Annotated in this window: 60 protein-coding genes (1 of these 60 cut by a window edge); 41 read left to right on the top strand and 19 right to left on the bottom strand. The window is 65.2% G+C overall.

What is annotated here, in order from left to right; all coding sequences use genetic code 11:
- The first annotated feature begins 49 nt into the window (after window positions 1-49).
- The 21 genes from ABD923_RS08085 (at window position 50) to ABD923_RS07985 (ending at window position 18,790) form a co-directional block, all read left to right on the top strand.
- Complete coding sequence (locus ABD923_RS08085) at window positions 50-289, top strand: hypothetical protein (RefSeq protein WP_259550169.1); 240 nt, start codon at window positions 50-52, stop codon at window positions 287-289.
- A gap of 175 nt (window positions 290-464) precedes the next feature.
- Window positions 465-1,127 carry a hypothetical protein gene (locus ABD923_RS08080; protein WP_259550168.1) on the top strand — a complete coding sequence of 221 codons (663 nt, stop codon included), beginning with the start codon at window positions 465-467 and terminating at the stop codon, window positions 1,125-1,127.
- Between the two features lie 40 nt (window positions 1,128-1,167).
- Window positions 1,168-1,704 (top strand): hypothetical protein, encoded by a 537-nt coding sequence (locus tag ABD923_RS08075; RefSeq protein WP_259550167.1) that lies wholly within the window; start codon window positions 1,168-1,170, stop codon window positions 1,702-1,704.
- Window positions 1,705-1,792: 88 nt separating this feature from the next.
- A complete protein-coding gene (locus ABD923_RS08070; RefSeq protein WP_259550166.1) occupies window positions 1,793-2,044 on the top strand; it encodes a DUF5337 domain-containing protein in 252 nt (83 codons plus the stop codon).
- 69 nt (window positions 2,045-2,113) lie between these two features.
- Window positions 2,114-3,409 (top strand): NADH-quinone oxidoreductase subunit NuoF, encoded by a 1,296-nt coding sequence (nuoF, locus tag ABD923_RS08065; protein ID WP_259550165.1) that lies wholly within the window; start codon window positions 2,114-2,116, stop codon window positions 3,407-3,409.
- Window positions 3,410-3,538: 129 nt separating this feature from the next.
- Window positions 3,539-3,904: a hypothetical protein gene (locus ABD923_RS08060; protein ID WP_259550164.1), complete on the top strand. Its 366-nt coding sequence runs from the start codon at window positions 3,539-3,541 to the stop codon at window positions 3,902-3,904.
- Between the two features lie 177 nt (window positions 3,905-4,081).
- Entirely contained in the window at window positions 4,082-4,336 is a 255-nt protein-coding gene (locus ABD923_RS08055; RefSeq protein ID WP_259550162.1) for a hypothetical protein, read from the top strand.
- 142 nt (window positions 4,337-4,478) lie between these two features.
- Window positions 4,479-4,898 carry a DUF5333 domain-containing protein gene (locus ABD923_RS08050; protein WP_345229455.1) on the top strand — a complete coding sequence of 140 codons (420 nt, stop codon included), beginning with the start codon at window positions 4,479-4,481 and terminating at the stop codon, window positions 4,896-4,898.
- Between the two features lie 78 nt (window positions 4,899-4,976).
- Window positions 4,977-7,001 carry an NADH-quinone oxidoreductase subunit NuoG gene (gene nuoG / locus ABD923_RS08045; protein ID WP_259550160.1) on the top strand — a complete coding sequence of 675 codons (2,025 nt, stop codon included), beginning with the start codon at window positions 4,977-4,979 and terminating at the stop codon, window positions 6,999-7,001.
- A 6-nt stretch (window positions 7,002-7,007) separates the two neighbouring features.
- Complete coding sequence (locus tag ABD923_RS08040) at window positions 7,008-7,415, top strand: hypothetical protein (protein WP_405048309.1); 408 nt, start codon at window positions 7,008-7,010, stop codon at window positions 7,413-7,415.
- A gap of 9 nt (window positions 7,416-7,424) precedes the next feature.
- Window positions 7,425-8,462, top strand: a complete 1,038-nt coding sequence (gene nuoH / locus ABD923_RS08035) for an NADH-quinone oxidoreductase subunit NuoH (protein WP_222191209.1) — start codon at window positions 7,425-7,427, stop codon at window positions 8,460-8,462.
- Window position 8,463: 1 nt separating this feature from the next.
- Entirely contained in the window at window positions 8,464-8,958 is a 495-nt protein-coding gene (gene nuoI, locus ABD923_RS08030) for an NADH-quinone oxidoreductase subunit NuoI (protein ID WP_222191210.1), read from the top strand.
- Window positions 8,955-9,371, top strand: a complete 417-nt coding sequence (locus tag ABD923_RS08025; RefSeq protein ID WP_259550159.1) for a carboxymuconolactone decarboxylase family protein — start codon at window positions 8,955-8,957, stop codon at window positions 9,369-9,371. Before nuoI ends, ABD923_RS08025 begins: the two co-directional genes overlap by 4 nt.
- A 7-nt stretch (window positions 9,372-9,378) precedes the next feature.
- A complete protein-coding gene (locus tag ABD923_RS08020; protein WP_259550158.1) occupies window positions 9,379-9,993 on the top strand; it encodes an NADH-quinone oxidoreductase subunit J in 615 nt (204 codons plus the stop codon).
- A gap of 90 nt (window positions 9,994-10,083) precedes the next feature.
- Complete coding sequence (gene nuoK, locus ABD923_RS08015) at window positions 10,084-10,392, top strand: NADH-quinone oxidoreductase subunit NuoK (protein WP_222191213.1); 309 nt, start codon at window positions 10,084-10,086, stop codon at window positions 10,390-10,392.
- Window positions 10,393-10,396: 4 nt separating this feature from the next.
- The gene (nuoL, locus tag ABD923_RS08010; RefSeq protein ID WP_259550157.1) at window positions 10,397-12,544 is read left to right on the top strand and encodes an NADH-quinone oxidoreductase subunit L; all 2,148 of its coding nucleotides are present in this window, start codon (window positions 10,397-10,399) and stop codon (window positions 12,542-12,544) included.
- Window positions 12,545-12,554: 10 nt separating this feature from the next.
- A complete protein-coding gene (locus tag ABD923_RS08005; protein WP_259550156.1) occupies window positions 12,555-14,099 on the top strand; it encodes an NADH-quinone oxidoreductase subunit M in 1,545 nt (514 codons plus the stop codon).
- Between the two features lie 9 nt (window positions 14,100-14,108).
- Window positions 14,109-15,557 (top strand): NADH-quinone oxidoreductase subunit NuoN, encoded by a 1,449-nt coding sequence (gene nuoN / locus ABD923_RS08000; protein ID WP_259550154.1) that lies wholly within the window; start codon window positions 14,109-14,111, stop codon window positions 15,555-15,557.
- Window positions 15,558-16,313, top strand: a complete 756-nt coding sequence (locus ABD923_RS07995) for a biotin--[acetyl-CoA-carboxylase] ligase (RefSeq protein ID WP_259550153.1) — start codon at window positions 15,558-15,560, stop codon at window positions 16,311-16,313.
- Window positions 16,314-16,337: 24 nt separating this feature from the next.
- A complete protein-coding gene (locus ABD923_RS07990; RefSeq protein WP_259550152.1) occupies window positions 16,338-17,117 on the top strand; it encodes a type III pantothenate kinase in 780 nt (259 codons plus the stop codon).
- Window positions 17,114-18,790: a ribonuclease J gene (locus ABD923_RS07985; RefSeq protein ID WP_259550151.1), complete on the top strand. Its 1,677-nt coding sequence runs from the start codon at window positions 17,114-17,116 to the stop codon at window positions 18,788-18,790. The genes ABD923_RS07990 and ABD923_RS07985 overlap by 4 nt, the downstream gene beginning before the upstream one ends.
- A 78-nt stretch (window positions 18,791-18,868) precedes the next feature.
- On the opposite strand, the gene ABD923_RS07980 is transcribed toward ABD923_RS07985, so the two are convergent.
- The 7 genes from ABD923_RS07980 to ABD923_RS07950 all read right to left on the bottom strand — a co-directional run bounded on the left by ABD923_RS07980 (window position 18,869) and on the right by ABD923_RS07950 (window position 26,035).
- Window positions 18,869-20,554: a DEAD/DEAH box helicase gene (locus ABD923_RS07980; protein ID WP_259550150.1), complete on the bottom strand. Its 1,686-nt coding sequence runs from the start codon at window positions 20,552-20,554 to the stop codon at window positions 18,869-18,871.
- Window positions 20,555-20,707: 153 nt separating this feature from the next.
- On the bottom strand, window positions 20,708-21,169 hold the full coding sequence (locus ABD923_RS07975; protein WP_345229454.1) for a hypothetical protein: 462 nt from the start codon (window positions 21,167-21,169) through the stop codon (window positions 20,708-20,710).
- Window positions 21,170-21,278: 109 nt separating this feature from the next.
- Window positions 21,279-21,905: an exopolysaccharide biosynthesis protein gene (locus ABD923_RS07970; protein ID WP_259550148.1), complete on the bottom strand. Its 627-nt coding sequence runs from the start codon at window positions 21,903-21,905 to the stop codon at window positions 21,279-21,281.
- Complete coding sequence (locus tag ABD923_RS07965; protein WP_259550147.1) at window positions 21,902-22,525, bottom strand: hypothetical protein; 624 nt, start codon at window positions 22,523-22,525, stop codon at window positions 21,902-21,904. The genes ABD923_RS07970 and ABD923_RS07965 overlap by 4 nt, the downstream gene beginning before the upstream one ends.
- 138 nt (window positions 22,526-22,663) lie before the next feature.
- Window positions 22,664-24,295: a peptide chain release factor 3 gene (locus tag ABD923_RS07960; protein ID WP_259550146.1), complete on the bottom strand. Its 1,632-nt coding sequence runs from the start codon at window positions 24,293-24,295 to the stop codon at window positions 22,664-22,666.
- A gap of 52 nt (window positions 24,296-24,347) precedes the next feature.
- Entirely contained in the window at window positions 24,348-24,788 is a 441-nt protein-coding gene (locus ABD923_RS07955; protein ID WP_259550145.1) for a WapI family immunity protein, read from the bottom strand.
- Between the two features lie 248 nt (window positions 24,789-25,036).
- The gene (locus ABD923_RS07950; RefSeq protein WP_259550144.1) at window positions 25,037-26,035 is read right to left on the bottom strand and encodes a Hint domain-containing protein; all 999 of its coding nucleotides are present in this window, start codon (window positions 26,033-26,035) and stop codon (window positions 25,037-25,039) included.
- Between the two features lie 147 nt (window positions 26,036-26,182).
- On the opposite strand from ABD923_RS07950, the gene ABD923_RS07945 reads away from it, so the two are divergent.
- From ABD923_RS07945 to ABD923_RS07920, 6 genes are all read left to right on the top strand, one after another.
- Window positions 26,183-26,962, top strand: coding sequence for an SDR family oxidoreductase (locus ABD923_RS07945; RefSeq protein WP_259550143.1), 780 nt, complete (start codon window positions 26,183-26,185; stop codon window positions 26,960-26,962).
- A 120-nt stretch (window positions 26,963-27,082) separates the two neighbouring features.
- The gene (locus tag ABD923_RS07940) at window positions 27,083-28,171 is read left to right on the top strand and encodes an ABC transporter ATP-binding protein (protein ID WP_259550142.1); all 1,089 of its coding nucleotides are present in this window, start codon (window positions 27,083-27,085) and stop codon (window positions 28,169-28,171) included.
- 207 nt (window positions 28,172-28,378) lie between these two features.
- Window positions 28,379-28,615 carry a twin-arginine translocase TatA/TatE family subunit gene (locus tag ABD923_RS07935; RefSeq protein WP_222191229.1) on the top strand — a complete coding sequence of 79 codons (237 nt, stop codon included), beginning with the start codon at window positions 28,379-28,381 and terminating at the stop codon, window positions 28,613-28,615.
- Window positions 28,616-28,676: 61 nt separating this feature from the next.
- Window positions 28,677-29,222, top strand: coding sequence for a Sec-independent protein translocase protein TatB (gene tatB / locus ABD923_RS07930; RefSeq protein ID WP_259550141.1), 546 nt, complete (start codon window positions 28,677-28,679; stop codon window positions 29,220-29,222).
- A complete protein-coding gene (gene tatC, locus ABD923_RS07925) occupies window positions 29,219-30,088 on the top strand; it encodes a twin-arginine translocase subunit TatC (RefSeq protein ID WP_222191231.1) in 870 nt (289 codons plus the stop codon). The genes tatB and tatC overlap by 4 nt, the downstream gene beginning before the upstream one ends.
- An 8-nt stretch (window positions 30,089-30,096) precedes the next feature.
- Entirely contained in the window at window positions 30,097-30,936 is an 840-nt protein-coding gene (locus ABD923_RS07920) for an ATP-binding protein (RefSeq protein ID WP_259550140.1), read from the top strand.
- 125 nt (window positions 30,937-31,061) lie between these two features.
- Here the strand turns inward: ABD923_RS07920 and ABD923_RS07915 are convergent, their stop codons facing one another.
- Window positions 31,062-32,225 (bottom strand): alkane 1-monooxygenase, encoded by a 1,164-nt coding sequence (locus tag ABD923_RS07915; protein ID WP_259550139.1) that lies wholly within the window; start codon window positions 32,223-32,225, stop codon window positions 31,062-31,064.
- A 139-nt stretch (window positions 32,226-32,364) separates the two neighbouring features.
- Here ABD923_RS07915 and ftsY point away from each other — a divergent pair, with 139 nt between their 5' ends.
- Genes ftsY through ABD923_RS07900 form a run of 3 tightly spaced genes read left to right on the top strand, consistent with a single transcriptional unit; the run spans window position 32,365 to window position 35,242 of the window.
- Complete coding sequence (ftsY, locus tag ABD923_RS07910) at window positions 32,365-33,651, top strand: signal recognition particle-docking protein FtsY (protein ID WP_259550552.1); 1,287 nt, start codon at window positions 32,365-32,367, stop codon at window positions 33,649-33,651.
- 55 nt (window positions 33,652-33,706) lie between these two features.
- Complete coding sequence (locus ABD923_RS07905) at window positions 33,707-34,609, top strand: DMT family transporter (protein ID WP_259550138.1); 903 nt, start codon at window positions 33,707-33,709, stop codon at window positions 34,607-34,609.
- A gap of 12 nt (window positions 34,610-34,621) precedes the next feature.
- Complete coding sequence (locus ABD923_RS07900) at window positions 34,622-35,242, top strand: inner membrane-spanning protein YciB (protein ID WP_259550137.1); 621 nt, start codon at window positions 34,622-34,624, stop codon at window positions 35,240-35,242.
- On the opposite strand, the gene ABD923_RS07895 is transcribed toward ABD923_RS07900, so the two are convergent.
- Window positions 35,217-36,059 (bottom strand): pseudouridine synthase, encoded by an 843-nt coding sequence (locus ABD923_RS07895; RefSeq protein ID WP_259550136.1) that lies wholly within the window; start codon window positions 36,057-36,059, stop codon window positions 35,217-35,219. The genes ABD923_RS07900 and ABD923_RS07895 overlap by 26 nt on opposite strands.
- 51 nt (window positions 36,060-36,110) lie before the next feature.
- Here ABD923_RS07895 and ABD923_RS07890 point away from each other — a divergent pair, with 51 nt between their 5' ends.
- Window positions 36,111-36,575 carry a nucleoside deaminase gene (locus ABD923_RS07890; protein ID WP_259550135.1) on the top strand — a complete coding sequence of 155 codons (465 nt, stop codon included), beginning with the start codon at window positions 36,111-36,113 and terminating at the stop codon, window positions 36,573-36,575.
- Here the strand turns inward: ABD923_RS07890 and uraH are convergent.
- On the bottom strand, window positions 36,560-36,916 hold the full coding sequence (gene uraH, locus ABD923_RS07885) for a hydroxyisourate hydrolase (RefSeq protein WP_259550134.1): 357 nt from the start codon (window positions 36,914-36,916) through the stop codon (window positions 36,560-36,562). The genes ABD923_RS07890 and uraH overlap by 16 nt on opposite strands.
- A 112-nt stretch (window positions 36,917-37,028) precedes the next feature.
- On the opposite strand from uraH, the gene puuE reads away from it, so the two are divergent.
- Entirely contained in the window at window positions 37,029-38,438 is a 1,410-nt protein-coding gene (gene puuE, locus ABD923_RS07880) for an allantoinase PuuE (protein ID WP_259550133.1), read from the top strand.
- Window positions 38,435-38,920 carry an ureidoglycolate lyase gene (locus tag ABD923_RS07875; protein ID WP_259550132.1) on the top strand — a complete coding sequence of 162 codons (486 nt, stop codon included), beginning with the start codon at window positions 38,435-38,437 and terminating at the stop codon, window positions 38,918-38,920. Before puuE ends, ABD923_RS07875 begins: the two co-directional genes overlap by 4 nt.
- Window positions 38,921-39,071: 151 nt before the next feature.
- Here the strand turns inward: ABD923_RS07875 and bhcD are convergent, their stop codons facing one another.
- The 4 genes from bhcD to bhcA form a co-directional block, all read right to left on the bottom strand.
- On the bottom strand, window positions 39,072-40,037 hold the full coding sequence (gene bhcD, locus ABD923_RS07870; RefSeq protein WP_259550131.1) for an iminosuccinate reductase BhcD: 966 nt from the start codon (window positions 40,035-40,037) through the stop codon (window positions 39,072-39,074).
- Between the two features lie 124 nt (window positions 40,038-40,161).
- Complete coding sequence (gene bhcC / locus ABD923_RS07865) at window positions 40,162-41,325, bottom strand: 3-hydroxy-D-aspartate aldolase BhcC (protein ID WP_259550130.1); 1,164 nt, start codon at window positions 41,323-41,325, stop codon at window positions 40,162-40,164.
- A gap of 56 nt (window positions 41,326-41,381) precedes the next feature.
- Entirely contained in the window at window positions 41,382-42,350 is a 969-nt protein-coding gene (gene bhcB, locus ABD923_RS07860) for a beta-hydroxyaspartate dehydratase BhcB (RefSeq protein WP_259550129.1), read from the bottom strand.
- Between the two features lie 11 nt (window positions 42,351-42,361).
- Window positions 42,362-43,552: an L-aspartate--glyoxylate aminotransferase BhcA gene (gene bhcA, locus ABD923_RS07855; protein WP_259550126.1), complete on the bottom strand. Its 1,191-nt coding sequence runs from the start codon at window positions 43,550-43,552 to the stop codon at window positions 42,362-42,364.
- Between the two features lie 171 nt (window positions 43,553-43,723).
- Here bhcA and bhcR point away from each other — a divergent pair, with 171 nt between their 5' ends.
- The 3 genes from bhcR (at window position 43,724) to ABD923_RS07840 (ending at window position 45,445) form a co-directional block, all read left to right on the top strand.
- Window positions 43,724-44,563, top strand: a complete 840-nt coding sequence (bhcR, locus tag ABD923_RS07850; protein WP_259550125.1) for an HTH-type transcriptional regulator BhcR — start codon at window positions 43,724-43,726, stop codon at window positions 44,561-44,563.
- Between the two features lie 80 nt (window positions 44,564-44,643).
- The gene (locus ABD923_RS07845) at window positions 44,644-45,045 is read left to right on the top strand and encodes a DUF6858 family protein (RefSeq protein WP_259550124.1); all 402 of its coding nucleotides are present in this window, start codon (window positions 44,644-44,646) and stop codon (window positions 45,043-45,045) included.
- Window positions 45,046-45,058: 13 nt separating this feature from the next.
- Window positions 45,059-45,445: a NifB/NifX family molybdenum-iron cluster-binding protein gene (locus ABD923_RS07840; RefSeq protein WP_259550123.1), complete on the top strand. Its 387-nt coding sequence runs from the start codon at window positions 45,059-45,061 to the stop codon at window positions 45,443-45,445.
- On the opposite strand, the gene ABD923_RS07835 is transcribed toward ABD923_RS07840, so the two are convergent.
- Together ABD923_RS07835 and ABD923_RS07830 are read right to left on the bottom strand one after the other, a co-directional pair.
- A complete protein-coding gene (locus ABD923_RS07835) occupies window positions 45,439-46,524 on the bottom strand; it encodes an AbrB family transcriptional regulator (RefSeq protein ID WP_259550122.1) in 1,086 nt (361 codons plus the stop codon). The genes ABD923_RS07840 and ABD923_RS07835 overlap by 7 nt on opposite strands.
- A 25-nt stretch (window positions 46,525-46,549) precedes the next feature.
- Window positions 46,550-47,290: an SDR family NAD(P)-dependent oxidoreductase gene (locus ABD923_RS07830; protein ID WP_259550121.1), complete on the bottom strand. Its 741-nt coding sequence runs from the start codon at window positions 47,288-47,290 to the stop codon at window positions 46,550-46,552.
- A 145-nt stretch (window positions 47,291-47,435) separates the two neighbouring features.
- Here ABD923_RS07830 and ABD923_RS07825 point away from each other — a divergent pair, with 145 nt between their 5' ends.
- The 5 genes from ABD923_RS07825 to ABD923_RS07805 all read left to right on the top strand — a co-directional run bounded on the left by ABD923_RS07825 (window position 47,436) and on the right by ABD923_RS07805 (window position 52,339).
- Window positions 47,436-48,128 (top strand): GntR family transcriptional regulator, encoded by a 693-nt coding sequence (locus ABD923_RS07825; protein ID WP_259550120.1) that lies wholly within the window; start codon window positions 47,436-47,438, stop codon window positions 48,126-48,128.
- Window positions 48,129-48,224: 96 nt separating this feature from the next.
- Complete coding sequence (locus ABD923_RS07820; RefSeq protein WP_345229453.1) at window positions 48,225-49,217, top strand: Bug family tripartite tricarboxylate transporter substrate binding protein; 993 nt, start codon at window positions 48,225-48,227, stop codon at window positions 49,215-49,217.
- A gap of 84 nt (window positions 49,218-49,301) precedes the next feature.
- Window positions 49,302-49,748: a tripartite tricarboxylate transporter TctB family protein gene (locus tag ABD923_RS07815; RefSeq protein ID WP_259550118.1), complete on the top strand. Its 447-nt coding sequence runs from the start codon at window positions 49,302-49,304 to the stop codon at window positions 49,746-49,748.
- 42 nt (window positions 49,749-49,790) lie between these two features.
- Entirely contained in the window at window positions 49,791-51,314 is a 1,524-nt protein-coding gene (locus ABD923_RS07810) for a tripartite tricarboxylate transporter permease (protein ID WP_259550117.1), read from the top strand.
- 5 nt (window positions 51,315-51,319) lie between these two features.
- Window positions 51,320-52,339, top strand: coding sequence for an Ldh family oxidoreductase (locus ABD923_RS07805; RefSeq protein WP_259550116.1), 1,020 nt, complete (start codon window positions 51,320-51,322; stop codon window positions 52,337-52,339).
- Here the strand turns inward: ABD923_RS07805 and ABD923_RS07800 are convergent.
- The 3 genes in view from ABD923_RS07800 to ABD923_RS07790 are tightly spaced (at most 18 nt apart) and all read right to left on the bottom strand, a layout consistent with a single transcriptional unit that may run on beyond the window.
- Window positions 52,336-53,595 (bottom strand): aminotransferase class V-fold PLP-dependent enzyme, encoded by a 1,260-nt coding sequence (locus tag ABD923_RS07800; protein ID WP_259550115.1) that lies wholly within the window; start codon window positions 53,593-53,595, stop codon window positions 52,336-52,338. The genes ABD923_RS07805 and ABD923_RS07800 overlap by 4 nt on opposite strands.
- Window positions 53,596-53,613: 18 nt before the next feature.
- The gene (locus ABD923_RS07795) at window positions 53,614-54,084 is read right to left on the bottom strand and encodes a PaaI family thioesterase (protein WP_259550114.1); all 471 of its coding nucleotides are present in this window, start codon (window positions 54,082-54,084) and stop codon (window positions 53,614-53,616) included.
- Window positions 54,084-54,286, bottom strand: partial view of an enoyl-CoA hydratase gene (locus ABD923_RS07790; protein ID WP_259550113.1) — the 3' end only. 583 nt of this gene lie beyond the right edge of the window; 203 of the gene's 786 nt are visible here — the last part of the coding sequence; the start codon falls outside the window, past its right edge; the stop codon is at window positions 54,084-54,086. The genes ABD923_RS07795 and ABD923_RS07790 overlap by 1 nt, the downstream gene beginning before the upstream one ends.

Genomic DNA, 54,286 nt, shown 5'->3' with positions numbered 1-54,286 from the left:
CCCGCGCTTTGACCTCGCGCTTGTAGCATAATCTTGAAAGGTGCCCGAAATGCTGAAGATCCGAACCGGCCGTCAATTCCTTCTCGCGCTTGCCAGCTGGTCGATTGCCGCGATCGTCGGGATCACGGTTGCCTTTGTGGCCGTCGGCTTTTTCCACCTTTGGGTGATCGTGGGCGTCGTGGGCGCAGTGGGTGCGGCCATTGCGACCGGCCTGGTGCTGCAATTTGCGCTGGTGACCGATTTCGACGCCGTCCTCGATGCGCGAAAGGCCGACGTCGCGGACGATTGAGCGCCATGTTCCAACGCTGCGCAACAGGCCCGGTCCTTGCAGTCCGGGCCTGTTGTGTGTCTGCCGCGCCGGACAGCGAACTGTTCCGTCAGGCTAACAGCGTTGCAGACAGGCGGAAATTCTCGGGTTACAACTACCCGTGAACTGACCATCGAGTGACAGGGGGATGTGGATCATGAACAGTGTTCAAGGTCTGATTTGTGCGGCTGTCAGCTGGGGGGTTGCGGCCCTCGTCGGGCTGATTGCCATGGCGATGCTGATGATCGTGGGGGATTGGACCCTGATCCAGGCGCTGTATGTGAGTGTAATCTTGATCTTGGTCCTCGGCGTTCTGCTGATGGTGACGATGTGCGGCCCGATGCCCGCGGCGCGCGCGCCGGGGGATGCCGACGCGGCTGCCGCGCCGAAAGCGCCTGCGCCGGCCAGCGCCGCACCCGCGCCCGCGGCAAGCGCCCCCGCCGCGGCGCCCGAGCCCGCGCCCGCGGCTGAGGCTCCGGAACCGGCCCCCGCACCCGAGCCTGCCCCGGCGGCGGTCGAGGTCGAGGGGGAAGGCACCCGCCCCGAGGCGCTGTCGGCTCCGCGCGGTGGCGCAGCCGATGACCTCAAGCGCATCAAGGGGATCGGCCCGAAACTGGAGAAACTGTGCAACAGCCTCGGCTTCTACCATTTCGACCAGATTGCCGCCTGGACGGCAGAAGAGGTCGCCTGGGTTGACCAGAACCTCGAAGGGTTCAAGGGGCGCGTGACCCGCGACAACTGGGTCGAACAGGCGCGGCTTCTCGCCTCTGGCGAAGAAACGGAATTTTCGCAACGAGTCGATAAAGGTGATGTATACTGATCTTCGGGAGGCTGTGTGAACACAACCCGAGGAGTAGGTCATGAACCTTGCCGAAGACATCTGGCTGCGCGGTCAGGCCGCGCAGCGTTCCTTTCTGGAACTGTCCGCCTATAACGTCGCGTTCCTGAGCAATGCGACCGTGCAGGCCATCGAACTGGGGCTGACGGCGCCCTCGACCTTCTGGTCGGCCATCGGTCGTGCCGGCCGCGCCGATCTCGCGTCCGAAACATCCGATCCCTCACCTGTCGCGACGGTCGTGCCGTTGCATGAGGCCCCGGCACCTGTGGCCGAGACGCCCGAGGTCGTGGCGGATGCGCCGGTCGCGGAAGAGGCCCTGGGCCCAAGCCCGCACCTGCTGGACGCGCCACGCGGCGGTGTGGCGGACGACCTGACCGAGTTGAAGGGTGTCGGCGCCAAGCTGGCCGAGGCGCTGAACGAGTTCGGCATTTTCCATTTCGACCAGATCGCCACCCTGGACGAGGACGGCGTGGCGTGGCTGAACGATCAACAGCCGGGCTTCAAGATGACCTGCGCCCGCTATGACCTGATCGCGCAGGCGCAGGCGCGGACGGCCTGAGGCGCAAAGGATCGTGACAGGCGCGGGGATTGCTCCGCGCTTGTCGGCACGCTAGGTCGTGGCCCGAAGGACCGCGAGACCACTGCCCATGCCCGCACGATCGAAAATCACCGTCACGGATCGGGACCGCCGGCTTGCCCGGCAGGGACGGCGCGCGGCGCTGGTGATCGCGGCGACCATGCTGCTGTGGATGGGCGGTCAATACATCGGCGGGCAGATGGGCTGGCCGCTGCGCTATGCCTTCCTGATGGATCTTGCGGCGATTGCCGCACTGGTATGGGCGCTTGTTGTGACGTATTGGGTATGGAAAGCGCGCCGGTCCGATCCCGACAGGGGGTAGGCCGGAGGACACCGGGGCCTGACCGGACCAAGGCCCGCGCGACGGACAAGAGCGAACGGAAAGCTGGATATGCTGCAGGACAAAGACCGGATCTTCACCAATATCTACGGCATGCACGAGCGCACGCTTGCCGGGGCGCAAAAGCGCGGCCATTGGGATGGCACCAAGGACCTGATCGGCCTTGGCCGTGACAAGATTATCGAGATCATGAAGGCCAGCGGCTTGCGCGGCCGGGGCGGCGCGGGCTTCCCGACCGGTCTCAAGTGGTCCTTCATGCCCAAGGAATCCGACGGGCGGCCCAGCTACCTCGTGGTCAATGCCGACGAATCCGAGCCGGGCACCTGCAAGGACCGCGAGATCATGCGCAATGATCCGCATACCCTGATCGAGGGCTGCCTGATCGCGTCTTTCGCGATGCAGGCCCATGCCTGCTACATCTACATCCGCGGTGAATACATCCGCGAGCGCGAGGCGCTTCAGGCCGCCATCGACGAGGCCTATGACGCGGGCCTTTTGGGCAAGAACGCCGCGAATTCCGGTTGGGATTTCGACCTCTACCTGCATCACGGTGCGGGCGCCTATATCTGCGGCGAGGAAACCGCGCTGCTCGAATCGCTCGAAGGGCGCAAGGGCATGCCGCGCATGAAGCCGCCGTTTCCGGCGGGGGCGGGGCTTTATGGCTGCCCGACCACGGTGAACAACGTCGAATCGATTGCCGTCGTGCCGACGATCCTACGCCGGGGCGCGGAATGGTTCGCGGGCTTTGGCCGCCCCAACAACGCGGGCACCAAACTGTTCGCGATCTCGGGCCACGTGAACAACCCCTGCGTCGTCGAAGAGGCGATGTCGATCACCTTCGAAGAACTGATCGACCGGCATTGCGGCGGGATTCGCGGCGGGTGGGACAACCTCAAGGCGGTGATCCCCGGCGGGTCCTCGGTGCCTTGCGTGCGCGGCGAGAACATGCGCGACGCGATCATGGATTTCGACTACCTGCGCGGCGAGTTGCAGTCGGGCCTCGGTACGGCGGCGGTCATCGTGATGGACAAGCAGACCGACATCATCAAGGCGATCTGGCGCCTGTCGAAATTCTACAAGCACGAAAGCTGCGGCCAGTGCACGCCCTGTCGTGAAGGCACGGGCTGGATGATGCGGGTGATGGATCGCCTCGTGCGCGGCGAGGCGCGGGTTGAGGAAATCGACATGCTCTTCGAGGTGACCAAGCAGGTCGAGGGCCACACGATCTGCGCGCTCGGCGATGCGGCGGCCTGGCCGATCCAGGGCCTGATCCGCAATTTCCGCGACGAGATCGAGGATCGGATCCGCACGCGCCGGGACGGCACGGTCCAGGTCGCTGCCGAGTGATCCGGTGAGGGCTGCTGCCCTGATCGCGATTGCGTTGCCGAGTGCAGGGGCGGCCCTGCCGGCTGGCTACCCATGCGGGGCGATGGTGCAAAACCTGTTCAACGAATGAAAAGAAGTCGGAGGAAGATCATGTCGTCAGTGCTTCGCATCGGTTTGGTCTTTTGCCTTGCCGTGCCCTTGGCGGGCTGTGGAATCGGCCAGCGGGTTTCGAACTTCGTTGGCGGGACAGGCTCGAACCAATCGGTCGACCTGCCGTATGCCGCGTCGCTGAGAACCGGCGAGACACAGCGCGACTTCACCGTCACCGCCCGCGCACCGGGCGCCTCTCTGGCAGAAGCGCGCGAAAGCCTGCGCTACCCGGCCACGTCGCACTGCGTGGACCGCTACGGCAATTCCGAGATCGATTGGGTGATGGATCCGGCAACCGGCGACTGGGCGGTCAGCCGCCTTGAAAACGGTGACCTGGTCGTGACCGGCCGCTGCGCCCGTATCTGACGCCCCCTGCAGTCTGGCGCGGCATTCGCGCCACAGCTTTCGCGCAATGCTGGCTGTCGCGTGCCCCAACGCGTTGCCGATTTGTCAGCGTTTCCCTATGGTTGGCCCACAAAAAGAGGTTCGGCGCGGGGGCAAGCCCGACAGCGCCGACACGAGGCTGAATCGAGGGCAGGTAACATGGTTCGTTTTTACTGGTACGGGCTCACCTTCATCTATTTGTCGTGCTGCGTCACGGGCATGATTCTCGGCTATGGCTGGGGCGTGGGCGGATCGATCCTCGGGATCGTGATGGGCGCGATGCTGGCCGCCGCGGTGGCGCTGATTCTGAATTCCCCCGAGCGGATGGAGGCGGCCGTCTATGGCGTTCTCTCCATCGCGGTCGTGATTACGCTGGTCTGGCTGATCGTCACCTTCTGGGGGGTGCGGCTCTGAGCACCGCGCATCCGCCGGCGGCGAAATCGCGCCCAGTGGGGCGCTCACTTCATCGTGTCATTGAATAACAAGGCCGACCGCGTCCAGATCGAGCGCGGAAACGGGGCTTTCCCCGAGTTTAGGCGAACGAATGAAGACGGAAATGAAGATCATGATGGCCTGCGCCCTTGCGGTGGTGACGGGCCTCTTCACGACGATCGGGCATGCCCAGGAGGATCGCTGGCAGGTCCTGCGCGATGATCCGACGCTGCGCAGCGGCCTGACGGTGTTTGCCGTGGGCCGCCGGATCGACCGGCGCTGCGATGACATCTCGGCCCGCCCGATCCGGGCCTATGCCTTTCTGCAAGGCCTTGTGACCCATGCCGAGGGCCTTGGATTCACCCGCGACGAAATCGAGGATTACGTCGAGAACGAGGACGAACAGGACCGCTATACCGAGATCGCCCGCGCCTATTTCGCCGAACGCGGCGTCGAGTGGCGCGACAATGACGGGATCTGCCGTGTCGGGCGCGACGAAATTTCTTCGGGTTCGCAGATTGGCAGACTGCTCCGAGGCGGTTAGAAGGCGGTCTATCGTGGCATACCGCCGGCGGGACAGGACCAGACCACCCGCCCGGCGGTCCAGGAAGGGACCTACCCCATGAGCGACCTGCGCAAGATCATCATCGACGACCGCGAGATCGAGGTCGATCCGGCCATGACCCTGATTCAGGCCTGTGAAGAGGCCGGGATCGAGATTCCCCGATTCTGCTACCACGAGCGTCTGTCGATTGCCGGCAACTGCCGCATGTGCCTTGTCGAGGTGGTCGGCGGCCCGCCCAAGCCCGCCGCGTCCTGCGCCATGCAGGTGCGTGACCTGCGCCCCGGGCCCGAAGGCCAGCCGCCCGTTGTCAAGACGAACTCGCCCATGGTGAAGAAGGCGCGCGAAGGGGTGATGGAGTTCCTGCTCATCAACCATCCGCTGGATTGCCCGATCTGCGACCAGGGCGGCGAGTGCGATCTCCAGGACCAGGCCATGGCCTATGGCGTTGATTTCAGCCGCTACCGCGAGCCCAAGCGCGCCACCGAGGATCTGGACCTCGGGCCGCTTGTCGAAACCCACATGACGCGCTGCATCTCCTGCACGCGCTGTGTCCGCTTCACCACCGAGGTCGCGGGCATCACCCAGATGGGCCAGACCGGTCGCGGCGAAGATGCCGAGATCACCAGCTACCTGGGCCAGACGCTGGACAGCGAATTGCAGGGCAACATCGTCGATCTGTGCCCGGTCGGCGCGCTGACGAACAAGCCCTACGCGTTTACCGCGCGGCCCTGGGAATTGACCAAGACCGAAACCATCGACGTGATGGATGCGCTCGGGTCGAACATCCGCGTCGACACCAAGGGCCGCGAGGTCATGCGCATCCTGCCCCGCAATAATGACGGGGTGAACGAGGAATGGCTGGCCGACCGCTCGCGCTATGTCTGGGACGGGCTGCGCCGCCAGCGCCTCGACCGCCCCTATATCCGCGAGAACGGCAAACTGCGCCCGGCCAGCTGGCCCGAGGCCCTGTCGACCGCCGCGGACGCGATGCGCGGTGCCAGCAAGTTGGCGGGCCTGGTCGGGGATCTGGCCCCGGTCGAGGCGGCGTTCAGCCTCAAGACGCTGATCGAAGGGCTGGGCGGCAATGTCGAATGCCGCACCGATGGGGCGAAACTGCCTGCCGGGAACCGCTCGGGCTATGTCGGAACGGCGGCGATCGAGGAGATCGACAGCGCCAGGGCCGTGATGCTGATCGGCACCAACCCGCGCGTCGAGGCCCCGGTTCTGAACGCCCGTATCCGCAAGGCTTGGTTGGCCGGCGCCTCGGTCGGCCTGATCGGCCCGGCGGTGGACCTGACCTATGACTACGACCATCTCGGGACCGACCGCGCCGCGCTGGAAAGCCTTGTGGGCGGGTCGCATGGCGACGAGATTCGCGAAAAGCCGTCCATCGTGATCGTTGGGCAGGGCGCGCTGCGCGAGGCCGATGGCGAGGCCGTTCTGGCCGCCGCGATGAAACTGGCCGAGGAGACCGGCTCGGGCCTGCTGATCCTGCACACCGCCGCCGGGCGTGTCGGCGCCATGGATGTCGACGCCGTGACCGAGGGCGGGATGTCCGCCGCGACCGACGGGGCCGACGTGATCTACAACATGGGCGCGGACGAGATCGACATCGATCCGGGCGCTTTCGTGATCTACCAGGGCAGCCATGGCGACCGGGGTGCACATCGCGCCGACGTCATTCTGCCTGCCGCGGCCTACCCGGAAGAGGCGGGGCTGTTCGTGAACACCGAAGGCCGCCCGCAACTGGCCTTCCGCGCCAGTTTCCCGCCGGGCGAGGCCAAGGAAAACTGGGCCATCCTGCGCGCCCTTTCGGCCGAGGTCGGCAAGACGCTGCCATGGAACACGCTGGCGCAACTCCGCCATGAGGTGGTCGCGGACGTGCCCTACCTCGAACTGGTCGATGAAGTGATCGAGAACGAGTGGCTGCCGCTTCCGGCCAAGCCGCTTGCCAAGGCGGATTTCGTCCTCGCGATCCACGACCACTACCTGGTGAACCCGGTCGCACGGGCCTCGACCGTCATGGCCGAGCTGAGCGCCAACGCCAAGGCCCGCGCCAACGCGCCCATGGCGGCGGAGTAACCGGTTTTGAGCAAGACAACCGGGTTCAAGGCCTCGGCGGCGTTGGCCGCCGTTCTGGCCTTGGCTGCGTGCCAGCCGGAAGGGCCGGAACCCGGCACGCAGCCGCCTGCGAGCTATGACGGCGTCGAGACGCGGCTTCTGGATGACGATCTGGTGAATTTCAGGGTACAAATGACAGGTGTGGCAACGCGGGATGAGCTTAGTGCCTATGCGCGGTGCGCCGCTGCGCAATACACTCTGATCCGGGGTTTCGGATTCGCGCGACATCTGCGCACAAATGTGTACGAAGAGGGTGGCGTTTGGGTCGCAGATGCGGTTTACACCGTTTCGCCGGCGCTCCCGCGAGGGTTGCAGACACTGGACGCCGAGATCGTGGCGGCCGACTGCGCCGAGCTAGGCATACCGACGGTTTGAGGACGACCAATGGACGGCTTCTTTTCGACGACACCGGGCCTGATCCTGATCATGGCGGCGCAAAGCCTCTTGGTGGTCGGGTTCGTGATGATCTCGCTGTTGTTCCTTGTTTACGGCGACCGCAAGATCTGGGCTGCCGTCCAGATGCGCCGGGGCCCGAACGTGGTGGGCGCTTTCGGCCTGTTGCAGACGGTGGCCGACGCCCTGAAATACGTGGTGAAAGAGGTCGTGGTGCCCGCCGGTGCCGACCGGCCCGTCTTCATCCTCGCGCCGATCACCAGTTTCGTGCTGGCGCTGATCGCCTGGGCGGTGATTCCGTTCAACGACACCTGGGTTCTGGCCGATATCAACGTCGCCATCCTCTATGTCTTCGCCGTCTCCTCGCTGGAGGTGTATGGCGTCATCATGGGGGGCTGGGCGTCGAACTCGAAATACCCGTTCCTCGGCTCGCTGCGCTCGGCGGCGCAGATGATTTCCTACGAGGTGTCGATCGGCCTGATCATCATCGGGGTAATCATCTCCACGGGCTCGATGAATTTCGGTGACATCGTGCGCGCGCAGGACGGGGATTTCGGCCTGTTCAACTGGTACTGGCTGCCGCACCTGCCGATGGTGTTCCTGTTCTTCATCTCGGCGCTGGCCGAGACGAACCGCCCGCCTTTCGACCTGCCCGAGGCGGAATCGGAACTGGTCGCGGGCTACCAGGTGGAATATTCCTCGACGCCGTTCCTGCTGTTCATGGCGGGCGAATACATCGCCATCTTCCTGATGTGCGCGCTGATCACGCTGCTGTTCTTCGGCGGCTGGCTGTCGCCCATCCCCTTCATCCCCGACAGCCCGTTGTGGATGGTGGCGAAGATGGCCTTCTTCTTCTTCCTCTTCGCGATGGTGAAGGCGATCGTGCCGCGCTACCGCTATGACCAGCTGATGCGGCTGGGGTGGAAAGTGTTCCTGCCCTTCTCGCTGGTGTGGGTGGTGCTGGTGGCCTTCGCCGCGAAATTCGAGATGTTCGGCGGCGCCTATGCCCGCTGGATGGTGGGGGGCTGACATGACCCAGATCGACTATACCCGCGCCGCGAAATACTTCCTTCTGGCCGATTTCTTCAAAGGCATGAAGCTGGGCCTGAAGTATTTCTTCGCGCCCAAGGTCACGCTGAACTACCCGCACGAGAAGGGGCCGCTTTCCCCTCGTTTCCGCGGAGAGCACGCGCTGCGCCGCTACCCGAATGGCGAGGAACGCTGCATCGCCTGCAAGCTGTGCGAGGCCGTGTGTCCCGCGCAGGCGATCACCATCGATGCCGAACCGCGCGACGACGGCAGCCGCCGCACGACGCGCTACGACATCGACATGACCAAGTGCATCTATTGCGGCTTCTGCCAGGAGGCCTGCCCGGTCGATGCCATCGTCGAAGGGCCGAATTTCGAGTTTGCCACCGAAACCCGCGAAGAGCTGTTCTACGACAAGGCCAAGCTTCTGGAGAACGGGGAGCGCTGGGAAGCCGAGATCGCCCGCAACCTTGAAATGGATGCGCCCTACCGATGACATCCGACAAGCCCACAAACCCGTTCGAAGCGATGATGCGCCAGTCCCAGGAAATGGCCGAGACCTGGGTCAAGGCCGTGAACCCGGCGCTGGCCAACATGAGCCCGCTCGGCTTTGACAAGGCCTGGCCGACCGTGCCCGCCGACATGCTGGAAATGTTCATGGGCAAGCAGTTCAACCCGCAGGGGCTGGACGCCAAGACGCGCCTGTTGCTGACCCTGATGGGCCTGACGATCCAGGGCGCGCAGGCCGAGGCACAGGTGCGCCTGACCGTGCGCCACGCCATCGAGGCCGGGGCGAGCAGCCAGGAAGTCGCGGAAACCATCGCGATGGCCGCGCTGTTCGGCGGTGTTCCGGCGATGAACAAGGCGATGGACCTCGCGAAAGAGGTCATCGACGGAGAGAAGGAGTGACCGGGCGATGAACGTTGCTGATATCACCTTCTATGTCTACTCGGTCACGATCATCGTGGCGGGTCTGTTGACGGTCACGTCGCGCAGCCCCGTGCATTCGGTGCTTTGGCTGATCCTGTGCTTCATCAGCGCGGCGACCATGTTCATCCTGCTCGGCGCCGAGTTCGTCGCCATGCTGCTGGTGATCGTCTATATCGGCGCGGTCGCGGTGCTGTTCCTGTTCGTGGTCATGATGCTGGATGTCGACTTTGCCCAGCTTCGGGCGGAGATGTCGAAATACCTGCCGATCGCCTTGCTGATCGGAGTGGTCTTGCTGATGCAGCTGGTGCTGGCCTATGGCACCTGGACCTATTCCGAGGGGATGGAAGCCCGGCTGGTCAACCCGACCCCGGCGCCTGACGAGATCCATAACACGCAGGCGATCGGCGCGCTGCTCTATGACCGCTACATGCTGCCGTTCCAGCTTTCGGGGCTGGTGCTGCTGGTGGCGATGATCGGCGCCATCGTGCTGACGCTGCGCCACCGCGCCGACGTCAAGCGCCAGAACGTTCTGGCGCAGATGTACCGCGACCCGGCCAAGGCGATGGAACTGAAGGACGTGAAACCGGGGCAGGGCCTGTAAGGCGCAGCCCCAGAGAACATGCTAAGACCACGAGCGAACGTGGCATGTGTGGATTGACGGTGCGGGGCAGGGGCCTCGCGGAGGGACGACATGACGATTGGTCTTGAACACTACCTGACGGTGGCCGCGGCGTTGTTCGTCATCGGCATCTTTGGCCTCTTCCTGAACCGGAAGAACGTCATCATCATCCTGATGTCGATCGAACTGATACTGCTGTCGGTCAACATCAACCTCGTCGCCTTTTCGCACTACCTGGGCGATCTGACGGGGCAGATCTTCACACTGTTCATCCTGACCGTGGCCGCGGCCGAGGCCGCGATCGGCCTTGCGATCCTCGTGTGTTTCTTCCGGAACCACGGAGATATCGCGGTCGAAGACGTCTCGAACATGAAGGGCTGACCAGATGGAAACGATCCTGCTATTCGCGCCCCTGGTCGGCGCCCTGATCTGCGGCTTCACCTGGCGGATGATCGGCGAACAGGCGGCCTGCGTCACGGCGACGGCGCTGCTGTTCCTGTCCTGCGTGCTGAGCTGGGTGGTCTTCCTCGGCTTCGACGGCGAGACCACGACGCGCAGCCTGTTCACCTGGATCGAAAGCGGCAGCTTCTTTGCCGACTGGGGCATCCGGGTCGACCGCCTGACGACCATCATGCTGATCGTGGTGACGACGGTTTCGGCGCTCGTGCACCTGTATTCCTTCGGCTACATGGCCCATGACGACAACTTCAAGGAAGGCGAAAGCTACAAGCCGCGCTTCTTTGCCTACCTGTCGTTCTTCACCTTCACCATGCTGATGCTGGTGACCGCCGACAACCTGCTGCAACTCTTCTTCGGCTGGGAAGGTGTGGGCGTCGCCTCCTACCTTCTGATCGGGTTCTATTACCGCAAACCGTCGGCAGGGGCCGCCGCGATGAAGGCCTTCATCGTCAACCGTGTAGGCGATTTCGGCTTCCTGCTGGGGATCTTCGCGATCTTCTGGATGGCGGATTCGATCCAGTTCGACGTGATCCTGCCGATGGGCGCCGAGTTCGCCGAGATGACGATCAACTTCCTCGGGATGGAACTGGACGCGGCCAACACCATCGCCTTCCTGTTGTTCATCGGGGCGATGGGCAAATCGGCGCAACTGCTGCTGCACACCTGGCTGCCGGACGCGATGGAAGGCCCGACGCCGGTGTCGGCCCTGATCCACGCGGCCACCATGGTGACGGCGGGCGTGTTCCTTGTCTGCCGCATGTCGCCGATCATGGAATATGCGCCGGTCGCCACGAATTTCGTCGTCATCATCGGCGCGGTCACCGCTTTCTTCGCCGCGACCGTTGGGCTGGTTCAAAACGACATCAAGCGGGTGATCGCCTATTCGACCTGCTCGCAGCTGGGCTACATGTTCGTGGCTGCCGGCGTGGGCGTCTACTCCGTCGCGATGTTCCACCTGCTGACGCATGCCTTCTTCAAGGCGATGCTGTTCCTCGGCGCGGGCTCGGTCATCCACGGGATGCATCACGAGCAGGACATGCGGAATTATGGCGGGCTGCGAAAGAAACTGCCCTACACTTTCTGGGCCATGCTGATCGGCACCCTGGCCATCACCGGTGTCGGCATCCCGCTGACCGGGTGGATCGGCTTTGCCGGCTTCGCCTCGAAGGACGCGGTCATCGAAAGCGCCTTTGCCTTTGGCGGCGATATCGGCCAGTTCGCCTTCTGGTCGCTGGTCATCGCGGCGCTGTTCACCAGCTTCTACAGCTGGCGTCTGATGTTCCTGACCTTCTGGGGGGAACCGCGCGGCAACAAGCACACCCATGACCACGCCCATGAAAGCCCCAAGGTCATGCTGATCCCGCTGGGGGTTCTGGCCATCGGCGCCGTGTTCTCGGGGATGGTCTGGTACAACTCCTTCTTCGGGCACACCAATGACGTCGCCCGCTTCTTCGGCGTGCCCTATGCCGAGGAGGGCGCGCATGGCGACGAGGCCCATGCCGAGGAAGACACCCATGCCGCCGCCGACGAAGCCCATGGCGAGGAGGCCGTCGCGATGGACGAGGCCCACGGGGCCGAGGGTGGGTACGGCGAGACGCATCACTACGTCTTCACCGGCGCACCGGGCGAGGGGGCGATCCACCACGCCCCGGACAACCACGTGCTCAATGACGCCCACGAAGTGCCGAAATGGGTCAAGGTCTCGCCCTTCGTCGCCATGCTGCTCGGCTTCGCGACGGCCTTCCTGTTCTACATCGTCAACCCGTCGCTGCCGCGCCGCCTGGCGCAAAGCCAGCGCCCGCTCTACCAGTTCCTGCTGAACAAGTGGTATTTCGACGAGATCTACGACTTCCTCTTCGTCCGGCCCGCCCGCGCGCTTGGCCGCCTGTTGTGGAAGGGCGGGGACGGCAAGATCATCGACGGCGGCATCAACGGGCTTGCGATGGGGGTCATCCCCTTCTTCACCCGGCTCGCGGGCCGCGCGCAGTCCGGTTACATCTTTCACTACGCCTTCGCGATGGTGATGGGGATCGTGGTGCTGGTCACCTGGGTCACCCTTTCGGTCGGAGGCTGAGGTCGGATCCATGGACAATCTTCTTTCCATCGTCACCTTCCTCCCGCTGGTTGCGGCGCTGATCCTTGCCGTGTTCCTGCGCGGCGAGGACGAGGCCGCGCAGCTGAACGCCAAGCGCCTGGCGCTGGCCGCGACCACGGCGACCTTCATCACCTCGATCTTCATCCTGGTGCAGTTCGATGCCTCGAACACCGGCTTCCAGCTGGTCGAGGAGACCGAGTGGATGTTCGGCCTGACCTACAAGGTCGGGGTCGATGGCATCTCGGTCCTGTTCGTGATGCTGACGACCTTCCTGATGCCGCTGACCATCGCGGCCTGCTGGGGCGTGACGCACCGCGTGAAGGAATACATGATCGCCATGCTGGTGCTCGAGACGCTGATGCTCGGCGTGTTCGTGGCACTGGACCTTGTGCTGTTCTACCTGTTCTTCGAGGCCGGCCTGATCCCCATGTTCCTGATCATCGGGATCTGGGGCGGCAAGGACCGCATCTACGCGGCCTTCAAGTTCTTCCTCTACACCTTCCTCGGCTCGGTCCTGATGCTGGTCGCGATGATCACGATGTATGTGGATGCGGGCACGACCGATATCCCGAGCTTGCTGAACCACCAGTTCAACGCGGGCCCGATCACGGTGATGGGCTGGCAGGTGGCCGGCGGGGTGCAGACGCTGCTTTGGGTCGCCTTCTTCGCCAGCTTCGCGGTCAAGATGCCGATGTGGCCGGTGCACACCTGGTTGCCGGATGCCCACGTGCAGGCGCCGACGGCCGGCTCGGTCGTGCTGGCGGCGATCCTGCTGAAGATGGGGGGCTACGGTTTCCTGCGGTTCAGCCTGCCGATGTTCCCCGTCGCCTCGGACCTCATGGCGCCCTTCGTTCTGTGGCTGTCGGTCATCGCCATCGTCTACACCTCGCTTGTCGCGATGGTGCAGGAGGACATGAAGAAGCTGATCGCCTATTCGTCGGTCGCCCATATGGGCTATGTCACGATGGGGATCTTCGCGGCCAACCAGCAGGGCGTGGACGGCGCGATCTTCCAGATGATCAGCCACGGTTTCGTTTCGGGTGCGCTGTTCCTGTGCGTCGGCGTGATCTACGATCGGATGCACACGCGCGAGATCGACGCCTATGGCGGGCTTGCCGTGCGGATGCCGGCCTATGCGCTGATCTTCATGCTCTTCACCATGGCCAATGTCGGCCTGCCCGGCACCTCGGGCTTCGTCGGTGAATTCCTGACGCTGATGGGTGTGTTCCAGGTCAACACCTGGGTGGGCCTGATCGCCACGACCGGCGTGATCCTGTCGGCAGCCTATGCGCTCTGGCTCTATCGCCGGGTGGTCTTTGGCGACCTGATCAAGGAAAGCCTGAAGTCGATCACCGACATGACCCGCCGCGAGAAGGCGATCTTTGCGCCGCTCGTGGTCATGACGCTCCTGCTCGGCGTGTATCCCAGCCTTGTCACCGACATCATCGGACCGTCGGTCGAGGCGCTCCTGACGCAATACGACATCGCGGTGGCCAACCACGTCCCCGGCACGCATGTCGCCGCCAACCACTGAGGTGATCCGATGATCGGTGCCGATCTCTCCATCCTGATCCCCGAAATCGTCCTGTCGCTTTACGCGATGGGGGCCATGATGCTGGCGGTCTACACGTCGAAGGACGCGATGGCACCGGCCCTGACCTGGGCCACGGCGCTGGTCCTGGCGATCATGGGCTTCTACATCGCCGTGACCGGGGGCGGGCAGAACCCGGCCTTCGACGGCATGTTCGTCGATGACGCCTTCTCGCGCTTTGCCAAGGTCACGATCCTGTTCGCCGCGGCAGCCGTGCTGCTGATCGGCCTGGACTACATGGTCAAACACGACCTGCTGCGTTTCGAATACCCGATCCTGATGGTTCTGGCCGTCGTGGGCATGATGGTGATGGTCTCGGCGGGCGACCTGATCACGCTTTACATGGGGCTCGAGCTGCAATCGCTGGCCCTTTACGTGGTGGCCGCCGTGCGCCGCGACAGCGTGCGCTCGACCGAAGCGGGCCTGAAGTATTTCGTCCTCGGCGCGCTGTCCTCGGGCCTGTTCCTGTATGGCGCATCGCTCACCTATGGCTACGCGGGCACCACGGCCTTCGAGGGCATCATTGCAGCGGCGTCGGGCGACGACATCTCGCTGGGGCTTCTGTTCGGTCTGGTCTTCGTGATCTCGGCGCTGGCCTTCAAGGTGTCGGCCGCCCCGTTCCACATGTGGACGCCGGACGTCTACGAAGGCTCCCCCACGGCGATCACGGCGCTGTTCTCGACCGCGCCGAAGGTTGCGGCCATGGCGCTCTTTGCCCGCGTCGTGCATGACGCCTTCGGTGGGGTGGTCGATCAATGGCAGCAGATCGTGGCCTTCCTTGCCGTGCTGTCGATGTTCCTTGGCGCCATCGCCGCCATCGGGCAGACGGATATCAAGCGCCTGATGGCCTATTCCTCGATCTCGCACATGGGCTTTGCGCTGATGGGCCTTGCGGCCGGCACCGCGCAGGGTGTCGAGGCGATGCTGATCTACATGGCGATCTACGTGACCATGAACATGGGCACCTTCGCCTTCATCATGACGATGGGCAAGGACGGGCGCTCGGTGACGCAAATCAGTGCGCTGTCGAGTTTCGCCAGCCGGGAACCGGCCAAGGCGCTGGCGCTTCTGGTCTTGATGTTCAGCCTTGCAGGCGTGCCGCCGCTGGTCGGGTTCTTCGGCAAATACGCCGTGCTTCTGGCCGCGATCGAGGCCGACATGGCGTGGCTTGCGATTGCCGGTGTGATCGCGTCGGTGATCGGCGCCTATTACTACCTGCGGATCGTCTACCTGATGTATTTCGGCGAAACCCGCGAGGAGATCGACGGCAAGATGAGCCTCGTTCCCTATGTCGCGCTTGTCGCGTGCGCGGCCATCATCGGGCTGGCCTGGCTTCCGGGGATCAACCTGTTCGGTCTTGAAGCCAGCGCTGCGCATGCAGCCGAAATCCTGCTGCGCTGAATGAGTTTGGCCTGGCCCGAAGGCGTCGGGCGCCATGTCCTGCCCAGCACCGACAGCACCATGGCCGAGGCCGCCCGGCGCGCGCCCTCGGCGCTTGGCCCGGAATGGGTGCTTGCGCTTGAACAGACCGCAGGGCGCGGTCGCCGCGGCCGGGCGTGGTCCATGCCCGCGGGCAATTTCGCCGCGTCGCTGATCCTGCATCCCAAGGAACCGCCGCAACGGGTGGCCCTGCGCAGTTTCGTGGCGGCCCTGGCCTTGCATGACGCACTGGTCGCGCTGGGGGTGCCCGCAACGGACCTAACGCTGAAATGGCCGAACGACGTGCTGCTCAAGGGCGGCAAGCTGGCGGGCATCCTGCTGGAAAGCCTTGGCGATGGGCGCGGGGGGCTGGCGCATCTGGTGATCGGGATCGGCGTGAACCTGGCCGCCGCACCCGAGCCATCGACGCTGGAAGCGACGGCCGTTGCACCGGTCAGCCTTGCCGCCGATGCCGGGGTGCAGGTCGGCCCCGAGGACGTCCTGAACGCCTTGGCACCCGCCTATGCCGATCTGGAGGCGCAGTTCACGACCTACGGCTTCGCGCCGATCCGCAACGCGTGGCTCTCGAAGGCCGCGCGTTTGGGCGAGGTCATCACCGCGCGTCTGCCGAGCGAAGAGATCACCGGCACCTTCACCGACGTGGACATGGACGGCAATCTCGTGTTGGAAACGCCGAAAGGCCGGCGGACCATCGCGGCGGCGGACATCTTTTTCTGACCCGGGCAACGGAGGGCGCGGCCCATGCTTCTGTGCATCGATTGCGGCAACACCAATACCGTCTTTTCAGTATGGGACGGGGCGCGGTTCCTGTGCACGCTGCGCACCGCGACGGACCATCAGAGGACAGCCGACCAGTATTACGTCTGGTTCTCGACCCTGATGGAGCACAACAAGCTCGATATCGACATCACCGAAGTCATCCTCTCCTCGACCGTGCCGAGGGTCGTGTTCAACCTGCGCGTTCTCTGCGACCGCTATTTCGACACGCGCCCGCTGGTTGTCGGCAAGCCGGACTGCCTGTTGCCGCATCCCCCCCGCGTGGACGAGGGCACGCAGGTGGGCCCTGACCGCCTGGTCAACACCGCCGGGGCCTGTGACCGCCATGGCGGGGACCTGATCGTGGTCGATTTCGGCACCGCCACCACCTTCGATGTGGTCGACCATGACGGGGCCTATATCGGCGGCGTGATCGCGCCGGGCGTGAACCTCAGCCTCGAAGCGCTGCACCATGCCGCCGCCGCCCTGCCGCATGTGGATGTGACGAAACCGCAGCGTGTCGTCGGCACGAACACCGTGGCCTGCATGCAATCGGGCGTGTTCTGGGGCTATGTCGGGCTGGTGCGCGGCATTTGCGACCGCATCCGCGAAGAGGTGGAGCGCCCCATGCGCATCGTCGGCACCGGGGGGCTGGCCTCGTTGTTCTCGCAGGGCGATGTGCTATTTGACGATATCGAAGATGACCTGACCATGCATGGCCTGACGGTCATCCATCAATACAATAAGGATCACGCGCAGAAATGACCGATCGCAACAGGCTGATCTACCTCCCCCTCGGCGGCGCGGGGGAGATCGGGATGAATTGCTACGTCTACGGCTACGGGCCGCAGGGCGCAGAACGCTTGATCGTCGTCGATACGGGCGTGGCCTTTCCCGACATGGACGGACAGCCCGGTGTGGACCTGATCCTGCCCGATATCGACTGGCTGGCAGAACGTGCCGACCGGATCGAGGGGATCTTCATCACCCACGCTCACGAAGATCATGTCGGCGCGCTGGGGCATCTGTGGGGCCGTCTGCGCGCGCCGGTCTACGCGCGGAAATTCACCGCCATTCACGCCATGCGCAAGATGGAAGAGGCCGGCCACGACCCGTTGCAGGTGCATGTCACCGGCCCCTATCCCGCCGTGATCGAGGCCGGGCCGTTCAAGGTGCAGTTCGCGCCGGTCAGCCACTCGATCCCCGAAGCCTCGGCGCTGGTGATCGACACGCCCGAGGGGCGCGTTGTGCATTCGGGTGATTTCAAGATCGACCGTAACCCCGTGGTGGGTGAGCCGTTCGACCCCGAGATGTGGGGCCAGATCGCCGCCGATGGCGTCCGCGCCTTCATCTGCGACTCGACCAACGTGTTCTCGCGTCATCCCGGTCGCTCGGAAAGCCAGTTGCCCGAACCGATTGGTGAGTTGGTGGCGAATGCCAAGGGCATGGTCGTGGCCACGACCTTTGCCTCGAACATCGCGCGGCTGAAGACGCTGGCGGATGCGGGCACGGCGAACGGGCGTACGATCTGCCTTCTGGGGCGGGCCATGAAGCGCATGGTCGCCGCCGGGGTCGAATCGGGCGTCCTGACCGGCTTTCCCGCGACGGTCAGCCCCGAGGAAGCCAGCGAGATCCCGCGCGAGAACCTGATGCTGATCGTGACCGGAAGCCAGGGAGAGCGGCGCGCAGCCTCGGCCGCCCTGTCGCGCGGCAGCTACCTTGGGCTGGAACTCAAGGAAGGCGACACGTTCCTGTTCTCCTCCAAGACCATCCCCGGCAACGAGGTCGGCGTGGCCCGCATCCAGAATGCGCTCGCCGAAAAGGGCGTCGAGATCGTGGACGAAAGCGCGGGCTTCTACCATGTCTCGGGCCATGCGAACCGGCCCGACCTGGAGGCGATGCACGACATCCTGCGGCCGCAAATCCTGATCCCGAACCACGGCGAATTCCGGCATCTGCGCGAACATGCCCGGCTGGCCCTGTCGAAGGGGATGCAGGGTGTCGTCGCGGCCAACGGATCAATGGTGGAACTGTCGGGCAACGCCCCCCAGATCGTCGAGTATCACGAGGTCGGGCGAACCTATCTCGATGGCTCGGCCTTTGTCGGGGCGTTTGACGGTGTCATCCGTGATCGGATGAAGCTGGCGCTGAACGGCGTGGTCTTCGTCGCCCTGATCGTGGATGAGGATGACGAGATCCTCGAAGATTGCTGGGTCGCGTTGCGCGGGTTGCCCGAGGTCGGAAACACCGGGGCGGATCTGGCGGAGATGATCGAGGAGGACCTTGCGGCTCTCTTGCCCCGGCTCGACGCGAAGACCGTCGACGATGACGACAAGCTGGAAGAGGCAGTCAAGCGCGTCGTGCGCCAGGTCTGCATGAGCGAGATCGGGAAAAAGCCGGAGGTCACCGTTTTGACCAGCCGACTGATGGCCGGTTGAGCCGTCAACTAAGGCGAAAAAGAAAACGGCGGCCTCGCTCGGGCCGCCGTTTTCTTTTTCAGGATCGGTCCTGGCGTCTCAGGCCGCGTCTTCGTTCGACCCGTCAACGTCGTCTGTCGGGGCGGTCTGCTCACCGCTTTCCTGCTCGGTGTCGGAGACGGTTGTTGCCTCGTCCGGTTGCGCCTCGACCGGGTCTGCCTTCTTGCGGCGGCGGCGCTTCGGTTTCGGGGCTTCCGCCTCGGCTTCCGGCGTCTCGGATGCGCTGCCTTCGTCCACACCGGTTTCCGGCTCATCCTCGCGCGCCGGGCCGCCGCGCCGTTCGTCAAAGCTCAGCGCGATGAAATCGGGCATGTGATCGCCCATTCCGACGACCGTATTGCCGCGCCCGCCGCCCGAGGACGCGCGGCCACGCCCACCACGGCTGCGACCGCGCCCTTGCCCGTCATTGGTCGGCGCGTCGGTCTCCTGCGCCTCGGGGGTCGCGGTTGCCGGCGTCGCCTGATCGTCATCCGTGGATGTCGACCGGCGTGACCGGCTGCGGCGCTTCGGTTTGTCGTCGTCGGCGTCGGTGTCCCGGTCATCGGATTTCGGACGGCGCGACGAGGTCTCTTCCGGCGTCCAGGGCAGCTCGGCCCGCGGGATCGTCATTTCCGCCAGCGATTCGATGGCGGTGAGGTATTTTTCATCCGAAGGCACGGCCAGCGTGATGGCCACGCCCTTCAGGCCAGCGCGCCCCGTCCGCCCGATGCGGTGGATGTAATCCTCGGCATGGCTGGGCACGTCGTAGTTTACCACGTGGCTGACCGCCGGGATGTCGAGGCCGCGCGCGGCCACGTCCGAGGCGACGAGGAACTGGATCGTCCCGTCCCGGAACCCGTCCAGCGTGCGCATCCGGTGCGACTGGTCGAGATCGCCATGGATCGGCTCGGCATTCATGCCATGCTTTTTCAGCGACTTGGCGACGATATCGACATCGACCTTGCGGTTGCAGAAGATGATGGCGTTCTTGCAGGCCTCGCCCTCGGCCTTGATGGCGGCGCGCAGCATCTCGCGTTTTTGCTTGGCGGCCATGTCGCGGCGGGTCGGTTTGAACTCCAGCAGGCGCTGCTCGATCGTGTCCGAGGTGGTGGCCTGACGCGCAACTTCGACCCGGGCCGGGTTCGACAGGAAGGTGTTGGTGATCCGCTCGATCTCGGGCGCCATGGTCGCCGAGAAGAACAGCGTCTGGCGGGTGAAGGGCACAAGGCCGAAGATCCGCTCGATATCGGGGATGAACCCCATGTCGAGCATGCGGTCGGCCTCGTCCACCACCATGATCTGCACGCCGGTCAGCAGGAGCTTGCCGCGCTCGAAATGATCCAGCAGGCGGCCCGGCGTCGCGATCAGAACGTCCACGCCCTTGTCGATCAGCGCATCCTGTTCCTTGAAGCTGACCCCGCCGATCAGAAGCGCCTTGGTCAGTTTCACGTGCTTGGCATAGGTGTCGAAGTTTTCGGCGACCTGCGCGGCCAGTTCCCGCGTGGGGCAAAGCACAAGGCTGCGCGGCATCCGCGCGCGGGCGCGGCCACGGGCCAGCATGCAGATCATCGGCAGGGTGAAACTGGCGGTCTTGCCGGTGCCGGTCTGCGCGATCCCCAGAACGTCGCGCCCTTCCAGCGCGGCGGGGATGGCCCCTTCCTGGATCGGGGTGGGCGTTTCATAGCCCGCCTCTGCAACGGCCTTGAGTACTTTGGGATTCAGATTGAGGTCGGAAAACGTTGTCATATGCGTCCAATCATGCCGGGCGGTTCCGCGGCGTGGAAAACTGGAGCGCATGATATCCGGTCGCGCTCCGCGGCGAAGAACCCTGCGCGGACCGCAGGGAGTGGGCGCGACATAGGCCAAAACCGGGGCGCAGTCAAATTTATGAAGTTCGGGTCAGTCGGGAGGGTTATCCTCCAACAGGCCGGTGACGCTCGCCCGCGTGTGCGCCTCGGAAAAAAGGGAGGCTGGCACAACGAGGTCGATGGCCCCCGATCGCCCGGTCAGCCGCGCCGTCAGCCCGGTCGTGGAGAAATGGCGCAGCATCTCGGGGCTAAGCGCGATCAGCCCCACCGGCCGATCCCGGCAATGGCCATGGTTGCAGGTCTGGCCGGTCATGCGCCGGAACGGGAGTTCCATGCCGCCCGCGAAGGCCTGGGAATATCGCAGGTAATGCACGCCATCGCGGCGCTGCTGGATGACGAGCGCGATGTGGCGTTCACCGCCGCGGGTCGCGACGATGATATGCCCCATCAGCACGTGATGGGCACCGCGCGAGATCACGGTCTGATCGGTGAAAACGCCGGTGAGCCCCGTTTGCGGGGCACGCAGCACACCACCGCCCTCTGCCAAGGCCATGTCTGGCAGGGGGAGGGTTAAAAGCGAAACAACGACGAACAAGCAGCCCAGTTTGGCCATGCGCAATGGTCGTGCGCAGAGGTTAAGAATTCGTAAAGACCCAAGGCTTTCAGCCCGAGACGAGGTTGCGCCAGCTCAGGAAGAGGGCGGGCAAGAGCGCCGCATGCCCGACCAGGACGACGAGCCCATCGCGCATGGTCAGGCCGATGCCGAAGACCAGCACCGGCAGCGCCAGCAGGATCGGCAGAAGCGGGACGAAGCCAATGAACACCATCGCGACCCCGACCACCAGCAGGACCATGCCGATCCCGAGGAGAGACAGGCGACCTTCCGCAAGGATCGTCAAGCGTCGGTGCAGATAGCGGCCCAGCCATTGCAGGCGAGGACGCAGCAGCCCGATGGCCTGGCTGACCTCGCGGGCAGCAATGTTCAACCGGCGCACGCGCTTTGGCAGCCACAGGCCCTTGCGACCCCGAATGACCTGCGCGCCGATCCCGGCGACCACGAGGCCGATCGCGGCGGGAACACCCGGGATCGCGCCGACCGGTACAAGCAGGAAGAGCGACAGGATCATCAAGAGCGGGCCGAACCCGCGCGCGCCGAGGGTCTCGACGATATCACCGAAGGCGACGGGGTCCGCGCCATCGGCCAAGGCTTCGAGGTCATCCAGCACGCCATTCAGCGTGCCGGCCCCATCCTCGTCCTTTCCGTCGATGTCAGGGGCTTGGTGGGTCATCGGCGGTCCAGTTCAGGATGAAGGCGCAGCGGAAATCCCGCACGCAGAACCGGAAGGAGCGGCGCCGGGGTGCAGACCTGCGCCATGCCACCGCGCGGTCGGCGGTGCGATGCCCCGTATCCCGAGGGGGCGAAGGGGCGCAGCGTCTCGCCAAGCACGAGGCACGGGGTGTCGTCATGCAGGATGAAGGCCCCATCGGGCAAGTCATCCAATCGGGCGACATGCCTGCGTTGGGTTCGACGGCCCCCGTCGACGCGATGCGCGTGAAGCTGCGTGTCGAGCTGCCTCGCGCTCGGCCTGTGGCCATGCCCGCGCTCCCACGCGTCGAGAAACGTGGTGTAATCGCTGCGGCGGCAATAGGCGCAGGGGCGGTGTCCCGCGGCCATCGCAACCGCCTCATCATGGAAGAACAACTCGGTCCAGCTGCGTTGTGACATCGGCTCTCTGCGGCGCCCTTTGAAGTCGAGTTCGCAACAGATCCAGGCGTGATGCGTCCAGCGCCGCGCGCCCAGTTTTTTGTCCGCGTCGTGCAGAATCCCGCGATTGCCGGTCAGCGTCCCGCGATAGGCCGGGGCAGCCACGATATCGCCTGTCGGCAGAACGCGGTTTTGCAGGGTCATGTCCGACCGTGTGGCAAGCTGTAGCGCGCGCATTCCATGGCGGGCATCAATGAGGAAGGACAGCGCACGCAACCTGCTCCGCTCGTAAACAGACGGCGAAAGATTAGCGGCTGGCCCATGCTCCGCAAGCCCGCGGGATCACACCATCAGCTCTTTCGTGGCGCTCAAGGTCACGTCCGGGTAATCGCGCTCGATTCGGTCGATGTCCCATTGCATCCGCGTCAGGTACACCGGGTCGCCGTCATTGTCGGTGGCCATGTGCTGCTTGTTGGCGGCCATGAACTTGTCCACGGCCTCTTTCGCGCCATGCACCCAGCGGGCCGAGGTGAATTGCGACGCCTCGAAGCGGACAGGCAGGCCGTATTCCATCTCGATCCGGCTGGCCAGAACCTCGAACTGAAGCGCGCCGACGACGCCGACGATGAAACCCGAGCCGATACTGGGCTTGAAGACCTTGGCCGCGCCTTCCTCGGCGAATTGCATCAACGCCTTGTCCAGATGCTTGGCCTTGAGCGGGTCGCCCGCGCGGCAGGATTGGAGCAGTTCCGGCGCGAAGCTGGGGATGCCGGTGAAGCGCAGCGCCTCGCCCTCGGTCAGGGCGTCGCCGATGCGCAACTGCCCGTGGTTGGGGATGCCGATGATGTCGCCGGCCCAGGCCTCTTCGGCCAGTTCCCGGTCGGAGGCCAGGAACATCACCGGGTTGGTGATCGCCATGGGTTTCTTCGACCGCACATGCGTCAGCTTCATGCCGCGCTGGAAATGGCCCGAGGCGAGGCGGACAAAGGCCACGCGGTCGCGGTGCTTGGGGTCCATGTTGGCCTGCACCTTGAAAACAAAGCTCGCGACCTTCTTTTCCTCGGGTGCGACCTCGCGCGGTTCGGCGGTCTGAACCTGCGGCTCGGGGCCGTATTCGGCGATGCCGTCCATCAGTTCCTTGACCCCGAAGGAGTTGATCGCGCTGCCGAACCAGATCGGCGTCAGGTGCCCTTCGAGGAAGGATTGGCGGTTCATGGCTGGCAACAGCTCGCGCGCCATCTCGACTTCTTCACGGAGCTTTTCCAGAAGGTCCGCAGGGATGTGATCGTCGAGGCGCGGGTCGTCCAGACCTTCCAACTTGACCGACTCGGCCACCTTGTTGCGGTCGGCGCGGTCCATCAGCTCCAGCCGGTCGTGGATCAGGTCATAGCAGCCCAGGAAATCGCGGCCGACGCCGATGGGCCAGGATGCGGGCGTCACGTCGATGGCCAGGTTTTCCTGGATCTCGTCGATGATCTCGAACGTGTCGCGGCTTTCGCGGTCCATCTTGTTACAGAAGGTCAGGATCGGCAGGTCGCGCAACCGGCAGACCTCGAACAGCTTGCGGGTCTGGCTTTCGACACCCTTGGCCCCGTCGATCACCATGATGGCGGCGTCCACGGCGGTCAGCGTGCGATAGGTATCTTCCGAGAAATCGCTGTGGCCGGGCGTATCGACCAGGTTGAAGCGATACTGCCGCTCGGGGCGGGCGTAGTCGAAGGACATGGCCGAGGCCGAGACGGAAATGCCCCGGTCCTTTTCCATCTGCATGAAATCCGAGCGCGTGCGCCGCGCCTCGCCCTTGGCGCGGACCTGACCGGCCATCTGGATGGCGCCCCCGTAAAGCAGGAACTTCTCGGTCAGCGTCGTCTTGCCCGCATCCGGGTGCGAGATGATCGCAAAGGTCCGCCGCCGCGCGATCTCGGGCGGCAGGTCGGGGCGATTGGTCGGGGTGTCTTGCGCGGCGTCCAGCATGGGCGGGCATATATAGACCGCGCGGCGCCGCGACAATGCGCAAGCGGATCGCTCAGGCCGGGGTGGCCTGCGCTGGCCAACCCGATAGCTGATCGGCCAGCCCGTTGCGTTGCGTCGCGGTCAGGGGACAGGGGATCGACACGGTGACGGCAGGGCGGTGCCCGCGCTTGGCACAGGCCTCGGGGTGCAGGTCGCCGGTCAGATGCGCGACCACGCCTTGCGGAACCCTCGAAAAGCTGAGGTCGGGCTGGGCGAAGGTCAGTTCTTCGCCGCCGCGTCCGCGCAGCCAGTCGGCGAGTTTCGGCAATTCATCGAGGATCAGGCACGGACATTCCACGTGCCAGCGGCGCCCGGTGCGCCGGTGCATCGCCGTGACCGTCATCAGCACACCGTCCTCCCACAGGCCGGCAAAACCGGGGACCGGCACGATCCCGGCGGCGGCGAGGCGCAGGTCGGGTCCGAACCCGAGGTCGAGGGGGCGAAGCGGTGTCATGGCAGCAGGTTGCCCCAACGGAAGGTAGGGGGCCAAGGCAGGGATTCCCCACCTTTTCCGTTCGCTTAACCGATTGGTCGGCCGGTTTGACGCCGAAATAGGCCCCGTTCACACGGTCGCCGCGTAAAAACAGGACACGGTCGCCGACAGGGTGTCGCCGCGCGCCCAATTCACTCGCCCTTTGGGCCGGGCCATGGACACCTCGGTTTGCAGCGGACAGATGGATAGAGAGGGCGGTTCAAGCGCCGTTAGTCCGGGTCACCCCGGCTGGCGCGGGTCAGGCGCTCGACCATGTCACCGTCCTTGGCGGCGCTGTCGTGGATCTCGATCTCGGCCGCGTCGGTCTGGTCGGCGGGGTCGGTGGCGAGGGTCAGGTCTTCGGGCAGCAAGGCTCGGGTCGGTCCGGTCACCAGGAGAGACTCGACCGCGATGCCCTCGGCATAGATGATTTCATGCGTGTCGAAGATGATCTGGTAGCTGTCGACATGCCCGCCTTCTTCCCGCAGCACGGTGGTGCCGTTCACCAGCAGCTCGGCCTTGACCATCACTTCGGCCCGGCCCGCCCCGATCTCGTCGCGGCGTTGCCAGATGAACAGGCGATGTTGCGGCAACAGGCGCAGGTCGCGCGCGGAGTTCAGCGTGCCGCTTGTGATTCGCACCGGGGCGGCGGCCCCGGTTGCGCGGCGGGTCTGGTGGGTGATCCAGCGAATGGGGCGGGGGCCGTTGTCGCGCGTCAGGACCCTGTCGCCGACCTTCACCTGCTCGACCGGCACCTGTTTGCCGTTCGACATGGTCAGGTGCGTGCCGGCCAGGAAGCTGACGCTGGCGATATCGGCAAAACGGTGCGGCGCGCTCTCCGTTTCGGTGCCGACCAGTTCGTATTCGGTATTGGGGGCCAGTCGGGCCAGCGGCAGCAGGTGGAGGACGGTGCCGTCTTCGCCATCCTGCAGTTTCAGGATCAGGATCTCGACCATGTCCCCGTTCGGCCCCATCAGCATGTGGCAAGCGGCGATGGTCAGCGCTGCACCCGGCTGGCCCACCTCGGAGCCATCGGCGACACAAGGGCCGACGCTGCCGTCGTCGCTGATGGCCAGGCGTTCGGTCTTTGCTTGCCTGACAAGGCGATAGGTGTCGCCCGGCACGGCGGCATCCCCAAGGCCGATGGGGTCGCCCTCATTCGCGCCGGCCTGCACCTTGAAGGCGCGCGCGGGCAGCGTGTCGAACCGGAACAGGGCAGGGTGGGGCATGGTGGGCGTCACTTGCAGAAGGTGCCCCCTCGGTAGGGGGGTTGTAACATCAGGTCAACTGCCGCCACCGTGCCGGGCTGGTCGCGGGTCGGTCCGCCTGCTAGATCCAGTATCGACACAACCGGACCGTCAGAAGGAGAGTGCCGTATGGATCTCGGGATCAAGGGACGCCGCGCACTGGTCTGCGCCTCGTCGAAAGGCTTGGGGCGCGGCTGCGCCGAAGCCCTGGCCGAAGCGGGCGTGGATCTTGTCTTGAACGCGCGCGGGGCCGACGCCCTGCAGCAGACGGCCGATGCGATCCGCGGGGCGCATGGCGTGAACGTCACCGCCGTCGCGGCCGACATCACCAGCGAAGAGGGCCGCGCAGAGGTTCTGGATGCCGCTGGCGAGATCGACATCCTCGTGACCAATGCAGGCGGGCCGCCCCCCGGTCTCTGGTCCGATTGGGGGCATGACGATTTCATCAAGGCGCTGGAAGCGAACATGCTGACCCCGATCGCGCTGATGTCGGCGACCCTGCCGAAGATGATCGACCGGGGCTGGGGCCGCGTCGTCAACATCACCTCGCAATCGGTCAAGGCGCCGATCCCGCAACTGGGCTTGTCCAATGCCGCACGCACGGGCCTGACCGGTTACGTGGCGGGCACCGCGCGGCAGGTCGCGGCCAAGGGTGTGAACATCAACAACCTTTTGCCGGGGTCCCACGATACCGACCGGATCGTCGCCCTGGAAACGGCCGTGTCGAAGGCGCAGAACGTCTCGATGGAGGAGGCGCGCAAGATCCGCTGGTCCGGCATCCCCGCCGGACGCTACGGAACGGTCGAGGAGTTCGGCGCGATGTGCGCCTTCCTGTGCTCGCAGCATGCGGGTTTCATCGTCGGGCAGAACATCCTGCTCGATGGTGGTCAGACCAACGCCACCATCTGATCCAGCTTGCAACCGGGCGGCGGCGCTTGAAACGCTGCCGCCCGGCTGTTACCTGCGGAGCCTGATGAAATTGATCGGGAATGCGCGCTCGTGCGGCTGGACGCTCCTCAAACCATAGGCGTGAAAAAGGCCACCGCCCCGCGCCTCGAAGTGCGCAACGTGTCCTGCACCTTCGATGGGCGCGAGGTCGTGCGCAATGTGTCGTTCCAGGTCGAACCGGGCGAGATCATGTGCCTGCTGGGTCCGTCGGGCTGCGGCAAGTCGACGACCCTGCGCGTCGTGGCCGGAATCGAGCGGCAAAGCGCGGGCAGCGTCCATGCCGATGGCAAGATGCTGTGCAACGAGGTGTTCGCAACCCCGCCCGAGGCGCGCGGCGTTGGCCTGATTTTCCAGGATTTCGCGCTTTTCCCGCATTTGACGGTCGGGCAGAATATCGCCTTCGGCCTCAAGGGTTCGAAATCCGAGATGCGCGCCCGGGTCGATGAATTGCTGGAACGGGTCGATCTGGCCGGTTACGCCGACAAGACGCCTCACATGCTGTCAGGGGGGGAACAGCAGCGCGTGGCGTTGGCCCGCGCCTTGGCGCCCCGTCCGCGCATCATGCTGATGGACGAACCGTTTTCGGGCCTCGACAACCGGCTGCGCGACGGTATCCGGGACGAGACGCTGCAACTTCTGAAGGAAGAGGGCACGGCGGTCGTCCTTGTCACCCACGAACCCGAGGAAGCCATGCGCATGGCCGACCAGATCGCCCTGATGCGTGACGGGCAGATTGTCCAGAAAGGCGCGCCCTACAACATCTACAACGCGCCTTGCGACAAGGCGGCCGCTGCATTCTTCAGCGATATCAACGTGATCCGCGGCCGTGTTGAAGGACTTCTGACCAACACCGTCTTTGGCCAGTTCCTTGCCCCCGCCGTGGCGGACGGTGCCGAGGTCGAGATCGTCTTTCGCCCTCAGCACGTAAAGCTCGACTTCGACCGCAACGGTCGCGGCCCCAACCCGACCCCACAGGACGGTGTACCGGCAAGGGGCGTGGTGGAGCGCGCACGCTTCATGGGACACGAAAGCCTCGTGGAATTCCGCATGGATTTCGACGGCGGCAAGCTCAAGGCGACGGTGCCGGGCGTGTTCCTGCCAAAGCCGGGAACGCCGCTGTGGCTGTCGGTGCGGCGCGACCGGTGTTTCGTCTTCCCGCCGAAGGGCTGACGTCGGGTCTGCGGCGATCTGCGCCAATTGCGCACCCTCTCCCTGCCGCCCCTTGCAGCGATGGCCTGTCTCCCGGTATTTGGGGTCGGCCCGCCTTTTTGGGCTTTGATCTCCCATCATGAGTCCATACCTATGGGAGAGGAACACTGAACAAGGCGGACGCCGGGGGTAAGGGAGCCTGCCGCGCGGCTGCATAGGGAGATCGAAATGCTCAACAATATCGGACCGGCTGGCCTGCTTCTTATCGCCGTCGTGGTTCTGGTGCTTTTCGGGCGCGGCAAGATCGCGGGCCTGATGGGCGAAGTCGGCAAGGGCATCACTGCCTTCAAGCGCGGCGTCAAGGATTCGTCGGAAGAGATCGAAGACCAGTCCGAGACCGCCGAAGACGGCGCGGCCGCCCGTGACGTGACGCCCGCCGAGGCGGAGCGCCGCGACAACGCCTGATCCGCGTTGCGCGTTGCCGCACCCATCGTGCACCGGGGTTCACCAGTGAAGGTCCGCCGCCATGCCTGATATCGGCTGGATGGAATTGCTTGTCATCGGCGTCGTCGCGCTGATCGTCGTGGGTCCCAAGGACCTGCCGATGATGTTTCGCAGGCTGGGCCAGATCACGGGCAAGATCCGCGGCATGGCCAAGGATTTCCAGCGCGCCATGGACGAAGCTGCGGACGAGTCCGGCATGTCCGAGATCAACCGCGACCTGAGAAGCGCCGCGCGCTTCACCAACCCGCGCAAGATGGGCATGGATGCCTTGAACGAGGCGTTCGAGGACGTGGACCTCGACCCGTCGAAATACGCCGAAGGGTCGAACACGCGCATCATCGCCGAAAAACAGGTGGCGCGGAAACAGGAACTCGCCGCCAAGGCCGAGGCTGCACGCAAGGCGCGGGAAGACAAGCTGTCGGGCATCGACGCAGGCGCCGCCGAGCTGGAGGCCGACATGGCGGACGCGCCGGCGCCGGCCCCGGCACCCGCCGCAGCGGCACCGACAGACACAGCGCCCGCCGCCGATGAGGCCGACGCGCCCAAGACCGGAACCGGCAAGACATGAGTTCCGAAGATCATATCGAAGACAGCTCCGCCCCGCTGATCGAGCACCTCGCAGAATTGCGCACGCGGCTGATCCGCTCGGTGCTGGCATTCGTCGTGGCAATGGTCGCCTGTTTCACGGTGGCCGAGCCGATCCTCAACTTCATCTCCACCCCGCTGGCCGAAGTGCTCCGGTCCCGTGGCGAAGACGCGCGCCTGATCTTTACCGCGCCGCAGGAAAAGTTCTTCGTGCTGATCCGCATCTCGATCGTGATGGGCTTCGCGGTCAGCTTCCCGGTGATCGCGCACCAGCTTTGGCGCTTTGTCGCGCCGGGCCTGTATCGCTCCGAGCAATCGGCGATCCTGCCGTTCCTCGTGGCCTCGCCGGTCCTGTTCCTGATGGGCGCGTCCTTTGCCCATTACGTCGTGACGCCGCTGGCGATGAATTTCTTCATCGGGTTCTCCGACGCGATCCCTGCGCTGGCCAACCTGATCGCGGGCGATGGCACCTTCTCGAACCCCGAGGCGGCTGCGAACGAGGAATTGCAGACGGTGTTCCTCGGGTCAGTCAAGGAATCCCTCGACCTCGCGCTCAAGTTCATCTTTGCCTTCGGCCTCTGTTTCCAATTGCCCGTGCTGCTGACCCTGCTGGGCAAGGCGGGGCTGGTCACGGCCGAGGGCCTTGGCAACGTGCGCAAATACGCGGTGGTGGGCATCCTGACGCTTGCCGCGCTGGTCACGCCGCCCGATGTCATCACGCAGGTGATCCTCTTCGTCGTCGTCTACGGCCTGTACGAGATCTCGATCTGGCTGGTTCGGATCGTGGAGCGGCAGCGCGTGAACCGCCTGCGCGCCGAAGGGATCCTCGACGAGGATGAAGAGCTCTGAGCGGCCCGATGTCCGACGAGGTTTTGACCCGCATAGCCGAGGCCCTGGAACGCCTGCGCCCGCCCCCGGCGGAAGCGCCGGATTGGAGCGCGGCCTCGGCCTTTGTCTGGCACGCGGACCCCGACAGGCTGGAACCCGTCGCGCAGGTGAACCGCGTGGACCTGTCACTCCTGCTGGGTGTCGACCGGGCGCGCGACACGCTGGTGCAGAACACGCGCCAGTTCGCCCGTGGCCTGCCGGCCAACAACGCGCTTCTTTGGGGCGCCCGCGGCATGGGTAAAAGCTCCCTGGTCAAGGCCGTGCATGCCGCGGTCCACGCCGAGGAAGGGGGGCTGGCACTGGTCGAGATGCAGCGCGAGGACCTGCCGACGATTTCGCGGTTGTTGACCTTGCTTCGGGATGCGCCTGCGCGGGTCATCCTGTTCTGTGACGACCTCTCGTTTTCCCATGACGACCAGCATTACAAGTCGCTGAAGGCGGTGCTGGATGGCGGGGTCGAGGGGCGGCCGGACAACGTGGTGTTCTATGCCACGTCGAACCGGCGTCACCTGATGCCGCGCGATATGATCGAGAACGAGCGATCCTCGGCGATCAACCCGTCCGAAGCGGTCGAGGAAAAGGTCTCCTTGTCCGACCGGTTCGGCCTGTGGCTCGGGTTTCACCCCTGTAGCCAGGACGAGTATCTCGACATGATTCGCGGCTATTGCGAGGCCTATGGCGTCGAGATTTCGGACGAGGATCTGCGGGCCGAGGCCGTGGAATGGCAGGCGACGCGCGGGTCGCGGTCGGGCCGCGTGGCATGGCAGTATTTCACCGATCTCGCCGGGCGGAAGGGCGTGCGCCTCTGATCCGGCGGTGCGGCTTGCGCCGCATTGCGCTTGCCTCGCTGCGCTCAGGTGCGGGGGCTCTGCCCCCATGCCGCCCTGACGGGCGGCATTCCCCCGGAGTTTTTCAGCCAAGATGAAGCTGTGTGTCAGTCCAGCTGGCTTCGCACGCGGGCGATGACATCTTCGGCGGCGTCGGCAGCAGGTCGGGCAGGGCGCTGCTGTGCGGCAGCCGGCGCGCGCGATGGCTGTACCGGCCGGGTTTGCCCTGTTTCGAGACGGGCTTGCGCCGCCTCCATCACGCGCAGCGCGCGGCGGTCCATGACCCGGTGCCAGACCGGGGGGATGGTCGCCAGCATCGCCATGATCGGCACGGACCACGGCATCATCGGCACGTCCGCCTCGGGGTCGAGCCGGTCATAGGGGCGGTCGGGGTGCATGTGGTGTTCGGAATGGGCGGGCGCGTTCATCATCATGTAGCTGGTGAAGCCGCGCGGCGCGTTCCAGCTATGGTGCGGCGCGACCGGTTCGAGCCGTCCATTGGGCAGGGGCAGCCGTTGCAGCCCGTAATGCTGGATATAGTCGCTGAGCAGGATCTGTGCGCCGGTCAGCCCGCCGAGCGCGACAAGGCCCAGAAAGCCGACAGGACCCGCGACGAGGGTGGCCATGACAAGCGACAGAAGCGCGCCGCCGCCCCAGATCCAGTAGGGATTGCGCCAGCCGCGATCCGGGAGACCACGGCGTTCGAGCCGGTCTTCCTCCTGCTCCAGCCCGGCGCGGATCGACCCCGCCCAGGCGCGCGGCAGATAGGCCCAGTAGCTTTCGCCCGGCAGAGGGGTGTTCGGATCGTCCGTGGTGCCGACAAAGCGATGATGAACAAGGCGATGCGCCGAGACATGGTGGCCAAAGCCCACCGATGTGTAGACCGCCGCGCCAAGCGCCTTGAGCGGCCAGGGACGGCGATGGATCAACTCATGGGCATTCGGGTGGCTGACCTGGCCGAAGAAGGAGGCGGTGGCGAAGAACAGGGCGACCTTTTGTCCGAAGCCGAGGCCATCCCCGGCGAGGGCGACGAGCACGACGGGAAGAAGGACGAGGTGGCCGAGCCCCAGCGCGACGGACAGGCGGTCTGACCATGGCTCGTGATCGGCCAGGTCACGATGCGGTTTCTTGAGCAAGCGGTCGAGAAGCGCGGCAAGAAGTGTCAGCCAGACAAGTGCGATCACGGCGAACCCGCCCCAGACGGTCGCCCCGAGCAGCAGAAGCGACAGCGGCGTGAGGGTGACGAGGGCGTAGCGGGCAATGACAGGCATGGGTCAGGATCCTCATGTGCAGGGCCGTTCGCACGCGGTGTCTAGCATGGCAGTTGGGCGAAAGCATGGCCCGAACGGCCTTTCCAAGCCGCGTGCGGCATATTACGTCAGGCTGACCCATGAGTGAGAGGCCGTGCCTATGTCGTTCTTCCGCAAGCTGAAGGATCGTTTGACGAAATCTTCGTCGAAGCTGGACGAAGGGTTGGATGCGATCATCGAGGAGGGCGCGGTCGAGGACGCGGCCGAGCCTGCGCCCGCCGTGGACGAGGTGCTGGGGGCGGGGGATGCAGCGCCCGAACGGGTGGAGCCCTCGGTTGCGGCCCCGGACCGCGCGGTGCCGCCGGGCGATGGGGCAGCGGCGGGAGATGACGCGCAGCCTGAGCCCCTGCTTCCGCCCGATATGCGCGAGCCTGAGCCGACCCCCGAGCCGACCCCTGAGCCGGAACCCGAACCGGAACCGGTCCCGACCCCGGCCGAGGAGATTGCCGGGCCCGAGGCCATGCCGGTGGAGGAGGCCGCCGAGGCGCAGCCGGCGAAGAAGGCAGGTCTCTTCGGGCGGTTGATGGGCCGCAGCGCAGCGCCGCGGCGCGCGCTGGACGATGACATGCTGGAGCAGTTGGAAGAACTGCTGATCACGGCCGACATGGGTGTCGAGACCGCCATGCGCGTGACCGCCAACATGGCCGAGGGTCGCTATGGCAAATTGATGAGCGCCGAGGACATCAAGGCGCTTCTTGCGCAGGAGATCGCGGCGGTGATGGAGCCCGTCGCGCGCCCCTTGCCGATCTATCCGAAGAAACCGCAAGTCGTGCTGGTGGTGGGTGTGAACGGGTCGGGCAAGACCACGACGATCGGGAAGCTCGCCAGCCAGTTCCGGGCGGCGGGCAAGTCGGTGGTGATCGCGGCGGGCGATACGTTCCGCGCGGCGGCGGTGGAGCAGTTGCAGATCTGGGGCGAGCGCGCGGGTGTGCCCGTGCTGACCGCGCCGGAGGGGTCGGACCCGGCGGCGCTCTCCTATGATGCGATGGTCAAGGCCGAGGCCGAGGGCGCGGACCTGCTGATGATCGACACGGCGGGCCGGTTGCAGAACCGCGCCGACCTGATGGAGGAACTGGCCAAGATCGTGCGCGTCATCCGCAAGAAGGATCCGGACGCGCCGCATAACACCCTTCTCGTGCTGGATGCGACCACCGGGCAGAATGCGCTCAACCAGGTGGACCTGTTCGGCAAGATGGCGGACGTTACCGGCCTTGTGATGACCAAGCTGGACGGGACGGCCAAGGGCGGTGTCCTGGTGGCCTTGGCAGACCGCTTCGGCCTGCCGATCCATGCCATCGGTGTGGGGGAGCAGATTGATGATCTGCAACCCTTCGATCCGCAGGATTTCGCTGACGCCCTCGTGGGAATTGACAGTTCCACGCGTTGATCCACACCCCTGTGAGTAAATGTTCGATCAGTGTTGAGTGCGCCTGGAGGCTTGGTTGAGCGACTGGATCAATGCCATCGAGGGAACCGAGGCGGGCGCCACGGCGGCGATGATCCTCGCGCTGACGGCGGCGCTGCTGCACGCGGTGTTTGGCGCCCTGCAAAAGGGGCGGCACGATCCGTTGCTGGCCCGCGGCGCGATCGACGCCGCCTATGGCTTGATGGCAGCACCCTTTGCGCTGTTCGTGGTGCCATGGCCCGAGCCGCATATGTGGCCGATCTTTGTCGGCGTCTTCATCATCCACGCGCTCTATAAATGGGCGACGCTCGCCTCCTATCGGCGGGGGGCCTACACCGTCGTCTATCCGGTCATGCGCGGGACGGGGCCGCTGTTCGCGATCATCGGGGCATGGCTGGTCTTCGGCGAGACCTTCAGCCTGATCCAGTGGGCCGGTGTCCTCGTCCTTTTGGCGGGGCTTTATGGGCTGGCGCTTTACAACATGGCGCGGCTGACGGTGGCGCGGGATACGCTGGTGCCCGCCTTGTGGTTCGCGGTGCTGACAGGGCTGTTCGTGGCGCTCTATACCACCTTCGACGCCTACGGCATTCGGGCCACGGCGGACCCGTTCACCTTTCTCGCGTGGTTCTTCTTCATCGACGGGGTGCTTTACCCGTTCATCGCGGCGGCCTTCTATCGCCGGATGGAGGTCCCGCCGCCGCTTGGCCCGCTGGCCCTGCGCGGGGTGATCGGCGGCTTTGTCGCCTTTGCAAGTTTCGGCTCTATCATGTTGGCCACGCGGCTGGACCAGGTGGGCGAGGCCGCCGTGCTGCGCGAAACCTCGACCGTGTTCGCGGCGCTGATCGGCTGGCTGGTTCTGAAGGAAAAGGTGGGGCCGGTTCGGCTGGGATTCATGGCTTTGATCGCGGCAGGCGCGGTGATAGTCGAGTTTGGTGGCTAGAAAGAGATCTGAATGAAACCCGGCCAAGACCCCAAGCCGATCAATCCATGGCTCAAATCCGCGTTGGAGCTTGGGCCGCCGATCCTGTTCTTCGTCGCCTACATGCGGATGCAGGATGTCACCTACACGGTTGGCGGCACCGAGTATGACGGGTTCATCATCGCGACCGCTGCTTTCGTGCCGATCCTTCTGGCCTCGATCGCGGTGCTGTGGAAGCTGACCGGCCAGATCAGCCGCATTCAGGTGTTCACCGCCGTGATGGTGGTGTTTTTCGGTGGCCTGACCGTTTGGTTGAACGACGAGCGCTTCTTCAAGATGAAGACGACCTTGGTCTATGGGTTCTTCGCCGGTGTGCTGGGGCTGGGGCTGTTGCGGGGCCAGTCCTGGCTCAAGTTCCTGATGGGAGAGCTGTTGCCCATGAAGGACGAAGGCTGGATGATCCTGACCAAGCGCATCGCCGGAGCCTTTGCCCTTATGGCCATCGCGAACGAGGTTGTCTGGCGGACCCAATCGACCGAGTTCTGGGTGACCTTCGAAACCTTCGGCCTTCCCGCGTTCCTGTTCGTCATGTTCATGACGCAGGCCAAGCTGATCGAGCGTTACGCGATCACCGAGGACGACGGGGCGGCCTAGCGCCGCTGCCTTGGCGCGGTTTGGCCGGTGCCTTGCGCCGTGGCTTGGGACCCGCTTTGCCCTTGGGCTGTGCGGGTTTCGCGTGACCTTCCAGCAATTCGGGCATGCCCAACTGGTCGGCCATGACGCGCAGCTTCACTTCTTCGACCTCGCCCGGTTTCAACTCCCCAAGGCGGAACGGCCCGTAAGAGACACGCAAGAGGCGGTTCACATCGAACCCGATCTCGGACATAGCGCGCCGGATCTCGCGGTTCTTGCCTTCGCGCAGGCCGACGGTGACCCAGGCGTTCGCACCCTGCTGGCGGTCGAGTTTCACCTGCATCGGCTGGAATTTCTCGCCATCGGCCTCGATCCCGCGGCGTAGTGGCTCGAAATCGGTGTCTTTCGGGGTGCCCTTCATCCGCACGCGGTACTTCCGCAGCCAGCCAGTCGAGGGCAGTTCCAGCTTGCGCTTGATGCCGCCGTCATTGGTCAGAAGCAAAAGCCCCTCGGAATTGAGGTCGAGCCGCCCGACGCTCATCACCCGTGGCATACCCTCCGGCAGCTTGTCGAACACCGTCTCGCGGCCCTTCTCGTCCGAGGTGGTCGTCACCAGCCCCGCGGGCTTGTGGTAAAGCCACAGGCGCGGGCGGTCGGGTTCGCCGACCGGTTCTCCATCCACGGTGATCTGGTCCGCCGCCGTTACGTTCAGCGCCGGGCTGTCGATCAGTTTGCCATTCACGGCGACCCGGCCGGCTTCGATCATGCGCTCGGCTTCCCGGCGCGAGGCGATGCCCGCGCGGCTGAGGCGTTTTGCGATGCGTTCTCCGTCAGTCATGCCTTGCCCCTAGCGGTTTGACAGCGTCGTGGAAAGCGGCAACAGGGGGATATGAGCGTATTTCGCAGCCATATGGACGTGGCCCTGGCCGAGGCCCGCGCCGCCGCAGACCGCGGGGAGGTGCCCGTGGGCGCCGTGGTGACGCGCGGGGATCGAGTGATCGCGCGGGCTGGAAACCGGATGCGCGAATTGCGCGACCCGACCGCGCATGCCGAGATGCTGGCGATCCGGGCGGCCTGCGCGGCGCTGGGGCAGGAACGGCTGACCGATTGCGATCTCTGGGTGACGTTGGAGCCATGCCCGGCCTGCGCCGGCGCCGTCGCGGCGGCGCGGATCGGGCGGCTGTATTACGGCGCGGCAGACCCGAAATCGGGCGGCGTTGCGCAAGGCCCCCGCGTCTTTGACCACCCGCAGGCCCATTGGAAGCCCGAGGTCTATGCCGGTATCGCCGAGGACGAGGCCGCGCACCTGCTCAAGGCCTTTTTCGCCGCCCGCCGCGATCAGGACCCGCGATAGGTCGAGTAGCCGTAGGGCGACAGAAGCAACGGCACGTGGTAATGCGCCGCCGCGTCGCTCATCCCGAAGCGGATCGGCACCTGGTCGAGGAATAGCGGTTCTTCGGCGGCCAGACCATTGGCCCGCAGGTAGTCGCCTGCGAAGAAGATCAGCTCGTAGCTGCCGATCTCGAACTTCTCGGCGGGCAGGATCGGCGCATCGGTGCGGCCATCGGCATTGGTCACGGTCTCCGCGATCTTGCGGTGCAAATTGCCCGAGACGCGGTAAAGCGCGATCTTCAGCCCCTCGGCCGGGCAGCCGCGCGCCGTATCGAGCACATGGGTTGTCAGGAATCCGGTCATCTGCGCCTCCTTTTTCGGCGCCACTTTCGGTGCAACGGCGGGCGGCGTCAAACCGCTTGGCGCGGGGGCGCCGCGCTTGCTAGACCAAGCCGTCCGACAAAGAGGTCCGAGCATGAACCGCTACCCCCGAGATTTCACCGGCTACGGCCCGACAGCCCCCGACCCGAACTGGCCGGGAGGCGCGAAAATCGCCGTGCAGATCGTGGTGAACTACGAAGAAGGCGGCGAGAACAACATCCTGCATGGCGACATGGCGTCCGAGGCGTTCCTGTCCGAGATCGTCAGCGCCGAGCCCTGGCCGGGGCAGCGCCACTGGAACAAGGAATCGATCTACGAATACGGCGCGCGCGCGGGGTTCTGGCGGTTGCATAGGATGTTGGGGCACCTGCCCGTCACCGTCTACGGCGTGGCGACCGCGCTGGCCCGCGCGCCGGAACAGGTTGTCGCGATGAAAAGCGCGGGCTGGGAGATCGCGAGCCATGGCCTCAAGTGGATCGAGTACAAGGATTACTCCAAGGCCGAGGAGCGCGCGCATATGGACGAGGCCATCGCGCTGCATACCGAGGTCGTGGGTGAGCGCCCGCGCGGCTGGTACACCGGGCGCTGTTCGATGCACACGGTCGAGATCGCGGCCGAGGAGGGCGGCTTTGCCTATGTCGCCGACAGCTATGCCGATGAGCTGCCCTACTGGGTCAAGGCCGGCGGGCGTGACCAGTTGATCGTGCCCTACACGCTCGATGCCAATGACATGCGCTTCGCCACGCCGCAGGGCTTCAACTCGGGCTACCAGTTCGAGGCCTATCTGAAAGACAGTTTCGACACCCTCTATGCCGAGGGCGTGGCGGGCGCGCCCAAGATGCTGTCGATCGGCCTGCATTGCCGCCTCGTCGGGCGGCCCGGGCGGGCGGCTGCACTGAAACGCGCGATCGATTACATGACGTCCCATGACGGCGTCTGGTTCGCGACACGCTTGCAGATCGCCGAGCATTGGGCCGCGACCCACCCTGCGCCGGTGGCCGAACGCCCCTCCGAAATGAGCCTTGAGGATTTCGTCGCGGCCTTCGGCGGAATCTACGAGCACTCCCCCTGGATTGCCGAGCGCGCCCACGCACTGGAACTGGGCCCAACCCATGACAGTGCGCTTGGCGTGCATTCCGCCCTGACGCGCATCTTCCGGCGCGCCGGTGAGGATGAACGCCTCGGTGTCCTGCGGGCCCACCCCGACCTCGCCGGGAAACTCGCCGCCGCCAAGCGCCTGACCGCCGAGTCGACGGCGGAACAGGCCAGCGCGGGCCTAGATGCCCTGACCGACGAGGAACGCGCGACCTTCACGCGGCTGAACAGCGCCTATGTCGAAAAGCACGGATTTCCGTTCATCATCGCCGTGCGCGATCATGACAAGGCGGGGATCCTTGCGGCCTTCGAGCGGCGCTTGGCCAACGACACCGCGACCGAGTTTTCCGAGGCCTGCCGCCAGGTCGAGCGGATCGCCGAACTGCGTCTGTTGGAGAAGCTCGGATGAAACGCATCGCGATCCAGCCGCTGACGGCCGAGGCCTTCGCCCCGTTCGGCGACGTGCTGGAGGCCGAGGGCGCGCCCGACAAGATCATCAACGAGGGGCTCTGCGGCCGGTTCCACGACCGCGCGCGGCTGGATTTCTCGGACGGCCAGGCCGGGATCAGCATCTTCAAATCCGAGGCGCGCGCATTGCCGTACCGGTTGACCATGGTGGAACGGCATCCCCTCGGGTCCCAGGCCTTTCTGCCGATGTCGTTCGATCCGTTTCTCGTGATCGTCGCGCCGGATGAGGGTGGGGCGCCGGGCGACCCGTTGGCATTCCGAACGGCACCCGGACAGGGGATCAACCTGTTGCGCGGAACATGGCACGGGGTGTTGACGCCGCTTGCCGAGCCGGGGCTGTTTGCCGTGGTTGACCGGATCGGAACAGGGGCGAACCTTGAAGAGCACTGGTTCGAGGCGCCCTACGAGATCGCGTCGGTCTGAGGGCTTTCGCCGCGCTGTCGCGCGTCGACCCGCGCGCGCTTTCGCGCGCGAGAGTCATGGTGAGGGGGCTCTGCCCCCGTCGCCTTGCGGCGCCTCCCCCGGCATATTTTCCGGGATAAAGATGGAGGGGGGGGCGGACAGAGGCCCGGTGTTACATCTCGACCTCGATGGCGACGCCTTTCTCGATCGCCGTTTCGACGACCGCCGCGGCGACGGCGAGGTCCTGAAGCCCGACTCCTGTGCCGTCGAAAAGCGTGATCTCGTCGGCCGATTGACGCCCCGGATGCGTGCCGTTGATCACGGCGCCGATCTCGGAGATGTCGCTATCCGAGATCAACCCCTCGGCGATGGCATGCTGCGCCTCGCCGATGCTGGTGCTTTGCGCGACCTCGTCGCAGAAGACCGTCGCGCGGGCCAGAAGCGCGGCCTCGACCTCCTGCTTGCCCTTCGTGTCGGTCCCCATGCAGGCCAGATGGGTGCCGGGCGCGACATGGTCGGCCATCAGGGTCGGCGCAAAGCTGGACGTGATGGTGATGATGACATCCGCCTCCGTCATGCCGTCCAGATCGACCGCTTCGAACGGCAGCCCCAACTCCGCCGCTGTTTCGCCGAGCTTGGGGAGCATATCGGGATGCATGTTCCAGGCGATGACCTTCTCGGCCTGCATCTGCTCCGCCGCCGCTCGCAGCTGGAAATGCGACTGGTGCCCCGCGCCGATCATGCCGATCACCTTGGCATCCGGCCGGGCGAGATGCCGGATCGACACGGCCGAAGCTGCCGCGGTCCGCAGGGCCGTCAACAGGTTGCCGCCGACCATCGCCGCCGGCTTGCCGGTGTCGGGATCGAACAGGAACACGGTCGACTGGTGGTTGATCAGCCCGCGCTTTTCGAGGTTGTGCGGCCAATAGCCCCCCGCCTTCAGGCCAAGCGTCCCGCCGGCCCGGTCGAACCCGCCCTTGAAGCCGTAAAGCGCGTCCTCATGTCCGATCGCTTCGCGGACCACGGGGAAGTTGTAGGCGTCCCGCGCCGCCATCGCGGCGAATACCTTTTCCACCGCGTCGAAACTCGCTTCACGCGACACCAGATCGGCTATCGCGGCCTCGGGGACGATCCACATGGGTCAAGCTCCTGTATCGGGCGAACTTACCTGTTCACCTCTTCATCTTGGCAAAAAACTCTGGGGGAGCGCGAGGGGGCAAAGCCCCCTCGCACGGGTCGCCGCCGACAGGCGGCGAAATCGCTCAGTAGGCCTTTCCGCGGGCCGAGACGGGCCAGACGGTTTCCACCACGCCGTTCCGCACGCCAACGTACCAGTCATGGACATTGGCCGTCGGGTCGCAATGGCCGGGCACCAGCTTCAGCTTTTCGCCAACCTTAAGCACGCCTTGCGGGTCCATGACCACGCCATGCTCGTCCGAGCATTTCACGTATTCCACGTCGTCGCGTCCGTAGATCACCGGCAGGCCGCTATCGACCGATTGCGCCTTCAGGCCCGCATCGACGATGGCCTTGTCGGCCTTGGCATGGCTCATGACCTGGGTCAGGATGAAGAACGCGTTCTCCCATTCGCCCTGGTCGATGCGATTGCCATCCTTGTCGAGGATGCGGCCGTAATCGGCATCCATGAACGCGTAGGAGCCGCATTGCAGCTCGTTATAGACGCCGGAGGTGCTTTCGAAATAGTAACTGCCGGTGCCGCCGCCGCCGACGATGTCGCACTCCAGCCCCTCGGCTTTCAGCCCGTCGACCGCGTCCTTCACCATGGCCACGGCCACGTCGATCTTGGCCTTGCGGTCGTCATAGCTGTCGAGATGCTGCATCGCGCCCTGGTAGGCCTGGATGCCCGCGAATTTCAGCCCGGGGGCTGCATCGATGGCCTTGGCGATCTTCACCACGTCTTCGGTGGTCGTCACGCCGCAACGGCCCGCGCCGCAGTCGATCTCGACCAGGCACTCGATCTCGGTTCCGTGCTTCTGCGCGGCTGCCGACAGATCGGCCACGTTCTCTACATCGTCGACACAGCACAGCGCCCGAGCCCCCAGCTTGGGCATCCGGGCGAGGCGGTCGATCTTCTGCGGGTCGCGCACCTGGTTCGAGACCAGCACGTCCTTGATCCCGCCACGGGCGAAGACCTCGGCTTCGCTGACCTTCTGGCAGCAGACGCCACAGGCACCGCCCATCTCGACCTGCAGCTTCGCCACGTCCACCGACTTGTGCATCTTGCCATGCACGCGGTGGCGCATGCCGTGTTCCCTGGCGTAATCGCCCATCTTCTTGATGTTGCGCTCCAGCGCATCGAGGTCCAGCACAAGACAGGGTGTCTGGATCTCGTCCTCGCTCATGCCGGGCACTGCGGGAATGTCATAGCCCACTTCCAGCCCGTCGAAATCGCTCATGTCCTTCATCGTGTCTCTCCCTGTTCGTCGTTTCCCGTAGGATGCGCCGTGGCGCACCGCCCGGCTCAGCCCTTCATCCAGGGCAATTTGTCGAGGTCGACGTTGCCGCCGGTGATGATCACGCCCACGCGCTTGCCGCGGAACACCTCGGGGTTCTTGAGGATGGTGGCCAGCGGCACGGCGCAGCTTGGCTCCATCACGATCTTCATGCGCTGCCAGGTCAGCTTCATCGCGTCGATGATTTCCTGCTCGCTGGCCGTCAGGATGTCGGTCACGTGATGCGACACGAAATGCCAGGTGTTTTCCTTCAGCGGCACCTTGAGGCCATCGGCCACCGTCACCGGCGCATCGTCGGCGATGATATGGCCCGCCTTGAAGCTGCGATAGGCGTCGTCGGCCTGCTCCGGCTCGGCGGCGTAGATTTCCACGTTCGGCGCGATGTTGGACAGCGTCAGGCAGCAGCCCGAGATCATGCCGCCGCCCCCGATCGGGGCGATCACGGCGTCGAGCCCGTCGACCTGCTCCATCAACTCGCGCGAACAGGTGCCCTGACCGGCGATCACGCGCGGGTCGTTGTAGGGGTGGACGAAATCCGCGCCGGTGCGCTCGTGCACCTCGGCGAAGACCGCCTCGCGCGAACTGGTCGAGGGTTCGCATTCGGTGATCTGGCCCCCGTAGCCACGCACGGCGGCCTTCTTGGCGTCCGGGGCCGTCCGCGGCATGACGACGTGGCAGGGGATCCCGCGCCGACCGGCCGCATAGCTGAGAGACAGGGCATGGTTGCCTGAGGAATGGGTCGCCACGCCTTTCGCCGCCTGTTCGTCCGACAGGCCGAAGACCGCGTTACAGGCACCGCGCACCTTGAAAGCGCCGGCTTTCTGGAAGTTCTCGCATTTGAAGAACAGCTCGGCCCCGGTCAGCTCGTTGAAATAGGTCGAGGTCAGCACCGGCGTGCGGTGGATATAGGGCGCGATCCGCTCATGCGCGGCGATCACGTCGTCATAAGTCGGCAGGGAATCGGCCACGTCTTTCATCAATGCCTCCCTTATTCGGCGGCCAGCGCCATCGCGCCCGCCGTACTGCGGTAAACCTCCTGCGCGGCGGCGACGCCCGACCCGAGCGTGACGGGCAGGCCAAGGTCGACCATGCACATCTCGGCGGTCGCGATGCCAGATAGTGCCATCACGTCGGTCAGCAAACCCAGGTGCCCAATGCGGAACACCTTGCCCGCCACGTCGCCAAGGCCGACGCCGAAGGCGACGCCGTAGACCTCGGAGGCATGGGTGACGATCTTGGTCGAGTCGAACCCGTCCGGTGTGCGGATCGCGCTGACCGAGTTGGAATAGAGGTCGGGCGATGCGGCGCAAAGCTCCATCCCCCAGGCCGAGACCGCGGCGCGGACGCCATCGGCAATGCGGGCGTGACGGGCAAAGACATTGTCCAGCCCTTCGCTCAGCAGCATCTCGCAGCTCAGCTTCAGCCCGTTCAGCAGGCCCACGGCGGGCGTATAGGGGTAGCCGTTATTCGCGTAGGTTTTGGCCATGTCGCGCACGTCGAAGAAGCAGCGCGGCAGCCCCGCGGTTTCGACGGCTTTCTTCGCCTTGTCCGAGAAGGCCGTGATCGCAAGCCCCGCGGGCAGCATGAACCCTTTCTGCGATCCGGTGACGGCCACATCCACGCCCCAACTGTCGAACTCGAACGGCATGGAGCCGATGGAGGACACGCCATCGACGAACAGAAGGGCAGGGTGGCCGGCCGCATCCATCGCCTTGCGCAGGGCGGCGATGTCGGACAGGACGCCGGTCGCCGTCTCGTTGTGGGTGGCCAGAACGGCCTTGATCTCGTGGGCTTTGTCGGCTGCGAGGATCTCGCCGTAGCGATCGGCCGGCAGACCTTCGCCCCATGTCACGTCGATCACTTCAACCGTCAGGCCGTGGCGCTGACACATGTCGATCCAGCGGTGGCTGAACATCCCGTTGCGCGCCGCGACCACCTTGTCGCCGGGATTGAGCGTGTTGGTAATGGCGGTTTCCCAGCCGCCGGTCCCCGAGGCCGGGAAAATGAAGATCTCGGCACTGTCGGACCGGATGATCTCCTGCACACCGGCACGGGCGGGCTGAAGAATGTCGGCGAACAGGCTCGACCGGTGATCGAGCGTCGGCATGTCACAGGCCCGGCGCAACGCCTCGGGCATGTTGGTCGGTCCCGGAATGAACACCGGATTCTGAAAGCTCATGGCCGTCTCCTTCCCATCTCTCGCGAACAGGCTACGCCGCAGGCCCGCGCTGCACAATTTTTTTGAAAAATCATTTCAGAAATGGTAGGCGTGTATGAATGCAAATGAAAACAATGTCTTAAATTTTTCATCCGTTGAAAAGATTTTTCATTTATTTCCTGCGAGGTGCCGATGCGCGACGACCACAACCCCGATTCCGCCTCTCGCCGCGCCCGTGGCCGGCCCAAGGCCTGGGATGACAAGACGGCCCAGAACACCATCAAATCGCTCGACCGCGCGATGGAGGTGTTCGAACACCTGTCCGAGACACCGGGCGCGACCCTGTCGGAATTGGCGCAGGATCTGGGGCAGTCGCCCGCCACCGTCTACCGCATCCTTGTGACGCTGGAAGGGCGCGGGTTGGTGGAATTCGACGCCGCCGCCCAGCTTTGGCAGATCGGGCCGCGCGCCTTCCTGATCGGCGCGCGGTTCCTGCGCCGAACCTCGCTGGTCGAACGGGCGCGCCCGGTGTTGCGGGACCTGATGGAGGCAACGGGCGAAACGGCCAATCTCGGCATTGCGCGCGAGTCGAACGTGCTGTTCGTCAGCCAGGTGGAGACGACGGCTTCGATCCGGGCCTTCTTTCCGCCGGGCACGCTGTCGCCGATGCACGCCTCGGGGATCGGTAAGGCGCTGTTGTCGCAGATGCCTGAGGAGCGGTTGGTCCGGATGCTCGCCGCGCATCCGCGCGAACGCTTCACCGACAAGACATTGACCGAGCCGGCTGCGTTGATCGCGGATCTGGCCGTCAGCCGGACCCGTGGCTATGCCATTGACGACGAGGAAAAGAACGACGGCATGCGCTGCATCGCGGCGCCCGTGCGCGACCTTCACGGCGAGGCGGTGGCGGGCATCTCTGTTTCGGGGCCATCCAGCCGTGTCACGCCGGATGACATTCCACGATTGGCGAAGGCCGTGACGCGGGCGGCAGAGGCCCTTTCTGCCGCGATGGGCGCGACTGTCAATAATTGACCTATGTCATGGACCGGGGCGCGCGCGCATGGAATCTGCGCCGCATCCCGCGCGTTCGCGGTCACGCCCCAGAGGTCCCCATGAAACAGATGCTTCTTCAGCAGAAATACCCGGTTTTTCACCTCGAGATTCCGAAGGAAGAGACCAGCTGCCAGTCGGTCGATGACGTGATCGCCGCGCTTCAGGCGCGCATCGACGCCGAACCGAACGTGGCCGAGATCGCGATTTTCGACCATTTCGCCCACACCAGCGCCTTTGGCGGAGACATCCACCCCGAGATCGTCGCCGCCAAGAACCTCGTCTTCTGCTTTGGTTACAAGCTGCCCGATCCGGTGATGCTGGCCGTGCGCCCCCGCTCCATCGGGGTCAGCGACATGGGCAATCGCTTTGTGATCTCTTTCCTCGAAGCGCCGATGGAAATCGCGACGACGCGCATGGAGGCGTGGTGCAAGGAGATTGCCGATCTCGCCCCGGCTGCTTGAGGGAGGGGGTCATTTGAAGATCGCCGTTGCTTCTCAGAACTACCGGACCATCACGCCCCATGCCGGCAAGACGCGCCGTTGGATCGTGTTCGATGCCACCGACCCGGCCGCCCCGGTCGAGGTCGATCGTCTCGACCTGCCGCGCGAGATGTCCTTGCACGAGTGGAAGGGCCGCGATGACAGCCATCCGCTCTATGCCATGCACGCGCTCTTGGTGGGCAGTTGTGGCGAGGGGTTCGTGACGCGCCTCGGGGCACGGGGCATTCGCGTGGCGGTTCCCGCGAGCGCCGACCCGATCGAAGCCGTGCGCGCCTATCTCGCCTCGGGCGAGGTGACGCGACCGCTGGACGAGGTGGTGGCGACCGCGGCAGCCAAAGCGGCGCACGACCACCATCACTGATCCTTCGGATCGCGCCCCGCCTTGCCGATCTTGAACAGGTGCGCCGCCACCGGCGCCCCCATGATGACAAGAAACACCCGCGTCAGGTGGTGGACGACGACATAGCCAAGGTCGGCGCCCACCACGATGGCCAGCACCGTCATCTCGGCCTGTCCCGCCGGGGCGAAGGCAAGGAACGCATCCACGGGCGGGGCCAGCCCGGTCAGGATAACCAGTTCCGTGAAGCCAAGCGTCACGGCAGACAGCATGAGGACGAAGAAGACGGCGGCCACCACGTCGCGGCGGATCTCGTGCCAGGTGACCCCTATATAGCCTGCGCCAAGCGTGATCCCGATGAAGAACTGCGCGGCAAGGATCGCCTCGGCGGGTGGGCGATGGTGAATCACGTCTGTCAGCGTCAGGATGCCGGCCACGATCAAAGGCCCCAACATCGGTGCGCCGAAGAGGCCGATCCGAACCGCCAGTGCCCAACCGCCGATGGCCGCCAGCGCCATGATCGCAAGCTCGTGCAGGGGAATGTCGCTCGCGGGCTGGCCGATCGGGTTGTCCAGCGAGACGCCGAACCCCTGCGTCAGCACAATCGGCGCGATGGTGACGACAATCATCATCCGGGTCGCGTGGATCAATGCCAGCGCCCGGGTGTCGGCCCCGGCCTCCTGTCCGAACATCACCATGTCCTGCAACCCGCCGGGCATCGCCGCGTACCAGGCCGTCGGGGCGTCGAACTTGTAGACCTTGCGGAAGAACGGGACGCCGATGAGGGCGATCACAACGATATAGAGCGGCACCAGCGCGACCGAGGCCGCCATCTGGGGCAGCAAGCCGATGACCGCCGGCGTCAGCGATGCCCCGATCGCCACCCCGAGGATCGTGCGCATCCCCTGGCTGAGGGGGCGCACACCCTTGAGCGGCGCACCGGCAAGCGATGCGACGAGGCAGGCGGCAAGGGGGCCGAAGAGAACGGGCAGGGGAAAGCCGAGGGCCCAGAACAGCACCGCGCCGATCCCGGCCAGCACAAGGGTCAATCCCTGTCGCCGGACAGGATGGGCGCGAAACCAGGCGTCGGCCGGGAAGCTCATGGGGTCACGACTTTCATGTGCCGGCTCAGGTCGTCTCGCCCCCGTTCACGGCAATCATCTGGCCGGTGACGAATTTCGCAGCCGGGGAGGCGAGGAAGGCGGCCATTGCGGCGATGTCATCGGGCTGGCCCATGAAACCCGTCGGGATCCTGGCGGCGCGGGCGGGGTCATCCTCGGTCGCCGTTTCCTTGCGGATCTGACCGGGGGAGATGACGTTCGCCGTGATCCCCTTGCACGCGAACTCGGTCGAGAGCGCCTTGGTGAGCCCCCAGACCCCGTGTTTCGCGGCCGAGATCGGAGCCCCTTCGAAATAGCCCTTGATGGCCTTCATCCCAGCGAGGTTGATGATCCGGCCCCAGCTCTTGTCGACCATGCCCGGCAGGAATGCCTGGCTGGTGTGAAAGACGGCGCTCAACGCGACGTCCATCACGCCGTGCCAATCCTGGGTCGTCATCTCCAGGAACGGTTTATGCGGTCGGCGCGCCGCGTTGTTCACGAGGATATCGACGGTTCCAAACTGCGCCAACGCGGCCTCGGCGATCCGGGAAATGTCGTCGGGATTGCCCATGTCGCCCATCGCAACCAGCGCCTCGGCGCCTGCGTCCTTGACCATCGCCGCGGTCGTTTCCGCCGCCGACTCGTCGCTCGATCCGTTGACCACGACATTGCTCCCCGCGCGTGCAAGATGCAGCGCGATAGCCCGCCCGATATTCTGTCCGGAGCCGGAGACGAAGGCCGTTTTCCCCCTGAGTGGCAAATCCGTCATCTTTCCCTCCGTCCATTTGTTCAAATCAATCAGCGCGTTGTATGTTTCGCGGCGTTTCGGTGCCAACGCGTTGCCATGCGCTGCAAATGTTCAGCGCGGCTCTCGGATTGTCAATCAGCAGAATAATGTTGACAATCTACAATCCATGTTGCGTGATGACATCATGGAAATGCGCACGGATATTCGGGCTTCGGTCCAGCGTTTGCGGCAGCGGTCCCTCGTGACTGAGGTGCGTGACGAGTTGGAGCGCATGATCCTGAACGGGGAGATCCGCAGTGGTGAGCGCCTGAACGAGGCCAGCCTTGCGGATCAGCTTGGGGTCAGCCGCAGCCCGGTGCGCGAAGCTGCCCGGTCGCTTGAGCGCGAGGGGCTGGTTCGCACCGTTGCGAACAAGGGCGTTTTCGTGCGCGACCTGTCGCTGGAGGAGGCGGCCGAGCTTTACGACCTGCGCGCCATGATCGCCGGTTATCTCTGTGGTTTGGCGGCAAAACATGCCGATGCGGACGCCAAGGCCGAGCTTGCGACATTCATCGCCCGCATGGATGAGGCCGCCGCATGCGGCGATGAGCAGGCCTATTTCGGGCTGAACCTCGAATTTCATGACTACATCGCCACCATTTCAGGCGCGGGGCGGGCCGTGGCGCTCTACTCGTCGCTGGGGAAGGAAGTGCGGCTGATGCGCTTGCGCGTTCTGTCTGGCGCCGAGTCGCTGGCCCTGTCGAACACCGAACACAAGCGCATCGTGGCGGCCATCGAGCGTGGCGATGCGGACGCGGCGCGGGCGGAAGGGGCCCAGCACCACACGAACGGCAAGAGGAGACTTCTGGAGACGCTTTGAACAGCCGTGTCGGGAGGGCACGTCGAGCGTTCCATCACCTGTGGCAGATGGCCCCTTGGGAGGGGGCGCCACATGCAAACCAAGAGGGAGGACAAGATGACCACCACCAATGAAAGCCAAAGCGGCTGGGTGCGGGCAACCGCCATTGCAGCAGCCTTCGCCGTGCCCGCAGCCTTCGCGGCCCCGGCAATCGCCCAGGAATACCCGTCGCCGGACGAAACGCTCGACTGGACCATCGCCTTCGGTCCGGGCGGCGGCAACGACATCATGGCCCGCACCATCATCGAGATCCTGAACACCTACGACCTCTACCCGGGCGACATCTCGGCCGAGAACCGCGCTGGCGGCTCGGGGGCCGTTGGATGGGGCTATCTCTATGCGCAGTCGGGTAACCCCTACGGCATCTCGACCACCTCGGGCAGCTTCGTGACCACCCCGCTCCAGGCGGATACGCCGTGGCAACCCGAAGACTTCACGCCGGTGGCGTTGCTGGCCACCGATGACCTCGTGCTGGTCGTGAACGGCTCGTCCGAGATCGAAACGGTCGAGGAATTCATCGCCGCGGCGCAGGAGCGTCCGATGAACATCGGCGGCACCGGCACCGTGAACGTGGACTTCATCGTACCGACGCTCTTCGCGCAGCGCGCCGGGTTCGAGTTCGACTACGTGTCCTTCAACTCGATGTCCGAACAGACCACCGCGCTCTTGTCGGATGCGCTGGACGCGATGGTCGGCAACCCGGGCGAGATCCTCGGCCTGATCGAGTCGGGCGAACTGCGTCCGCTGGTCTTCTCGGGCCAGAACACGCCCGCGGCCCTCGAAGGCGTGCCGACCATGGCCGAGCTTGGCTATGACATCGGCGTGTCCATGCCGCGCGGCCTGATCCTTGCGCCCGACGCCCCTGCCGAGGCGCAGGAATGGTGGATCAACACCATGCAGCAGGTCGTCGAGACCCCGGAATGGGACGAGTACATCGCAAGCAACACGCTGACGCCGACGGTGATCTACGGCGAGGACTTCCGTACCTTCCTCGAGAACACCAAGAACGGTTTCGAGGAAGTGCTGCGGTCGGTCGGCGCCATCGACTGAGCCAGCGCCCGTCCGAATAGTCGGGCTGGCCGGACAGATGGTCCGGCCAGCCCCTTCCATCGCACATCCCGGGGACTGGTTTCCATGCGTATCGCCTTCCTGCTCGTCGTGCTCGCAGGGGCTGTCTTCTACAGCTACATTGCCTTCGTCGATCTCGATTTCCTGACCCGCCGGGGGCGGCTGGGGCCGGGGTTCTTCCCGCGGATCGTGGGTGTCGGGATGGTTCTGCTGATGATCTGGGTCACCGTCGATGCGCTGATGAAGCGCGAGGCCGATACCAGCCCGGCGCAGAAATGGGCGGATGTGGTGACCCTGATGGCGCTGGCCATCGGCTATGCCGTGCTGCTGAGACTGTTCGGCGGGTTCATCGCCACGGTGATCTACCTCGGGGTGGCGCTCAGCGTGCTGAACCGGGGCCGCTACGTGCAGAACGCGGTTTTGACCGTCGCCATACCGGGCGGCGTCTACCTGCTCTTCGATCGGCTGCTCAACGCGAACATGCCGCCCGCCCTTATCGACCTTCCTTTCTGACGCAACCCCAGACCCCGCCCGTCGGGGACAAAGGACGACCTCATGGATATCTTCGGCGATCTCCTGATGGGCCTTTCGGTCGCCATCACCCCGATCAACATGCTTTACCTGCTCGCCGGTGCGATGGTGGGAATGATCGTGGGTGTGATCCCGGGCTTCGGCCCCTCGGCCGGCCTGGCCATCCTGCTGCCCGTGACCTTCGGCATGGACCCGATCTCGGCCATCATGATGCTGGCGGCGATCTACTACGGGGCGATGTACGGCGGCACGATCACCTCGATCCTGTTGAATACGCCGGGGGAAAGCGCCACCGTCGCCTCGACCTTCGACGGATTCCCCTTGGCCAAGAAGGGCCGGGCCGGTCCCGCGCTGGTGATGCAGGCGGTCGCGTCCTTCGTGGGCGGCACCGTGGGCGTGATCCTCATCACCATCCTCGCCCCGATGTTCGCCCAGGTCTCGCGCAGCTTTGGGCCGCCGGAATATTTCCTTCTGGCCATCATGGGGATGCTGACGCTTGTCGTGATGATCGGGAAGGAATGGAAACTTGGCCTGGTCTCGGCGCTGATCGGTTTCGCGCTGGGCACGGTCGGGGTCGACCTCGAAACCGGGCAGGGGCGCTACACCTTCGGCTCGGCGGAACTGATCGGCGGCATCTATTTCATTCCCATCGCCATCGGTCTGTTCGGCCTCGGCGAATTGTTCTTCGCCTTCTACAAGGGCCTGCACAAGACCGGCTCGGGCGGGATCATCCAGTACGAAAACGAAGAGCGGTTCTGGCCCACGGCGCAGGACTGGATCTCGACCCGCATGACCATGGCGCGCCATTCCGTCCTCGGTTTCGTGGTGGGTGTCATTCCGGGGGCTGGCGCGACGATCGCGTCGCTCATGGCCTATTCGACCGAACGCTCGATCTCGAAGAACTCCGAGAACTTCGGCAAGGGCGAGATGGCGGGACTTGTCGCGCCTGAAACGGCGAACAATGCGGCATCCTCGGGGGCGATGATCCCGCTGCTGACACTGGGCATCCCCGGCTCGGCCTCGACCGCCGTTCTGCTGGCAGCCTTCCTGTTGTGGGGGCTGCGCCCCGGCCCGCTTTTCATGGAGCAAAATCCAGAGCTTGCCTGGGGCCTGATCGCCTCGATGTACCTGGGCAACATGGCGCTGCTGGCGATCTCGATCTTCGCCATCCCGCTGTTCGTCCAGCTGATCAAGGTGCCCTACCGGGTGCTCGGACCCACGGTCGTGGTGATCTGTACGCTGGGCACGTTCAGCGTCCACGCCTCCTTCGTCGAAACTTACCTGATGTTTGCCGCCGGGATCATCGGGTTCTTCATGCGGCTTTACGGGTTCTCTCCGGCGGCCCTTGTCCTGGCGCTGGTGCTCGGGCCCTTGGCGGAAGAGGCGTTGCGCCAGACGCTGACCATCTCGCGCGGGTCTTTCATGATCTTCGTCGAACGCGCCGCCTCGCTCTGGATCATCGCCATCACCATCGCGCTGGTGGTCTTCCTGCCGCTGCTCAATCGCTTCGGCAAATCCGCGGGGCAGGCTGAAAAGGCCGGAGGCTGACGCGGGTGACGATAAGCGAAACAGAGGCGCGGGCTTTGGCGGCCCGCGCCTTTTGCATTGCGGGCGTTGACCCGGAGGCCGCCGAGGCCGCCGCCGATGCGCTGGTGCTGGCCGAGATGATGGGGATCGCCACACACGGCCTGTCGCGCGTCGCTGTCTATCGTGACCGTATCGCAGCGGGCGGCATCGACCCAACGGCGCGCCCCGTGGTGACTGCACCGGCACCAGCGCTGCGCCATGTCGACGGCCGGAACGGACTGGGCCCGGCGATCGCCCGCGCGGCGCTCGACGCGGCGATGGAGGCTGCACGCGACACGGGCCTCGGCGCGGCCTTCGTGCGTGGGGGCAACCATCTCGGCGCGCTGGTGCCCTATCTCTGGCGCGCAACCGAGGCGGGCTTTGCCGCGCTCATCACCACCAACACCGCCCCCATGATCGCACCGCCCGGTGGACGAGAGGCCAGGATCGGCAACAACCCCTTGGGCATCGGCGTTCCCAATCCGGGCGGGGTGCCGGTTCTTCTCGACATCGCCTTGTCCGTTGCGGCCCGGTCCAAGGTGCGTGCGGCGGCGCGGGGCGGGCGGGCGATCCCCGAAACCTGGGCGACGGATATCTTGGGGCGCCCGACAACCGACCCAACGGCGGCGATGGACGGCTTGATGCAGGCCATCGGCGGGGCGAAAGGCGCGAACCTCGCGCTCTGCCTCGACCTTTTGTCAGCCGGGCTATCGGGGGCAACGATGCTGGGGGCGGTCACGAACAGCGCGCGGGAGCCGGGCAGGGAGCAGGACCTTGGCCAATTGGTCCTCGTGATCGATGCTGCCCGGCTTATGCCGCCCGAGACGCTGTCGGCGCGCATGAACCGTGCGTCAGGGGATCTCACCAACTCCGCCCCGGTCGATCCAGCTCGGCCCGTTCGTTTGCCCGGCGCCCGGGCGGTCCAATCCCTGAAAACGGCACGGGAGAGGGGCCTGGGCCTCTCTCCCGAGATATTATCCGGTTTGCGCGCGATGGCCGAGGGTTAGTCCGTCTCTTCCACGATCTCGCGCATGGCTTGCAGGAACTGCGCCACCTCGGCCTCGGTGTTGTAGTGGCACATCGACACGCGGATCGCACCGGGCAGGCCAAGCGGGTCGAGGATGTTGCCCGAGTAATGGTCGGCCTTGCGCGTGTGCGTGCGGATGCCCCGCTCGCGCAGCTTGGTCACCACGTCGGGCGCATCCATGCCCTTGACCGAGATCGAGACCAGCCCCTCGCGGCGCGGGTTGTCCACGCCGCCGATGATCGTGACCTCGGGCATGTCGGCCAACCCCTTGAGATTGCCGGTGCCGTGGATCATCGCGTCGGTCAGAGCGGCCTCATGCGCGTGGATCGCGGCCCCGGCGGCAACGATGCGGTCGCGCCGGTCGGTCGCGTGGGACACCTGCCCGCCCAGCCAGTCGAAGTAATCGACCACGTCCGAGAAGGTCACGTAGGCGCCGGTGTCCCGCGTGCCCAGTTCCCAGGGCTCGCCCGGCGCGTTCAGCAGGTGGTCATGCGGCAGGGCCGACAGACGGTCCGAGGCCCAGGCCACGCCATAGCCGTGGCGCGAAAAGACCTTGTAGGGCGACACGACATAGCCGTCGATGCCGTAGCTGGCGATGTCCAGCCGGCCATGGGCCGCGTGCTGGATGCCATCGACGATGATGAAGGCCTCGGGCGCGACGGCGCGGATCGCCTTGGCGATGGCGGCCACGTCCATGCCCATCCCCGTCACCGGCGAGGTGTGCAGGATGGTCGCCACCTGCGTATCCGGTGTCACCGCCGCCGCGTAGGCTTCGGCGGACACCGCGCCCGTGTCGTCGTCATGGGCGATCAGGACATGTGTCTTGCCAGCGGCCTCGGCCCATTTGGCGCAGGCGCTGCGGGTCGCGGGGTGTTCCACGGTCGAGCCCAGCACGATGCCGTCGGGCGTCCCCATCACCGCCGTACGGATCAGGCGGAACAACAGTTCCGTGCCGCTTTCGCCGACGAAGAACTGTCCCTCGGGTGCGTTGAACAGCACCCGCATATCGTCCTTGGCCTTGTCGATCATGGCGACCAGCGCATGGGCGGCCGGGTTGTCGCGGCCCTGGTTGTCGGGGATCGCGGCCATTTTGGCCGAGGTTTCGACCACGGTATTCAGCGTCAGCGCGCCGCCCGCGTTCTCGAAGAACACGCGTTTGCCCTCGAAGGGGCACTCCTCGACAAGGGCGAAGCGGTCCCGCACCGCTGTCATCAACTCGGGGGAAAAGAAGGTCATTGTCTGTCTCGTGCCTCTTCAGGACGGTGGCATCTTCCACGTTGCCGTGGCAAGGGCCGCCAATTTGCCATCCGGTCCCGTCAACCGGCTTTCCATGAACGACATCGTGCGGCCGCGGCGGGTGAACCGCCCCTCGACCGTCACGGTGCCCTCTGTGACGGGGCGCATGAACTGCACCTTCATCTCGATCGTCGCGCCGGGACCCGCCACCTTGTTGACCAGATGTCCCATGGAAATGTCCATGGCCGACGCCATCGCCCCGCCATGAAGCGACCCTTGCGGGTTCTTCACCATGTCCGTTACCTCGAAGGTCAGGCGGCAGCAGTCCTTTTCGGTATCCGGTGCATCGTGCGGCAGGTAATCGAAGCTCAGACCCAGAAACCGGGCGAAGAAGAAGGTTTCGAAATCCTGCGCGTGACCGGCCAGCGCCGCATCGACATGGGCGCGGGCGGCGGCTTCGTCTATGCGACTGGGGCTGTCACCGGCCATCAGGCGCCCACGAAATTCGGTTTGCGTTTCTCGAGGAAGGCGCGCCGACCCTCGATGTAATCCTTGCTGTCGAAGCAGGCCTTCACCCGCGCCGCGCATTTATCGAGGTCGCGCTGGCTTTCTGGGGCCACCACCTGGCTGACGATGTATTTCACCGACTCGACCGTCATCGGAGCGTTGCCTGCGATCATTTCGGCCGTTT

This window comes from [Roseibacterium] beibuensis, from assembly GCF_039542305.1.
Classification (GTDB): Bacteria; Pseudomonadota; Alphaproteobacteria; order Rhodobacterales; family Rhodobacteraceae; genus Roseibacterium; species Roseibacterium beibuensis.
Note: the sequence above shows the minus strand (reverse complement) of the source record. Positions and strands in the feature narration are given on the sequence as shown.

Bases quoted from the DNA above. Each gene is read 5' to 3' on its own strand.
- ABD923_RS08055 (WP_259550162.1), top strand. From the start codon at position 4,082: ATGGTTCGTTTTTACTGGTACGGGCTCACCTTCATCTATTTGTCGTGC.
- bhcB (WP_259550129.1), bottom strand. From the start codon at position 42,350: ATGAAAGACGTGGCCGATTCCCTGCCGACTTATGACGACGTGATCGCC.
- puuE (WP_259550133.1), top strand. From the start codon at position 37,029: ATGAACCGCTACCCCCGAGATTTCACCGGCTACGGCCCGACAGCCCCC.
- ABD923_RS07920 (WP_259550140.1), top strand. From the start codon at position 30,097: ATGTCCGACGAGGTTTTGACCCGCATAGCCGAGGCCCTGGAACGCCTG.
- ABD923_RS07945 (WP_259550143.1), top strand. From the start codon at position 26,183: ATGGATCTCGGGATCAAGGGACGCCGCGCACTGGTCTGCGCCTCGTCG.
- ABD923_RS07960 (WP_259550146.1), bottom strand. From the start codon at position 24,295: ATGCTGGACGCCGCGCAAGACACCCCGACCAATCGCCCCGACCTGCCG.
- ABD923_RS07825 (WP_259550120.1), top strand. From the start codon at position 47,436: ATGTTGCGTGATGACATCATGGAAATGCGCACGGATATTCGGGCTTCG.
- ABD923_RS07845 (WP_259550124.1), top strand. From the start codon at position 44,644: ATGAAACAGATGCTTCTTCAGCAGAAATACCCGGTTTTTCACCTCGAG.
- ABD923_RS08070 (WP_259550166.1), top strand. From the start codon at position 1,793: ATGCCCGCACGATCGAAAATCACCGTCACGGATCGGGACCGCCGGCTT.
- ABD923_RS07990 (WP_259550152.1), top strand. From the start codon at position 16,338: ATGCTTCTGTGCATCGATTGCGGCAACACCAATACCGTCTTTTCAGTA.
- ABD923_RS07815 (WP_259550118.1), top strand. From the start codon at position 49,302: ATGCGTATCGCCTTCCTGCTCGTCGTGCTCGCAGGGGCTGTCTTCTAC.
- ABD923_RS07895 (WP_259550136.1), bottom strand. From the start codon at position 36,059: ATGACTGACGGAGAACGCATCGCAAAACGCCTCAGCCGCGCGGGCATC.
- ABD923_RS07915 (WP_259550139.1), bottom strand. From the start codon at position 32,225: ATGCCTGTCATTGCCCGCTACGCCCTCGTCACCCTCACGCCGCTGTCG.
- bhcC (WP_259550130.1), bottom strand. From the start codon at position 41,325: ATGAAGGACATGAGCGATTTCGACGGGCTGGAAGTGGGCTATGACATT.
- ABD923_RS07975 (WP_345229454.1), bottom strand. From the start codon at position 21,169: ATGGCCTTGGCAGAGGGCGGTGGTGTGCTGCGTGCCCCGCAAACGGGG.
- nuoF (WP_259550165.1), top strand. From the start codon at position 2,114: ATGCTGCAGGACAAAGACCGGATCTTCACCAATATCTACGGCATGCAC.
- nuoL (WP_259550157.1), top strand. From the start codon at position 10,397: ATGGAAACGATCCTGCTATTCGCGCCCCTGGTCGGCGCCCTGATCTGC.
- ABD923_RS07955 (WP_259550145.1), bottom strand. From the start codon at position 24,788: ATGACACCGCTTCGCCCCCTCGACCTCGGGTTCGGACCCGACCTGCGC.
- ABD923_RS07970 (WP_259550148.1), bottom strand. From the start codon at position 21,905: ATGACCCACCAAGCCCCTGACATCGACGGAAAGGACGAGGATGGGGCC.
- nuoN (WP_259550154.1), top strand. From the start codon at position 14,109: ATGATCGGTGCCGATCTCTCCATCCTGATCCCCGAAATCGTCCTGTCG.
- uraH (WP_259550134.1), bottom strand. From the start codon at position 36,916: ATGACCGGATTCCTGACAACCCATGTGCTCGATACGGCGCGCGGCTGC.
- ABD923_RS08080 (WP_259550168.1), top strand. From the start codon at position 465: ATGAACAGTGTTCAAGGTCTGATTTGTGCGGCTGTCAGCTGGGGGGTT.
- ABD923_RS08050 (WP_345229455.1), top strand. From the start codon at position 4,479: ATGAAGATCATGATGGCCTGCGCCCTTGCGGTGGTGACGGGCCTCTTC.
- ABD923_RS07935 (WP_222191229.1), top strand. From the start codon at position 28,379: ATGCTCAACAATATCGGACCGGCTGGCCTGCTTCTTATCGCCGTCGTG.
- ABD923_RS07875 (WP_259550132.1), top strand. From the start codon at position 38,435: ATGAAACGCATCGCGATCCAGCCGCTGACGGCCGAGGCCTTCGCCCCG.
- ABD923_RS07995 (WP_259550153.1), top strand. From the start codon at position 15,558: ATGAGTTTGGCCTGGCCCGAAGGCGTCGGGCGCCATGTCCTGCCCAGC.
- ABD923_RS07795 (WP_259550114.1), bottom strand. From the start codon at position 54,084: ATGGCCGGTGACAGCCCCAGTCGCATAGACGAAGCCGCCGCCCGCGCC.
- ftsY (WP_259550552.1), top strand. From the start codon at position 32,365: ATGTCGTTCTTCCGCAAGCTGAAGGATCGTTTGACGAAATCTTCGTCG.
- tatB (WP_259550141.1), top strand. From the start codon at position 28,677: ATGCCTGATATCGGCTGGATGGAATTGCTTGTCATCGGCGTCGTCGCG.
- bhcD (WP_259550131.1), bottom strand. From the start codon at position 40,037: ATGTGGATCGTCCCCGAGGCCGCGATAGCCGATCTGGTGTCGCGTGAA.
- ABD923_RS07820 (WP_345229453.1), top strand. From the start codon at position 48,225: ATGACCACCACCAATGAAAGCCAAAGCGGCTGGGTGCGGGCAACCGCC.
- bhcR (WP_259550125.1), top strand. From the start codon at position 43,724: ATGCGCGACGACCACAACCCCGATTCCGCCTCTCGCCGCGCCCGTGGC.
- nuoK (WP_222191213.1), top strand. From the start codon at position 10,084: ATGACGATTGGTCTTGAACACTACCTGACGGTGGCCGCGGCGTTGTTC.
- tatC (WP_222191231.1), top strand. From the start codon at position 29,219: ATGAGTTCCGAAGATCATATCGAAGACAGCTCCGCCCCGCTGATCGAG.
- nuoH (WP_222191209.1), top strand. From the start codon at position 7,425: ATGGACGGCTTCTTTTCGACGACACCGGGCCTGATCCTGATCATGGCG.
- ABD923_RS07965 (WP_259550147.1), bottom strand. From the start codon at position 22,525: ATGACCCTGCAAAACCGCGTTCTGCCGACAGGCGATATCGTGGCTGCC.
- ABD923_RS07800 (WP_259550115.1), bottom strand. From the start codon at position 53,595: ATGACCTTCTTTTCCCCCGAGTTGATGACAGCGGTGCGGGACCGCTTC.
- ABD923_RS08005 (WP_259550156.1), top strand. From the start codon at position 12,555: ATGGACAATCTTCTTTCCATCGTCACCTTCCTCCCGCTGGTTGCGGCG.
- bhcA (WP_259550126.1), bottom strand. From the start codon at position 43,552: ATGAGCTTTCAGAATCCGGTGTTCATTCCGGGACCGACCAACATGCCC.
- ABD923_RS07835 (WP_259550122.1), bottom strand. From the start codon at position 46,524: ATGAGCTTCCCGGCCGACGCCTGGTTTCGCGCCCATCCTGTCCGGCGA.
- ABD923_RS07830 (WP_259550121.1), bottom strand. From the start codon at position 47,290: ATGACGGATTTGCCACTCAGGGGGAAAACGGCCTTCGTCTCCGGCTCC.
- nuoG (WP_259550160.1), top strand. From the start codon at position 4,977: ATGAGCGACCTGCGCAAGATCATCATCGACGACCGCGAGATCGAGGTC.
- ABD923_RS08060 (WP_259550164.1), top strand. From the start codon at position 3,539: ATGTCGTCAGTGCTTCGCATCGGTTTGGTCTTTTGCCTTGCCGTGCCC.
- ABD923_RS07810 (WP_259550117.1), top strand. From the start codon at position 49,791: ATGGATATCTTCGGCGATCTCCTGATGGGCCTTTCGGTCGCCATCACC.
- ABD923_RS07980 (WP_259550150.1), bottom strand. From the start codon at position 20,554: ATGACAACGTTTTCCGACCTCAATCTGAATCCCAAAGTACTCAAGGCC.
- ABD923_RS08025 (WP_259550159.1), top strand. From the start codon at position 8,955: ATGACATCCGACAAGCCCACAAACCCGTTCGAAGCGATGATGCGCCAG.
- ABD923_RS07950 (WP_259550144.1), bottom strand. From the start codon at position 26,035: ATGCCCCACCCTGCCCTGTTCCGGTTCGACACGCTGCCCGCGCGCGCC.
- ABD923_RS08075 (WP_259550167.1), top strand. From the start codon at position 1,168: ATGAACCTTGCCGAAGACATCTGGCTGCGCGGTCAGGCCGCGCAGCGT.
- ABD923_RS07890 (WP_259550135.1), top strand. From the start codon at position 36,111: ATGAGCGTATTTCGCAGCCATATGGACGTGGCCCTGGCCGAGGCCCGC.
- nuoI (WP_222191210.1), top strand. From the start codon at position 8,464: ATGACCCAGATCGACTATACCCGCGCCGCGAAATACTTCCTTCTGGCC.
- ABD923_RS07985 (WP_259550151.1), top strand. From the start codon at position 17,114: ATGACCGATCGCAACAGGCTGATCTACCTCCCCCTCGGCGGCGCGGGG.
- ABD923_RS08020 (WP_259550158.1), top strand. From the start codon at position 9,379: ATGAACGTTGCTGATATCACCTTCTATGTCTACTCGGTCACGATCATC.
- ABD923_RS07900 (WP_259550137.1), top strand. From the start codon at position 34,622: ATGAAACCCGGCCAAGACCCCAAGCCGATCAATCCATGGCTCAAATCC.
- ABD923_RS08085 (WP_259550169.1), top strand. From the start codon at position 50: ATGCTGAAGATCCGAACCGGCCGTCAATTCCTTCTCGCGCTTGCCAGC.